This window comes from Streptomyces sp. NPDC030862, from assembly GCF_055571835.1.
Map to the genome: position 1 here is coordinate 111,528 of NZ_JBVIEN010000013.1, position 57,671 is coordinate 169,198.

A 57,671-nucleotide genomic window follows, 5' to 3' on the forward strand; every position below is an offset into this window, starting at 1 on the left:
CCGGCGGGAGCGGGGGAGTTCGCGGCCCGGGTGGCCGGCGTCCTCAACGACGCGTGCCTGGCCCTGCTCACCAGCGTCGGCCACCAGACCGGGCTCTTCGACATCATGAGCACCCTGCCGCCGGCCACCAGCCGGGCCATCGCCGACGCGGCCGGGCTGCACGAGCGGTACGTACGCGAATGGCTGGGCGGCATGGTCGTGGGCGGCTTCGTCACGTACGACCCCGACGGCGGGACCTACCGCCTGCCGCCCGAGCACGCCGCCTGCCTCACCACGGCGGCGGGTCCCGACAACCTGGCCGGCATGATGCAGTACATCGCGCTGCTCGGCGAGGTCGAGCAGCAGGTCGTCCGCTGCTTCCGCGAGGGCGGCGGCGTACCGTACTCCGCCTACCCGCGCTTCCAGGCCCTCCAGGCCGAGGAGAGCGCCCGCGTGTACGACCGGGCGCTGGTGGACACGATCCTGCCGCTCGCCCCCGGCGTCCTCGACCGGCTCCGGGACGGCATCGACGTCCTCGACGTCGGCACGGGGCAGGGCCACGTGCCCGTGATCCTGGCCCGCGCCTTCCCGCGCAGCCGCGTCCACGGCCTGGACCGCTCGGAGGAGGGCATCGCCGCGGGACGCGCGGAGGCCGGCCGCCTCGGCCTGGACAACGTCCGCCTCACCGTCGGCGACGCCGCGGACCTCCCCGGCACGTACGACCTCGTCACCGCCTTCGACGTCATCCACGACCTGGCCGAACCCGCCCCCGCCCTGGCGGCGATCGCCGGGGCGCTGCGCGCGGGCGGCACGTTCCTGATGGGCGACATCGCCGCCTCCAGCAGGCTGGAGGAGAACATCGGCCACCCCTTCGGCCCCGCCCTCTTCGGCTTCAGCCTCTTCTACTGCATGACCACCTCCCTCGGCACCGGCGGGGCCGGCCTCGGCACGGTGTGGGGCGAGCAGACCGCCCGCCGCATGCTGCGCGAGGCGGGCTTCAGCGAGGTGGAGGTCCGGTCGGTCGAGGGCGATCCGATGAACGTCTACTACGTCGCCCGCACACGGTGACGACCCCGGCGCCCGGGGCGCCGCACGGCCGCCTACGATGGCGGACGTGATCCCCGCGCAGCACCGCCGACCCGTACGCCCCACGGCGTACCGGCGGATGCTGCTCATCCTCGCCGTGCTCGCCGGGGTGTTCGCGATGCACGGGCTGGCCGCCGGTACGGCGGCGCCGCAGGCCCACGCGCCGCACGGCGGGCACGGAGCACACGCCGTCGCGTACACCGTCCACGTCGCGGGCGACGCCTGCGAGCACCTGGACGAGGCCGGGGCCGGACGCGGCGGGGCCGGTCACCTCGACCACGCCGACGCCACGTGCGCCGCCGGCGGCGTCTCCACCGCGCCCGCCCCCGTGCCCCTCGCCCCCAGCGGCGTCGAGCCGGAGACGGCCCTCACGCCGCCGGCCCGCCCGGCCGCCGGCGCGGCCACGGACCGGGCCCCGCCGGACCTGGCACAGCTGCAACTCCTGCGCATATAGCGGCGCCCGCGCGGCGCGGCCCTGACGGGCCGACGCCGTGCCCCGAGCCGTACCCACGTTCACGCGCAAGGAGTGCACCACCCCATGTTCACGACCACACGCCCCTCCCGTGCCCGCCGGGCGGCCGCTTCCGCCGCCGCCGTCGTCACCGCCGCGCTCGTCCTCGCCGCCTGCGGCGGCGACGACGGCGACACCCCGTCCGGCCACACCGGCCACGCCACCAAGTCCACCGCCCCGGCCTCGCCCGCGCAGGGCGCGCACAACGCCGCCGACGTGGCCTTCGCGCAGGGCATGATCCCGCACCACCGGCAGGCCGTGCAGATGTCCGGGATGGCCGCCGACCGGGCCGCCGCCCCGGAGGTCAAGGCCCTCGCCGAGAAGATCAAGAAGGCGCAGGACCCGGAGATCCGGACGCTGTCCGGCTGGCTCACCTCCTGGGGCGAGCAGGTGCCCGGCGAGGGCGCCGGGATGGACCACGGCGGCCACGACGGCGGCCACGGCGGCACGGCCGGCATGATGACCGAGGAGGAGATGGACCGGCTGGCGAAGTCCTCCGGCAAGGCCTTCGACACCGCGTTCATGGAGATGATGATCAAGCACCACGAGGGTGCGGTGGAGATGGCGAAGACGGAGCAGGCCAAGGGCTCCTACGCGCCCGCCAAGAAGATGGCCGGCGACATCGTCGCCGCGCAGTCCGCCGAGATCGCCGAGATGAACAAGCTGCTCGGCAAGGACTGAGCCGACGGGTGCGGCCGGGCGGCACCGTCGCAAGGCGCCGCCCGGCCGTACCCGGGGCCGTACCGTCATACGAAGTTGACCCCGGCCCCCTCCAGCAGCGGGTCCTCCACCATCTGCCACAGCGGCACCGCGTAGTTGCCGAAGCCGTACCGGCCGCCGAAGTGGAGGCCGAGGACGCGGTGGTCGGTGAGGTCGAAGACGGGCGAGCCGCTGTTGCCGCCGAGCGTCGAGCAGTCGTGCTTCATGACGTTCTGCTCCGGCGCGAGCTCCGTGGCCGTCCCCGGCTGGAGGCGCTTGACGTTGTAGACGTCCATGAAGATCCGGCGCATCGACTCCGGTTCGTTGCGCCGGCCGTCCCAGGCCGGATAGCCCACGCAGTACACCGGATGCCCCGGCAGGTCGGCCGGCGCGTCCGCCGCCACGGCCAGCGGTGTCGGCAGCCCCTCACCGGCGCCGCCGTCGCCGGGGGCGATCCGCAGCAGCGCCATGTCCGCCTCCGGGTGGATGCCCAGCACCTCCTCGACCGCGTACGACGGGCCCTCGGCGCCGGGCGGCGCGCCGTACTCCTCCGCCGTGTCCAGCCGGGCCGCCATGCCCTGCTGGAAGCTCCAGCCGTCGCCGTCGGCCCGCGCGAACTCCACGGCGACATGGCGGTTGGTCATGATCACGTCCGTGCCGACGAGGAAGCCGGTGCCGACCCAGTCCAGGCTCAGGTGGCCCGTGACCTCCACCCGCCCCACGCGCGCGATCGAGTCGCGGATCGCGGGCCGGTGGCCGTCGAGCACCGCCCAGTCGCCCGGCTGGGACGGGAAGTCGCAGTCCTGGACGAGGAGGGCGGGCCTGCCCTCCAGCAGGACGATCGCCTCCATCCCGAAGGACTCGTCGTCGGTGATGTCGTCCCCGCGCCCCTCGGAGAGCTTCTCCAGACCGTCGGCCCCCGCCGACAGCACCCTGGCCCGCTCCTGCCCGGCGAAGTCCGCGATGTGCCCGGCGGGCCGCTCCTCCGGTGCGAGCTCCCGCTCCGACTCCGGCACCTCGCGCGCCAGCCCTTCCCGTACGCGCGCGGCGACCTCGGCCAGGTCGGTGAAGATCCGTTCGGGTTCCGTGGCCACCGGGGACCTGTTCCGTTCTCGCATCCGTCTCTCCTCACCCGTCTTGAGCCGCTTCGATCTCGGCGTGGACGGCGGGACCGGCTGCCGCCAGGTGGCTCAGCACGGCGGCCAGCTGGGTCCCGACGTTCACGAACGCCGTCGCTCTGCCCTGGAAGTTCACGTTCTCCACCCGCTTCGAGCCCCGGTGTAGCGCCACCACCCGCCAGTCGTCGGTGAGGACGGGCGAGCCGGAGGACCCGCCGCGAGTGTCCGTGAAGTAGCGCAGATCGCGCTCGTCGGCCTCGTACACGACGTTGTTGCGCAGCGCCACGCGCTTGGGCAGGCCGCCCGGGTGCTGGATGATGTTGACGGCCACGGAGTCGCCGGGCACGACCGTCAGCGGGCGCCGGGCGAGCCGCAGCACGGGGCGGTCGGGGGCCTCGGCCAGGCGCAGCACCGCGTAGTCCAGGTCCGGGTCGGCGGCGACCAGCTCGGCGACGGCCACCTCCTCCGCCTCGCCGTCCTCCTCCGTGTCGTAACCGAACCGCGCGCGGGTGTGCCGTGCCTGCAGGAGCAGGTCCTCGGGCGCGGCCCGCGCGGGACCGGCGCCGCCGCCGGTGCGGGCGTTGACCACGTGGTGGTTGGTGACCAGCAGGTCCGGCGTGATGAGCCAGCCCGTACCGGAGTGCGGGAAGCCGTTCGGCTGGAGCGGCGCGCCCCCTTCGAACGGCGGGACCCTGACGCGCGCGACCGCCGCCCCCGCCCGGTCGCCGCCCCGCAGGAAACCGATGGGCACCGTGTCGTCCCGGTGGACGATCTGCTCCTTCACCTCGGGGAGGTCCCGCCCGGCCAGGACGTCCGGCTCGCCCGCCGCTGCCCGCGCCACGTCGTCCAGGGCGCGCTGGAAGACGGCGAGCGGCGCCGCCTCGGTGGTCTGCGCGACGGCGTTCCGCAGCCAGATCTCCAGCGGTACGGAGCCGTCCACCAGCCGCTCCACCCGGTTCATCTCGTTGAGGTCCGAGTGCAGTTGCCGCCCGGGAGCCGGCAGCAGCGGCAGGGTGCCGCGGTAGCGGGGCATGACGCCGTCGAGGAGCAGCGGCCGCACCGACGGGTCGGCGAGCCCCGACTCCAGGGCGGCGTCGCGCACTTCGAGGATCCGGTCGGGCGGGAGATACGGGCTCGGGGTCATGGCGGTCCTGTCGTACGGGTGGTGGAGGCCGCAGGGGTCGTACGGGTGGTGGGGGGCGTGCGGGCGGCGGGGGCCGCGGGTTCGCCGTCGCCCGGGGCGTCCAGGCCCATCGCCGCCGCCACCCCCGCGGCGATCTCGCCGCTGTCGTCCGGCACGTCGAGCAGCCGCCGCGCGAGCGCGTCCAGCGTGCCGTGGTCGCGCGCCAGGCGCAGGATCCCGGTGACGCTGGACGGCGGCGGCGCGTCCGGCCGCCGCGCCGGTCCCGCCGCGTCCACCAGCAGGTCCATCACGGTGCCCAGGAGCCCGGGCCGGTGCGCCACCGCCCGGCGGATCGCCTCGCCGAGTACGTCCGGTACGGCGTCGTCGGCGGGCAGTCCCACCGCCTCCAGCGCATGGCCCAGCGCCCGCGGGTCGCGCGCGTGGACCTGCGACGCGGCCGCCCGTACGAGCTCGGGCTGACCGGCCAGCACCGCCTCCGGCAGCCGGCGCAGCCGCCGCGCCAGCCGGTCGTCAGCGTCCCCGTCCCGCGGCGCCCCGCCCCCGCCGGTCAGGCGCGTACGTGCCAGCAGGGCGCCGATCGCCTCCAGCTCGTGCCCGAGGCGCACCGCGATGTCCTCCGCCCGGCACAGGTCCCGGTCGGCGGCCTCCAGGTCGCCGTCGTCCTCGGCGAGCCGCGCCGCCAGCAACAGCAGCTCCAACTGCCGCTCGCCGCACACCCGCGCCCGGCGTGTTCCGCCCGCCCCGGTGGCCCCCGCCGCCTCGATCGCCTCCGCCAGGGCCGTGCGGGCCTCCGCGCGGCGGCCCAGCCGGTCGAGCGTCTCGGCGTGGAGCGCGTGGAGCGCGCTGCAGGGCCTCCACGGGCGGCGCTCGGCGAGCCGGGCGGCCGCGTCCCCGGCGAGGCCCTGGGCGAGCAGGTCCTCGACTTCGCGGGCCGCCAGCCGCTCCCAGTCCTCCTGTTCGGCGCCCGCCATCACCGGCTCCGGGGCCGCCCGGCCGGACTTCGCGGCCAGCAGGGCGGCCGCCCGCGGGCTCAGGTCGCGCTCCGCGCCCGCCAGGAACCGCTCCACGCCGGGCAGCCACCGCTCCTCCACCGACCGGGGGTTGTCGCCGAGCCGCAGCCGGTGGTAGATCTCCTCGGCCCGCGCCTCGGGGCCGGACCGGGCCGCGTAGAACTCCACCGCGCGCCGTTCGACCTCCCGGGTGGTCTCGGTACGGTCCTGGGCCAGGAGCCGCAGCATGATGCAGCGGACGTCGGGGCGGTGGCGTACCGCCGAGGGGCCGGCCGGTTCGACCAGGTCCAGCCGGGCCAGCTCGTCGAAGAGCCGCCGGGCGTCGCCCATGGTCTCCACGCGCAGGCCGCAGGGGCCGGCGAGCACCTCCTTGATGATCTCGGGCGTGATCACGCGCAGCACCAGTCCCGGGTGCGCGAGGCGCCGGACCTCGTCGTCCGCGATGTGGTGGAGGATGCGGTCGTACAGGATCCCCTGGACCAGCATCCGGTCCACCCGCTGGAAGAAGTCCCGGCGCGGCTCCGGCAGGCTGCCGATCAGGTCGCCCGTGCCGTGACCGGCGACACCGGCGAGCAGGGCGGCGCGGGCGGCGAGCCGCAGGCTCAGCGGATGGCCGCCCACCCGGTCCGCGAGCATCCGCGCCACCTCCGGATCGTCCACCCCGCACGACTCCAGGAGCCCGACCGCCGCCTCCCGGTCGAGCTCGGCGAGCTCCAGGTCCCGGGACGCCACGGTCTGCGCCGGGTGGCCGACGGGCGCCCGCCCGGAGATCAGCACGCGCAACCGCGGATGCACGGAGTGGAACGCCGTGAAGGCCGCCCACAGCCTGCCGACGGCCGGTGACCCGCGGTACTGCGCCTCCTCGAAGGAGTCCAGGACGACCACGAACGGCGCGTCCGCCTGCCCCGCGCCGGCCGCCGCCCGCACGAGCACCTCGGCGACCGCGCGGACGAGAGCGGTCTCCCGCTCGATGGACAGGAGCTGGAACTCCTGCGACGACGTACGCCCCAGCACGGCCCGGGTGGTGGACAGCCGGTGCAGCCGGGCCACCCGCTCCAGGTCCTCGCGCTCGCCGCGGGCCGCCTCCTGGCAGTCGCCCGTCAGCGCGTCGAGCTCGGCGTGGTACTCCGGGTACTGGGCGGCCAGTTGCCGGGCGACCTCGGCGATGACCGTGGCCGGCTCGTGCACCGACAGCGTGGGCCGCTCGAAGTCGACGTACGCGAACGGAAAGCCGGCCGTCCCCCGCTCGGCGCCCTCGACGCCGTCCAGCAGGAACTTCGCGAGCAGCGTGGACTTCCCCATGCCGCCCGGCCCGTGGATGACGAGCGGCCCGACGGGGAGGGAACCGGGGCCGTCGCCCGGCAGCGCGGTGTAGGCGCGCAGCTCCCTCAGCTCGGCGGCACGGCCCTGGAAGGGCGCGCGTACGAGACGCCTCAGCGGATCCAGCAGCCGGGCCCGGTCCAGGGCGCGCCGGACCCGGTCCGCCTCGGGCAGTCCGGTGACGCCCGGCACCCGGGAGAGCCACAGCACCGCCTGGAGGACGTCGGTCAGCTCGTCGGCGGAGCGCCCGCGCAGGTCGGGCGGGCGGCCGGACAGATACGCCAGGGCGGACCGCTCGGGCCCGGGCTCGTCCGCGAACTGGTGGGCGTTGCACTCCAGCAGGCGCCGTGCGGCTCCGGGCCCGGCCAGGGAGGCGAGCGTCTCCTCCCGGACCCGGCGCTTGAGGGACCACCGGCCGGAGCCCGCCCCGCCGTCGCCGGTGCAGTCGTCGAGCAGCTCCAGGATCGCGTCGCCGCCGGCCCCGCCTTCGTCCGGCAGTCGCAGCCGCTGGGGGTCGAAGGAGCCGAGCAGGCAGGCCGCCTCGCGGTACGCCCGGTGGGGGGCCGAGACGGCGGGCGGCGGCTCGTCGCCCGTCCGCAGCTCCCGGCGCAGCCGGGCGGTGAACAGCTCCCGAAGCGCCTCGGGGCCGGACCGGCCGGGCCCGCCGGCTTCAGAGGGTCCGGTAGACATGGATGGCTTCCTCCGCCGCCGTACAGAGCCTGCGCATGTAGCTGTCGCCGTCGCCCTTCCCGGCGGCGTGCAGCACCTCCTCGACGGCCACGTCCACGAGCGAGGCGACCGCCGACTCCCTGGAGTCACCCGGGGCGAGGGCGGCGACGGACGCGGGCGGGGCCTCGTGGAAGTACTGGTCGAAGAAGGCGCGCAGGTCGGCGCCGTCCGCGACCCTCGCGGTGTCCCGGCAGACGCTGCCGCGCACGTCGTACGGCAGTTGGCGCATCGCCGGCCCGTAACCGAGGAGGACCAGCCGGGGCGCCTGCTCGCCCCGTACGCCGGCGTGCTCGTAGATGGCGAGGGCCAGCTGGCCGATGAGATCCCACACGTCGGAGGTGGCGTCGAGCTTGTCGCACTCGTCGAGGACCAGCCAGAAGGTGTCCTCCGCGGTGCTGGCCCGGCGCACCACCCAGTGGACGGCGTCCTCGAGCGAAGCCAGCGGGTCGTCCCGCCCGGCCGGGTCCGGCGGCGAGGGCCCGGCGGCGTGCGGCTCGCCGACGAACTCGGCCAGCCGCCGCAGCACCCGGGCCGCGGTGGCGGCGGGGGAGAGGGTGACGCGGGCGGGGCGGAAGCCGCTGTGCTGCCCGACGTGCCGGATGAGTTTGTACGTGTACGAGCGGCCGCTGTCCGGGTCGCCGTCCACCACGAGCACCGACTTCTCCGGGTCGTGGACGAAACGGCGCAGCGTCTCCCGCAGGTTCTGGCGGTCGATGAACGCCTCGGTGCCGTTCTTGAGGACCAGGGTGCGGAAGCTGTCCTGGGAGGCGTGGACGTTCCGGTCCTCCCGCAGCCGCTCCAGGAACTCGTGCGCCTTGGCGACCTCCGGTCGTACGGCCAGCCGGTCGGTCGCCGCGACGGCCTCGACCAGCTGCAGCTGGCGGTCGATGTCCCGGCGGGAGGAGCGGACCAGCGCGAGGGCGTTCTCGCCGCTGACGGCGGTCAGCGGCAGCGCGGCGACGAAGTCCGGCGGGAAGCCGGCCTGGAGCAGCCCGGTGTGCGGATCGGTGGTGTCCAGGAGGTACTCGCGCACCCACAGGGTCACGAGGTCCCATTCCGTTTCGGCCAGGGGCATGGGCCACCTACCAGGGCTGACGCCCCCCTTCTCGCCCCCCTCTTTTGTCATATTCACACCCGGTTCACGGGCCCGCAAGGCGGTCGAGGACCTCCTGGCACGCGCCTCTGACCTGCGCGTCCGCCAGGTACGGGGATCCCGTGGTGGTTGGGGCTGTCGTTCACCACCAACAGGTCCGTGATCAGTTCCTGCGGCGCGTACTCGGGGCGCAGCGTGTGGTCCAGGGCCACCAGGTCCCGCAGGTCGGACGCGTTGCGCCAGGCCCGTACGCCGGCGGGCACGGCGGGCGGCGCGGCCAGGTGGTCCTGCACCTCCTTGACGGCCAGCGGGGAGCCGACGGTCACGAAGAGCTCGGTCTCCCGCCGCGTCTCGGCCAGCACCTCGTACGCGACGATGGAGCCGAGGCTGTGGCCGACGACGAGGAGCGGCGCGTCGCCGACCGCGTCGAGCTCGGCGCGCAGCACGTCGCGGATGGCGGGGCCCGCGCCGCCGAAGAAGTAGGCGTGCACGTCCTTGAAGGTGTGCTTGACCAGGATCCGGAAGACCGCCTTGCGGGCCGGAGCCGGCAGCGGCAGCGCCTCCAGGCCGGGTTCCGGGCCGGGTTCCGGGCCGGTTTCCGGTCCGGGCCCCTGGGCCGAAGGGGTCTCGGCCAGCGTGTCCGCCAGGTACGTCATGTCGCGCAGCCAGCGGCCCAGCGGGTCCCCGGCCTCGCCCGTCCACGGCCCCTCCGGGGCGGCCCCGCCCGACTCGAACCACGACTCCCCGAGCGTGCGCGCCACGAACTCCTCCGGCGCCTCGACGGCCGCCGGCCCCGGCAGCTCCTGGAAGGCCTCGGGCGCCCCGTCCAGCGGATCGGGCTCGGAGTCGGGCAACGGCGTGTCGTACCGCAGGGGCGCCCAGTAGGCCATGCGGGACACCTCGCCCATGTCGCGGCCGAAGAGCGCCCGGTCCCACTGCGCCTTCAGCAGCTCGGCGCGGACCTTGTTGCCGTTGCCGTGGACGTAGATCACCCTGGGTCCCATGGCGGCTCCCGTCCCCCCTGGAGAGGGACTCCCAGTATCCCAGCCGCCCCGGGGGAGTGTCTTGCCGATCTTGCCCGGCAGCCGGGCCGCCCGCCCGCCCGGCTGCTGGTTTTGCCGGGCTGCCGGTCTTGCCGGGCTCAGGCCGCCGCGTGCGCCGGGACCCGGTCGCGGCCGCCCGGGTGGCGGTGGCGCCAGACCCAGAAGACGCCGCAGGACAGCAGCGCCCAGCCGGCCAGCACCGCGAAGGGGAACAGGTGCTGGTGGTCGCCGAAGTACACCGCCGTGTGCTGCGCGTTCACCGAGGCGCCCGGCGGCAGCCAGCGCCCGATGTGGCCCAGCACCGACGGCAGCAGCGGCCAGGACACGGCGCCGCCGGACGAGGGGTTGCCCAGCAGGACCATCAGGCCCCAGGTGGGCAGCATCGCCCACCGCCCCATCAGGGTGTTGAACATCGTGAAGACCATGCCCGAGGTGAACATCGTCAGGGCGAGGATCAGCCATGACTCCGCGAACGGCAGGTCCAGCGCGCCCAGCAGCCAGTCGGCGGTCGCCGCGATGGCGAAACCGCCCAGCAGCGCGTAGGCCGCGGTGAAGGCGATCCGTTCGCCCGGGTCGAGCGCGCGGGCGTGGACGCTCAGCTGGATGGCCCCGACGAAGCCGATGATCACGGCGGCGAGCGAGATGTAGAACAGGGCCAGCCCGCGCGGGTCGCCCGGCTGCAGCGGTGTGACGTCCCGCACCCGGACCGGCACGCCCGTCGCCCGGCCGGCCGCCGGACCGGCCTCGGCCAGGACCTGCGCCACGGTCGCGCCCGCCGCCCCGGCCACGTCCAGCTCCACGCCGCGCTGCCGCACCGTCAGGACGGCGAAGACCTCCTGCTCCTCCATGGCCCGCCGGGCCCCGGCCTCATCGGCGTACCGGCGCACCTCCAGCGAGGCGTTGAGGGCCTCGTCCATGCCCGCGAGGAACCGGCGGCCGTGCGGCGCGTCGACCGGTCCCACGAGCGCGATCGGAATCTGACGCGGTGTCGGGTTCGCCATGGTGTACGTGTACGAGCCGGCGAAGAGCGCCGCGGCGGCGGCCAGGATCAGCACCAGGACGGAGGCGGGCAGGAAGGGCGACCTCCGGACCGACGCCCACCGGTCGGCCCGGGTCGGGGGCCTGCCGTGGGCGCCGTGCTCAGGACGTTCCGGGCGGCCTTCCCGTTCCTCGGCTGCGGTCTCGGCCATGGGACGGCGAGGGGTCAGGCTGCCGGAGGCGGGGGGTCCACCGGCTCCGGCGGCACCTCGGGCGATACCTCCGCGGACGACGTGTCGGTGTCCGGGTCCTGCGGGCTCGGGGTCGAGGTGTCGGGCGCGGGCTCCGACGTCGGAGGCGACGGTGTCGAGGGTCCCGGCGACTTGGGCCCCGGCGACTTGGGCTCCGGAGTCCTGGGCGAGGCGGGCGACGGCGAAGTGTGGCCGGGGGAGGGCGTCGTGGTCTCGTCGTCCTTGCGGTGGCCCTCCTCGCCCGGCGGCCGCTCGATGTAGCCGCCCTTCTTGACGTCGACGATGACGAACTCCTTCACCACCGAGCGCGACGGCTTGACGACCGCCGTCTTCGACGCGTCGTACCCCGGCCACGGGTCGCCGACCGGGCGGTACGTGCCCCGGCGCACCGGCTCCTGGAGGGGGTTGCCGCAGGCGCAGCGGACCCTCGGCACGCCGTGCGCGTCGACCATGACGGCCGTTCCGGCCTGGAGGATCGCCTGGTAGGGGGCGGCCTTGCCGTCACGGAAGGTGTGGTTGGTGACCCAGGTGTCCTTCGTCAGCCGCATCGGGGTCAGCCCGCGCAGGTACGCCGGGACCGCGGGCGGCGCCAGGTGCAGCGCGGAGGCGAAGGCCGCGTTCTTGTCGGGCGTCTCGCCGAGGAAGGCGATCTGGCGCTCCACGTCGCAACTGGCCACGTTCTTGGTGCCGCCGTAGAGCCCGTCCCACGAACCCTCGTACACCGTGGGCTTGTTCTCCCGCGGCGGCGGGGTCGACGGCGCGGGCGGCGTGGTCGGGGGCGCGGTCGGTTCGTCGTCCTCGACCTCCGTCGAGTCGGTGAACGGGTCGGGGCCGGCCGCCGAGGCGTTCTGGAGGGAGATGGTGCCCGTGCCCCCTCCTGCCGTACCGCCGCCGTCCCCGTCCCCGTCCCCGCCGAGGCGGGGCAGGACCACGGCGAGCACCACGGCCAGCACGACCACGCCCGCGAGGACCGCGACCTTGGGGGCGGACCGCCACCACGGGCCGTCGGCGCCGCCGCCACCACCGCCGTCCCCCGGCGGCTGGGACGCCGGACCGGACAGGGGCCCGGAGGGCGGACCGGACGGCGGGCCCGACGGAGGGCCGGTGGGGCGATCGGGAGGCGGCTGGGAAGTCACGGTTTTTTCCCTTTCTTCCGTTCCGGCTCATTGTGTGTTCCGTACGGGCGGGCCTCGCAAGCCGAGACGGCGGCGCAGCGCCGAACGGCCCCGTCCCGCGGGCGAGGGCCCCGCCGCCCGCTTAACGTGACACCGTGAGTCGTCAGGCCCGTCAGGTCCGCCAGGCCCCCGGGGGCACCCCGCACACCGGCGCGGGGCGCGCCGCCCGCGACTGGGGCCACGCCCTGCTCGCGGTGGTCGCGGGGGTCGCCGCCATGGCCGTCACGGCCGCGCTCGGCCTCTGGGCCGCGGGCGCCGCCGGACTGCCCGAGGGCGCGTTCCCCAGCGTCGTGGCCGCCGTCGTCGTCATGGCGGCGGGCGGCTCCGTCGGACTCGCCGGAGACGCCGGGGCCTTCGCCGGGACGGACGCCGAACTGACCGCGATGCCGCTCTCGGTGACCCTCGCCGGAGCGCTCGCCACCGGCGCCGTCTTCCTGCGGCCGCTGCGCCACCACGCCGTCACCGGCACCGGTGACCTGCTCGCCCGCATCGCCAGGACGGCCGTCCTCTGGCTGGCGGCGCTCGCCGCGCTCACCGCCCTGGCGCGCCACAGCTTCACCCTCGACCCGGGGGACACGGCGGGCGACATCCTCGACTTCCTCGGCGCCACCCCCACGCTCGGCTTCCGCGCCGACCTCGGGCCCACGCTGGGCTTCGGCCTGCTGTGGGTGCTCGGGGTGCTCCTCGCCGCCCTGCTCGTCTCGCGTACGGCCGCGCTGCCCGCCCGGCTCCTGCGCCACCAGGAGGCCGTCCGTCCCGCCGCCTTCGCGATGCTGCTGCTGGTCCTCGCGTACGCCGTGATCGGGCTGGTCGTCGGGCTCGTCGTGGCGGCCACCCGGGGGCACCCCGCCGACACCTTCGCGGTCATCCTCCTCGGTCTGCCGAACGTCGTCTGGCTCGCCCTCGGCGTCGGCATCGGCGGCGCCTGGGACGGCCGGGCGGAAGGGCCCTTCGGGCTGCCGATGCCGCAGGTCCTCGACGCGGTGATGCGCGGCGCGCCGGACGCCACCGTGGACGTGGGCTCCCTCGCCGAACAGGATCCGCGCGCCTGGTGGCTCATCCCGGTCGCCGCCGTCCTGCTGCTGGCCGCCGCCTTCGTCATGGCGGTCCGCTCACCGGCCCGCACGCGGCTGTGGCAGCACGCCGTGCATCTGGGCGCCGCCTTCGCGCTCACCATGCTGGTGATCATCCCCGTCACCCGGGTCTCCGCGCGGTACGGCCTGTCGATGATCATCATCGGGGACGTCGACGCCTTCAGCGGCCAGGTCGCGCTGCAGCCCCACCTGTGGACGATGGTCGGCCTCGCCCTGGCCTGGGGCCTGGTCGCGGGCCTCCTCGGCGGACTCCTCGCCTCGCGGGTACGCCGCCGGGGCGAGGTCCAGGTCACGCCCGCGGCGCCGCTACAGGCCCCGGAAGACCGGTAGCGCCCAGCGCGGCGGCTCCGGCGGCCGGCCGGTCTCCGGCGGGGCGGGCGGCGGCGGCCCGGGCTCGGGCGGGCGTCGGCGGTCGTCCACCACGAGCGCCTCCCGCAGCTCCGCCACGAATCGCAGGCACGTGTCGTACCGCTCCTCCGGCGTCTTCGCGAGCGCCTTCGCCATCACCCCGTCCACGGCGGACGGCAGCCCCGGCCGCTCGCTCGTCAGCGCGGGCGGCGGGTCGTACTGATGGGCCCACAGCAGCGCCATGTCGTCGTCCCGCCGGAACGGCGGCGCGCCCGCCAGCGTCTCGAAGACGACGCACCCCAGGCTGTAGAGGTCGCACCGCCCGTCCACCGGGCGCCCCGAGATCTGCTCCGGCGCCACGTAGTCGAGCGTCCCCACGAACTGGCCGACCGTCGTGAACCCGGTCAGCGACAGCGACTTCTTCGTGAGCCCGAAGTCGGTGAGGTACACGTGCTCGGGGTGGTCGCTGTCCGTGCCCTCCGCGACCAGGACGTTGCCCGGTTTGACGTCCCGGTGCACCAGGTCGTGCGCGTGCGCCGCGTCCAGCGCCGACGCCAGCTGTACCGCGATCCGCGCGGCCTTCTCGGGCGGCAGGGGCCCCTCGCGGTCGAGCAGCGCGCGCAGGTCGTGCCCGGCGACGTACCGCATGGCGATGTACAGCACGCCGTCGGTCTCGCCGGCCTCGAACACCGGCACGATGTGCGGGTGGTCGATCGCCGCGGCCGCCCGCGACTCGTGGACGAACCGCTTGCGGAAGGTGTCGTTGCGCGCCAGCTCCGGCGCCAGCAGCTTGAGCGCCACCGGGCGGTCCAGCCGCAGGTCGCGGGCGAGGTACACCACGGCCATGCCGCCCCGGCCGATCTCCCGCTCCACCCGGTAGTCCGCGATCCGCGTGCCGGTCAGCCCGGAGGGCCGCCCGGCCGGCAGCTCGGTGCTCCCGGTACCGCCGTTCGCGGTGCCGCCGCCCATCAGCGCTCACGCCCGGCGCCGGTGCCGCCGCCGTCACCGTCGCCGGGCCACTCCACGACCCGCGTCGGCTCGTGCGCGACGGCCGCCTCGCGCGCCGGGGGTCCGGCCGGCTCCGCCGGCACCTCCGGCGCTTCCGGCACCTCCGGCGCGGCGACGACACGCGTGGCCTCCGGGTCGCCGTCCCGGTCACCGCCGGGGCTCGGCGCCTGCACCGCGCGGGTGGCGTCCGCGGCACCCGCAGCACCCGCCGAGGCACCGGTCGTATCGGCCGTACCGGCCGTGCCCGTCGTACCGGCCGCGCCGGGGCCGCCGGTGGCCCCGGACGCGGGGGCCGCGCTCGCCGAGGGGCCCGACGACGCCGCGTAGGTGCTCATCCTGCGCCCGTCGCAGTACACCCAGCGCTCGTGCTCGGCGTCGTACAGCCAGAGCGCCTCCCCGTCGACGACCACGCCGGCCCGCAGGCCGCGCGTGCGGCGGCGGAAGTCCTCGCCGTCCGTCCGGCCCGACACGAGCTCCTCCGCCGCCCGCCGGTAGCGGCCCAGCGACTCCTCGACCCGGCCGAGCAGGGGCCGCGGATCGGCCGCCCGGCTCGTCGGCTGCCCGGCGGCCGGCGGATCGGCCGGTACGGCGACCAGCAGGCGGCCGTCCACCCAGGCGGTCCAGCCGTTGGAGCACAGGATCCGCCCCCAGTCGCCGACCCGGTCGACCAGCTGCACCGGCAGGAACGGGTCCAGCGGCTCCGTCGGCCGCGCCGGGTCGGGCGCCTCCCAGGCGGGCAGGCCCCCGCGCGGGACGACGTGCGTCGGCCGGAAGTCCGGGCTCGTGGGGTGGGCGACCATGAACCGCCTACTTTCGCATGATCACGGGCTCGTGCCGGCGCAGCAGCCGGGCGACCAGGACCCCGAGGACGAGGCTCAGCACCACCAGCATCCCCACGTCCAGCAGCCACGCGCCCAGGGAGTGCTCGAACAGCGGGTCCGCCGTCTTCTCGCCCGGCACGATCCGCCCGATGCCGATGGTCGACCCCATCGCCCCGAACGCCCACCGTGACGGCACCAGCCACGCCAGCTGCTCGACGACGAGCGAGCCGCTGATCGTCAGCAGCCCGCCGCAGAAGACCACCTGGACGATCGCGAGGAGCACCAGCAGCGGCATGGTGACCTCCTCCTTGCGCACCAGCGCGGACACGAACAGGCCGAGCATCATCGCGGTGAAGGCCAGCAGCGCCACGGCGACCACGATCTCCACGAGCGGCGGCATCAGCACGCCCTCGCCGCGCGGTGCGTTCAGCGGGACGCCGACGAGCGCCACCAGGGTGAGCACCACCGCCTGGACGACCGTGATCGTGCCGAGCACCACCACCTTGGACATCAGGTACGCCGATCTGGAGAGGCCGACGGCTCTCTCCCGGCGGTAGATGGTGCGTTCCTTGACCAGCTCCCGCACCGCGTTGGCTGCGCCCGTCAGGACCCCGCCGACGCAGAGGATGAGCAGGACGTTCATCGTGGACTCGGGCCCGAGGCGGCCCTCCGACAGGGCCCGGGCCATCGCGCCCATCACGAACGGCAGCGCGATCATGATGGCGAGGAAGGTCCGGTCCGCGCCGAGCGCGGCCGCGTACCGCCGTACGAGCGTACGCAGCTGGGCGCCCCAGCTCTGCGCCTTCGGCGGCGGCAGCGGCGCGGGCGCCGCCGCTTCGGGGGCCACGTCCGCGTCCGACGGCTGCGGCGGCGGCCGCATGGCCCCCTCGATGTACCGCTGGTGGTAGAAGGAGCCGCGGTACTGGGCCGCCCAGTCGCGGTCGCGGTCGTTCTCGAACGCCTCGAACGCCTCGGGCCACTGCGCGAACCCGAAGAAGCCGAGCGCGTCCCCGGGCGGCCCGTAGTAGGCGATCCGCCCGCCGGGCGCGAGGACCAGCAGCCGGTCGCACACGTCGAGGCTCAGCACGCTGTGGGTGACGACGATGACCGTGCGGCCGTCGTCGGCGAGCCCGCGCAGCATGTGCATCACCGACCGGTCCATGCCCGGGTCGAGGCCGGAGGTCGGCTCGTCGAGGAAGAGCAGCGACGGCTTCGTCAGCAGTTCCAGCGCGACGCTGACCCGCTTGCGCTGGCCGCCGGAGAGGCTGTGGATCGGTTGCCCCGCCCGCTCCTCCAGGCCCAGCTCGCGGATGACCTCCTCCACGCGCGCCCGCCGCTCGCGCCTCACCGTGTCCTCCGGGAAGCGCAGCTCGGCGGCGTACGACAGGGCGCGGCGCACGGTCAGCTGGAGGTGCAGGATGTCGTCCTGCGGTACGAGCCCGATGCGCTGGCGCAGCTCGGCGTAGTCGCGGTACAGGTCCCGCCCGTCGTACAGGACGGTCCCGTGCTCGGCGGGCCGCTGTCCGGTCAGCGCGTTGAGGAGCGTGGACTTGCCGGCACCGCTCGGCCCGACGACGGCGAGCAGGGCCTTCTCGCCGACGGGGAAGCTCACCCCGTCGAGGAGCGTCTTGCGGCCGTGGTCGACCGTGACGGACAGGTCCTGCACGTCGAGCGAGACCTCACCGGTGTCGGTGAACTCCACGAGCCGGTCGCCGATCAGGCAGAACGCCGCGTGTCCGATGCCGACGATGTCGTCGGGTTCCACCCGGGCACGGGTCACCCGCCGCCCGTTGAGGAACGTGCCGTTGTGGCTGCCGGTGTCGTGGATCCAGTACGTGCCGTCCGGGTGCGCCTCCAGCTCGGCGTGGCGGCGCGAGACCGTCAGGTCGTCGACCACCAGGTCGTTGTCGGCGGCGCGCCCGATGCGCAGGGTGCGGGCGGTGGGCAGCGGGCGGACGGAGGTGGGCTGCCGGAAGGTGCCGGTCGCGGCGGGCATCGACACGGAGGACGGCCGGGGCGGGGGCGGGGCCGTCGGCTCCCCGTGTGCCGCCGCGCCCTGCGTGGCCCGTCCGTGCGGTGACAGCACGGCGCACGGCCCTTCGGTGGGGTGCCCGAACCGGATGACGCTGCCGGGCCCCACCTCCCAGGCCCGTACGCGCCCGCCCTCGGTGAAGGTGCCGTTGGTGCTGCCGTCGTCGTGCACGGTCCAGTGGCCGCCGTCGGCGCGCAGGTCCGCGTGGTGCCACGAGATCCGGGCATCGGTGAGCACGATGTCGCTGGTGGGGTCGCGCCCGACGCGGTAGACCCGGTCCGGGGTGAGGACGGTGCTGTCCCCGTCGATGTCGAGGACCAGCTCGGGTGCGGTGGGCGCGAACGGCCGCTCTCCCATAGGGGAATTCTATCGGTCTGCCCCGGTATGCGCAGATCGGTGGGCCGTCAGCAGCAGCCGCGCCGCCTCGCGCGCCTCGCGAGCGGGCTCGGGCGAGCCCGTGAGGGCGGCCGTGGTGATCGCGCCCTCGGCGAGGAGCGCGATCTGCGCGCCGGCCGCCGGGGCGGCCCCCGCCTCCGCCACCAGGTCGTCGACCTGCCGCCGGAACGCCTCCTTGTGGGCGCGCGCCGCCCGGGCGACCTCGGGTGAGGAGCCCAGCTCACCGAAGGCGTTGACGAACGCGCAGCCCCGGAAGCCCGGTTCCTCGAACCACCGCCCGAGCCAGTCGAAGACCGCGAGCACCCGCGCGGCGGGCGAACCGTCCGCGCCCTCCACGTACGCCGCGAGCGCGTCCCGCCAGCGGGCGTCGCGCCGCAGCAGGTACGCCTCCACGAGCGTGGCCTTCGAGGGGAAGAGCTGGTACAGCCGTCGCAGGGTCACGCCGGACGCCGAGCGGACGGCGTCCATCCCGACCGCCTGGACGCCCCGGCCGTAGAAGAGCTCCTCGGCCGCGTCGAGGATGCGCTCGCGGGCGGCTTCTTCGTCCATCGCTCCACTCCCCGGGGCGTCCTGGGCCCCTTGTGTGAGAACCATCGTTCTCGTAGGGTATCCAACGAGGTGAGAACGCTCGTTCTCACGCGAGAGGAGACCACCGTGCGCCCGCCCCTGCCGCCGTTCACCGAGGAGTCCGCCCGCCTGAAGGTGCAGCTCGCCGAGGACGCCTGGAACACGCGCGACCCCGAGAAGGTGGCCCTCGCCTACACGCCGGACTCCGAGTGGCGCAACCGCGACCGGTTCCTCCACGGCCGCGAGGAGATCGTCGCCTTCCTGACCGACAAGTGGCGGCGCGAGCTCGGCTACCGGCTCCGCAAGGAGCTGTGGGCCTACACCGACGACCGGATCGCCGTCCGCTTCGAGTACGAGTACCACGACGCCGACGGCCGGTGGTTCCGCGCGTACGGCAACGAGAACTGGGAGTTCGACGGGCAGGGACTGATGCGCAAGCGCTACGCGAGCATCAACGAGCTCCCCATCACCGCCGCCGAGCGCCGGATCGCGCACGCCCCCCGAATAACCCGTCCGGCGTGATTCGGTCCGCCGCTCCTGGGAACGCGAACACCGCGCGTACCCCGCGCCACCGCGACGTTCAGGAGTAAGGACCGACATGACCGATGACCGCCGGCGCCCCGACGACCCCGTCACCCGCCACCCCCGGCCCGACTTCCCCGACCAGGAGCAGCCCCACCCCGGGTACACCGAGGCGATGACGCCGCGGCCGGACCACGGCGAGGACTCGTACCGCGGCAGCGGCCAGCTGGCGGACCGGGCCGCCGTCGTCACCGGCGGCGACTCCGGCATCGGCCGGGCCGTCTGCCTGGCGTACGCGCGCGAAGGCGCCGACGTCCTCTTCACCCACCTGCCCGAGGAACTCGACGAGGCCCGCGAGACCACGCGCCTGATCGAGGCGGCCGGGCGCAAGGCCGTCGCCGTGGAGTGCGACATCAGGGACGAGGGCCAGTGCCGCGACCTGATCGACCGCGCCGCCGCCGAGTTCGGCCGCATCGACATCCTGGTGAACAACGCCGCCTTCCAGATGGCCCAGCCCGACGGGATCGAGGCCATCACGACGGAGCAGTTCGACCGGGTGATGAAGACCAACCTCTACGGCATGTTCTGGCTCACCAAGATGGCGCTCCCGCACATCCCCAAGGGCGGCTGCGTCATCAACACCACCTCCGTGCAGGCCTACCAGCCGAGCCCGCCCCTGCTCGACTACGCCATGACCAAGGGCGCCATCGTCAATTTCACGCAGGGGCTCGCCCAGATGCTCGCCCCGCGCGGCATCCGCGTCAACGCCGTGGCCCCCGGCCCCGTCTGGACGCCGCTGATCCCCGCGACCATGCCGGACACCACCGAGTTCGGGAAGCAGTCACCCCTCGGACGCGCGGCCCAGCCCGTCGAGATGGCGCCGGCGTACGTCTTCCTCGCCTCGCCGAACGCGAGCTACATCACCGCGGAGATCGTCAACGCCACCGGGGGCACACCCCTGCCGTGATACGCCCGGCCGCGAAGAACCGCCATCCGACAACACGACGAACAGAGCGACGAACAGAACGACGAACAGGGCGACGAACAGAGCGGCGGGCATGGCGGCGGGCAGGGAGGCGCGTCGGCTGGGAGGCGACCACCGTCGGGCGCTCCGTGCGGCGGGCGCTGACCGGCCCCGGACCGGAGCGGGACAAGGCCGTCCAGTCCCTCAAGGCCGCCGGGGCCGCCATCCTCGCCTGGGCGGTGGCCGGCTGGTGGTGGCAGGCCCCGCTCGCCCTGATGGCTCCCTGGACCGCCGTCGCCCTCGTCCAGTCCACCGTCTACCGCTCCCTGCGCACCGGACTCCAGCAGGTGGTCCTCATCGCCGCCGGCACGGTCCTGGCCGCCGCCGCGATCGGCCTCACCGGGAACACCATGGCGGCGATGGCACTCGCCCTGCCCGTGACCGTGCTGCTCGGCAACTACGGCCGCTTCGGCGACCAGGGCCTGTACGCCTCCACCACCGCGCTCTTCGTGCTCGTCTACGGCTCCTGGAGCGGGACGGACATCCTGCACCGGCTGCTGGAGACGCTCCTCGGCGCGGCCATCGGCATCGCCGTGAACGCGCTGGTCCTGCCGCCGGTGCACCTGCGCGACGCCCATCACGCGCTGTGCCGGCTGCCGGGAGACAGCGCCGGACTGCTGCGCGCCATGGCCGACGAGATGCGGTCCGGCCACGACCGGAGCCAGGCCGACGAGTGGCACCGCCGCGCCCGCAGGCTCACCGGCCGTCTCGCCGCGCTGCGCGACGCCCGCACCTGGACCCGCGAGAGCTACCGCCTCAACCCCGCCCACCGCATCCGCCGGCTGCCCGGCCCCGCACTGCCCTCCACCGAGTGGGACGCCGCGTGGGAGCGGGTCGTCGACCACCTGACCTCCCTCACCGCGCTGCTCGCCGAGGCGGCGGGCGAGCAGCCGCGGTTCGCCCCGCCGCCGGACCGCGTCCTCGCCGACGTACCGCCGCTGCTGGACGCCCTGGCGGACGCCTGTGAGGCCGACTGCGCCGCCCTCACCCGGGCGGATGAGGACGAGGGACGGACCGACGCCGCGCGGGAGCGCCGGCAGGCGCTGGACCGCGCCTGGGAGGCCCACCGACGGCTCAAGGCCCGGCTCGCCGGGCAGGCCGGACGCGACGACGAGACAGCCACCTCGGTCGGCGGCCTCGCCGCCGAGACCCGCCAGTTGCTGCACGACCTGGAGAACGCACGCGTGACCTGACCCCTGACCCCTGGCACCCCGGCCCCCTCCCGCTCGCGTTGCGGCGTATCCCGCCGCGCGGGAGGGTCGGGTCAGCGCCCGCGAGGAAAGCGACCGCGACCGCGAGGAAGAGGAAGAGACCCATGGCCATCGCGACGGTGAACCCCGCCACCGGCGAGACGCTGAAGACCTTCGACGCACTCGACGACGCCGGCATCGACCGGCGCGTGGCCGCCGCCGAGACGGCCTTCCGCGACTACCGCACCACCTCCTTCGCCGACCGCGCCCGCCTGCTCCGGCGCGCCGCCGACCTCCTGGAGGAGGACCAGGCGGACATCGCCCGCACCCTCACCACCGAGATGGGCAAGCCCATCGGCGCCGCCCGCGCCGAGGCCGCCAAGTGCGTCAAGGCCATGCGCTGGTACGCCGACCACGCCGAGCGCCTCCTCGCCGACGAGCACCCGCCCGAGGCGGACGTCCGGGACGCGGGCGCCGCCACCGCCCGCGTCCACTACCGGCCGCTGGGGCCCGTACTGGCCGTCATGCCGTGGAACTTCCCGCTCTGGCAGGTCGTACGGTTCGCCGCGCCCGCCCTCATGGCCGGCAACACCGGCCTCCTGAAGCACGCCTCCAACGTGCCGCAGACCGCCCTCTACCTGGAGGACCTCTTCCGCCGCGCCGGCTACCCGGAGGGCTGCTTCCAGACCCTGCTGATCGGCTCGCGCGCCGTCGAACGCGTCCTGCGCGACCCGCGCGTCGCCGCCGCCACCCTCACCGGCAGCGAACCGGCCGGCCGCTCCGTGGCCTCCATCGCGGGCGACGAGATCAAGAAGACCGTCCTGGAGCTCGGCGGCAGCGACCCGTACATCGTGATGCCCTCCGCCGACGTCGAGAAGGCCGCCACCGTCGCCGTCACCGCCCGCGCCCAGAACAACGGCCAGTCCTGCATCGCCGCCAAGCGGTTCATCGTCCACACGGACGTCTACGACGCCTTCGCCGAGCGCTTCACGGCCGGCATGGCGGCGCTCCGCGTCGGCGACCCGATGGACGAGTCCACCGACGTCGGCCCGCTCGCCAGCGAAGCCGGCCGCGACGGCCTGGCGGAGCTCGTCGACGACGCCGTACGCGCCGGAGCCACCGTCCTGTGCGGCGGCGGGCGCCCCGAGGGCCTGGCCGACCGGGGCTGGTTCTACGCCCCGACCGTGCTCACCGACATCACCCCGGAGATGCGCATCCACCAGGAGGAGACCTTCGGCCCCGTCGCCACCCTCTACCGCGCCGCCGGCCTCGACGAGGCGGTGCGCCTCGCCAACGACACGTACTTCGGGCTCAGCTCCAACGTCTGGACCCGCGACGAGGAGGAGCTGCGGCGCTTCGTCCGCGACCTGGAGGCGGGCGGCGTGTACGTCAACGGCATGACCGCCTCGCACCCGGCGCTGCCGTTCGGCGGCGTCAAGCGCTCCGGGTACGGCCGCGAGCTGTCCGGCCACGGCATCAAGGAGTTCTGCAACGCCACCACCGTCTGGCAGGCAGCCTGACGGTCCTTACAGCGGCTGGACGACCTCGTCCCCGGGCGGCGGCCCCGGCGGCGTGCCGTCGCCGAAGGGCCGGCCGCCCAGCTCCTCGCGGTGGTGCGGGGCGCGCCAGCCGCGCAGGTCCGGCCCGCGCGGGACGATCCGCGTCGGGTTGATGTCCTGGTGGACCTGGTAGTAGTGCCGCTTGATGTGGTCGAAGTCGACCGTGTCGCCGAACCCCGGCGTCTGGAACAGGTCCCGCGCGTACGCCCACAGCACCCGGTCCTCGGTCAGCTTGTTGCGGTTGCACTTGAAGTGGCCGTGGTACACCGCGTCGAACCGCACCAGCGTGGTGAACAGCCGGATGTCCGCCTCCGTGATGGTGTCGCCCACCAGGTACCGCTGCCCGGCCAGGTGCTCCGACACCTGGTCGAGCCGGGCGAACAGCCGGGCGTACGCCGCGTCGTACTTCTCCTGGCGCTTGGCGAAACCCGCCTCGTACACGCCGTTGTTGACGTCCCGGTAGATGCCGTCCATCCGCTCGTCGATCTCGTCCCGCAGCGCCTCCGGGTACAGGTCGGGCGCGCCGGGGCGGTGCAGGGCGCGCCACTCGGTCGCCAGGTCCAGCGTGATGCGCTGGTAGTCGTTGGTCACCAGCGCGCCGCTGTGCGTGTCGACGATCGCCGGGACGCTGACCGGGCCGTCGTACCCCTTCTCGCGCGCCCGGTACGCCTCGCTCAGGAAGCGGATCCCGAGCACCGGGTCGCGGCCGTCCGGGTCCAGGGTGAACCGCCAGCTCCGCTCGTCCTGGACCGGATCCGTCACCCCCAGCGACAGGGCGCCCTCCAGTCCCAGGAGCCGCCGGGCCACCAGGGCGCGGCTCGCCCAGGGGCAGGCGCGGCTGACGACCAGCCGGTAGCGGCCGGCCTCGACGCGCCGGCCGTCCCGCCCGTCGGCGGTGATCCGGTCCGTGAAACGGCTCGCGGAACGCGTCCACTCGGCGGATTGCTGCACCGTCGCCCACCCTTCCTCGCCCTGACGGCGTACGCGGGAATGCGCGCCGCACGCGAAGGGACGGGTACCCGCGCCGCGCCGCCGGCTATCGCCGCGTCACCCCTGCGGGGCCAGGGCCCGTCTTCCGGATCTTGCCGGGCTCGCGTGCCCTGGCACCGCACCTCGCCGCGTTGTCGTCGGTCGCCAATGCTCCGCAGTGGCTCCCTCCTCCGCCTTGCGATGTACGGCACCAGACCCCGCTCCCTTATCCGGCCTGATCCGAAAGACGGGCCCTAGCCGCCCCGTCGGCGGGCGCCCGCAGCGCCGGCACCGGGGCGACGCGGCGCTCACCGGGCTGGAAGTGCAGGATGATCAGGCGGGCGCCCGGGGCGGCCAGCGGCTGCGCGGCGCACAGGGTCACCCATCCGTGGCCGAGCTCGGCGTGGCGCAGGGGCCGCTCGTCGCCGTCCAGCCGGATGCGGCTGCTCGCCGACTCGTAGATCGGCGCGGCCACCGGGTCGGCCAGCACATCGCGCACGATGCCGCGCAGCGTCCGGTTGCCCGGGTCCGCGGCGAGCGCCACCCGCAGCTGCGGCAGCACCATCGGCGCCCACGCCTTCTCCCAGTCCGCCAGCACGGTCCGGGCCTCCGGCTCGACCGCCATCCACCGCATGGTGTTGGCGGGGACCTCGCGCCGGGGGAAGAGCGCTGCCATGAGGGCGTTGTGGGCGACCATGTTCCACGACCGGTCGCTGATGTACGCCATGTGGGAGAAGCCGTCCAGCACCGTCTGCCACACGCCCGGGATCTCCTCGCCGGAGCGGGAGTTGAGCGGATGCGGCGGGTCCTGGCCGAGGGCGTACCGCCACAGCGCGACCCACTCCTGCTCGGTCATGTTGAACAGCCGCGCCACGTCGTGCAGCAGGCCCACCGGCGGGTTGGCGTAGCGGCCCGACTCCAGCCGCCCGTACGTGTCCGGCGCGCGGTGCAGGAGCTGGTCGATCTGCGCCTGGGACAGGCCCGGGGCACGCCGTCCCTGCCGGGTCGGGCGGGACAGCCCGTGGCTCTCCGGTTTGATCATCGCGCGGCGCTCGCGCAGCAGGCAGCGCAGTGCCACCTTGTCCATGCGGTTCTTCCCCCAAGGTTCCCGAGGTTCCTGATCAGCCTGTACGAAGTGGGGCGGTCCGGTCACCGCGTCCCGGGCGCGGGCGGTGGCCGGAAACGGGGTCGGCCCGGCGAGGGCACGGCGTACGGGCTGGTGCATGGGGTGCGTCCGTTCATGGGCATACGGTGGTTCTGCGGCTCGGCGAAGGCCCGCGCCCGCGCGGCGGGAGCGGGGAGGGGCGCACGGGTACGCTGACCCGTCGAACGCCGACGATCAAGCGCCTGGGGAGTGCGTACCTGCGCACGGCGCACACACGCAGCCGCAGCGGGCCACCACAGGGGCCCTCGACGGGGGCAGGGGGACACGGGTGGGAGACAGAACCGGGCACGGACACGGGCACGGACACGGGCATGGACACGGGGCCAGGGGCGCGGGCGGGCGAGGGAGCGGGGGCACGAGCGGGGCCGGGGACGGGGGCGCGGTTTCGGCCGCGGCGACGGTGCTGTCGGCCGCCGCCAGGGAGCTGTACGCCCGCGTCACCCGCGGCGAGCGGGTGGAGGAGGCGGACGCCGACGCGCTGCGGGAGTTGACCGACTGGCGCCTGGTCGCCGTCGACCCGGAGGGCGCGCGGGCGCCGATCGCCCTGGACCCGCAGGAGGCGGGCCGCAGGCTCCTCGACGACGAGCTGCACGCCCTGGCCCTGCGGGCGGCCCGGATGGCCGAGATACCCGGTCTCGCCGACGAGCTCGGCGTCCACTTCGAGCGCGCCCAGTGGCGCTCCGGCTCCAGCAGCGAGTTCCTCGCGGAACCGGAGCAGATGGACGCCCGCATCGCGCAGGCCATCAGCCGCGCCGAGAGCGAACTGCTGATCGCCCGGCCCTGCGGCCCGCACAGCCCCGAGCTCGTCGAGAGCACCATGGCCCGCGAGTCCGTCGCGCTCGCCCGCGGTGTGCGCGTGCACACGCTGTACCACGACAGCGAGCGCGACGATCCGGCGACCCGCGGGTGGGTGACCGCCATGACCGCGAAGGGGGCGCGGTTCCGCACCCTCGCCGCCCCTTTCCAGCAGTGCGTCGTCGTCGACCGCCGCCAGGCCTTCATCCCCGACCACGTCGACAACTGCAGCCCCAGCCACGCGGCCTGGCACGTCGGTGACCGGGCTCTGGTCGCCTTCCTCGCGGAGGGCTTCACCGACGCCTGGCGCCGTGCCGACGTCTGGCACGGCGACCCCGGGGGAGCGGACGCCGAAGGCGGGGGTACGGGCGGGGGGCTCACCCCGCGCCAACGCGAGATCCTGAACGACACGGCCGCCGGCATCGACCAGCGCATCACCGCCCGCCGCCTGGGCATCGGCCTGCGCACCCTCAGCAAGGAGCTCGGACACCTCCGGGACCGCTGGGGCGTGCCGACGCTCGCCGCCCTCGCCTACCAGTGGGCCCTCTCCGACGAGCGTCGGCGGACGTGCCGCGAAGGCGGCCGCCGTCCCGGGCCGTGATCGCTTTTTCACCGAAGAACCGTCAGAAGAAATATCCGCGGACGTACGGCATCCTGAGCGAGGTCGGCCGGGCCGCCCGCAACAGGGCGTCACCGGTCCGCGACAGCCGCTATTACGGGGGGCGTTACCCGCGCCTCATGCCGGAACCGGGCAGCGCAGGGCACGGGCAGCGTGCCCTGCCGGGCATCGCGTGGGTACCGCAAGGTCGCTGCCAGGGCCTTGGCGGAACGCAGAGAGAGCCCCTCGTCTCGTTACACCCCCCGTGATAGGGCGTCACCCGCGTCACCCCTCCGGAGTCCCCGGAGCCGCCCGCCCGTCCCCCGGCGCCGGCTCGAACCACACCTCCTCGGGCCACGAGGCGTGCGCGAGGCGCCCGCCGTCCGGTACGTCATGGGGAGCGGGCAGCCCCACCCGGCGCGTGCGCAGCGTGACGCGCGTGGGGATGTACTCCAGGAACGACCGGGCGAACCACGGGTGCACCTCGTTGCGCGTGGCGAGCAGCAGGTGGATCCCGAGCCGCCCGCCCGTCCGCGCCACCCGCAGCAGCACGCTGCTCAGCTCCGGCTGCCGGGGCAGGATCTCCGTCACCTCGTCGACCGCGACCACCAGCCGCGGCAGGGCGGGCATCCCCGGCTCGGCGCTCCGCCGCGCCTCGTACGCCGCGATGTCCGGGCACTCCGCCGACGCCAGCGCGCCCTCCCGCAAACCCAGTTCGGCGACGAGCCGCTCCCGCAGGTCCAGCGCCCGGGACGGCACGCCGGACAGCCCCAGGGCGGCGCCGCTCATCGCCCGGCCCGCGTACCGCTCGAGGCCGCTGCGGCCGGTGAAGTCGGCGAGCAGCAGGCGCAGGCCGTCGGCCGGGTTGCGCCCGGTCAGCTGGCGCAGCACGGTGTCGAGGAACTCCCGGCGGCCCACGTCCAAGGCGCCCTGGCAGAGCATGTGCGGGCCGCTGCCGCCTGACTCGGGGCCGGCCAGGTCCACGCGTACCGGCCGGCCCGCCGCGCCCCGGCCGAGCACGACGCGCAGCCGGCGCCGCTGCGAGCCCCTGCTGTGGGCGATGTCGTTCAGGGTGTGCAGGACCTCCTCGGCGGTCGGGCGCCGCTCGGGCGCGGGATCGACGCAGTCGAGCAGGGCCTCGGCGAGCCGCGCGCCGGCGATCGGCTCCGCCTCCCGCCCGCCCTCGCGCCGGACGTCCGCCCATTCACCGGAGGCGGCCGCGAGCAGGATGGCGCCCATCGCGTACACATCGGAGGCCGGGGTCGGCGCCACCGCCTGGTCCGCCAACTCGGGTGCCTGGTAGGGCTGTTCCCGTGCGAAGACCTTCCGGTGCCTGCTCGGCCGGTCCGCCACGGTGGCGGTCAGCCAGCCGGTGATCCGCACCTCCCGGCCGGCGATCAGCACGTTCCCCGGTACCAGCGAGCCATGGACCAGGCCCTTGCGATGTGCCCGGACCAGGCCGTTCGCGAACTGGCGGGCGATGGCCAGCAGGCCGTCCTCGTGCAGGGGCCCGTAGCGGCTCACGAACCGCCGCAGGCCGGGCGCCGGCCCGGGCTCCTCCTCGTCGTCCCGGGCGCACTCGACGGCCACCCAGGGCCGGACCGCACCGACGTCGTGGGCGAGCAGCCGGGGCGCGTGGACGCCGGCCATCCGGTTCAGCGCGACGACCTCCCGGGCGACCAGGTCGGTACCGCGCAGCGTGGGATCGTCGATGCGCCGGATGACCACGGGGGTGCCGTCGCCGTCGAGGGCGAGGAACAGCCCGAGCCCCGTCCACCCCCGCCGGTGCTCGGCGAAGACCGTGTACGGCAGCTCGTGGGCCCCGGTGAAACGGGGGTCACCGGGGCGTACGGGCGCCCAGTCGGATCCGGTCAGGCGCAGCGGTACGTCCGGCCGGTCCCACGGCCCCTCGGGACCGGCGGCCGGCGGGGCCGGCGGCGCGGGGACGGCCACCGTCCCGGCCGCCGGGGCGGGCGCCGCGACACCGAGCCGGCGCATCACCCGCTCGTCCACCCAGCCGAAGGGACGCGGCCCGTCCACGGCCACCCGCTCGGGCCCCTCCGGGTGCGGCAGCCAGGCGGGGAAGTCGGGGGAGGCCCCGGCCAGTCGGGCCAGCCGGGCCGTGACCGCCCTGGTGGTCCGCACCAGTTCGGCGGGTGGAACGGTGCCGAGCAGGATCCGGCGCGTGTCCTCGCGGAAGTCGAACTCACGGTGGTGCGGCAGGCCGTGCGCCCCCGGCTCGTCCCGGTGCATGAGCCCGCCGAGGAAGACCTCCGCCAGGTGGCTCGTGTCCACCGCCGGGGACATGGCGCCCTGCACCAGCCGCATCACCGGCACCGGCAGCGGCGCCACCGCCGCCAGGTGCGCGGCCAGCCGGTACGCCTCCGGGGACGCCGCCTCCCGGAACCGCAGCACCGCCTCGGGAGTACCCTCCCCGCCCGCGCGTACGGGCGTGCCGTCGCCCCCTGGCGGCGTAGCCCCGGCGTCCGTCCCGGGCCGGGCGAGCAGCGGCAGGACGGCACTGCCCCCGGGGGATCCGATCAGCGCCGCCCAGGCGCCGACCGACGCGGGCGTCGCCTCCAGCACCGGCACCGGGATCCCGTCGAACGGAGCCAGTTCGGGCGGCAGCACCGGGTCCGCGACCTGCCAGGAGCCGCCCGCCGCGCCCCGGCGGCGCGTGGTGACCTTCCACCGCTCGGCGCGGATGCCCGAGCCGCCCCACAGCCGCGGCGGCAGCACCTGCAGCACCGCGGCCGGGCCGGTCGCCGCCGCCCGCTCCAGCGCGGTGTGCATCCGGCCGTCGCGCCACGCCGCGCCCACGCCGTCGCTCACCACGAGCAGCAGCGTGTTCCCGGACGGGTCGCCGACGGTGGACAGCGACAGCGTGGCGGGCCCGTCGCCGAAGGGGCGGTGGCGCAGCCGCGGGCCGCCCGGGCTCCGGCTGTCCAGCCCGAAGACGCGGATGTCCCGGAACGCCCCGCTGCGCTCCATCAGCACCCGTACCTCGGCCGCCAGCCGCTGCCACAGCAGCATGGACACGCCGTCGTCGACGAGCATCACCAGGTCGAGCCAGCGCGTCACGGCCGGCCGGACCACCGCGTCCGGCAGCCCCGTCTCGGCCATCACCGCGACCGTGGCCGGCACGTCCAGCTCCCACCGCAGCGCGTCCGGGCGCCGGTGCCGCAGCGGCCGCAGCGCCCGGCCCAGCCGCAACTCGGCACCGCCCAGCGCCTTCTCGCCCGGAGCGCGTACCGGCATCGCCGGGACCTCGGCGGCGGAGCGCTCCCGCCGCGCCGCCGGAACGGGCGCGGCGTGCAGGGCCCCGGACCCGCCCGGCGGCGCATCGGACGGCTCCGACGGCCCGGGAGCCTCCGGCGGCTCGCCCGACGGGCCGGGCCGGTCCGGGCCCGGGTCCCGGGGCTCCGGGCCGGGCGGGGGCTCAGCGGTGGAGGCCGGCCCGGCCGCGCCGGGGAGCGGGCCCGCGGACGGCAGCCGCGCCGCCAGCCACAGCGCGTCCAGCAGCTCCTCGGCCGACAGCTCCGCCCCGCAGTCCGCCAGGACGTCCCGCACCCGCTCCAGCACCGGTCACACCGTCCCGCCGAGCCGGTGGAGCACGGCGTCCAGCAGCCCGTCGGCGTCGAGGTCCACACCGCCCCGGCGCAGGAAGACCGCGTTGAGCAGCTGGTCGGTGGCGAGTTCGCCGCGCGCCCGGCGGGCGAGGAAGGCGCGCATCAGGTCGTCGACGCCGTCCAGCCCGGAGGCGCCGCCGCCGTCCCCGGCGCCCGCCGCGTCCAGGTGCGCCCGGACGATCGCGCGCAGCCGCTCCTCGTCCGGCTCCGGCAGGTCCAGCCGTACGCAGCGGCGCAGGAAGGCGGGCGGGAAGTCCCGCTCGCCGTTGCTGGTGATGACGACGACGGGGAACTCCGCGCAGCACACCCGGCCCCGTACGACCTCGGTCCAGGAGTGCGGATCGGCCGTCATCACCCGTACCCGGGCCTGTTCCTCGGGCAGCCGGGCCAGCTCGGAGATCTCGAACTCGCCCTCCTCGAAGACGTTCAGCAGGTCGTTGGGCAGGTCGACGTCGCCCTTGTCCAGCTCGTCGACGAGCAGGACCCGCGGCCGTTCCGCCGGCACGAGCGCCGTGCCGAGCGGGCCGAGGCGCACGTACGAGCCGATGCCGGGGTCCTCGTCCGGCGCGCCGTCCCCGTCGAGGTCGCGGTCGCGCCGCAGGTTCGTCTCGCGCAGCCGGCCGATCGCGTCGTACCGGTAGAGCGCGTCCTGCAGCGTCGTACGGCTGTTGACCGGCCAGTGCAGCACGCGCCCGAGCGACAGCTCGTGGGAGAGGGCGTGCGCCAGCGAGGACTTGCCGGTGCCGGGCTGCCCCGTGACGAGCAGGGGCCGCCGCAGCAGCAGGGCGGCGTTGACCACATCCGCCTCGGCCGGGCCGATCAGGTACGGGCGCGGGCGGCGCGGCCCGCCGTCCGCCGAGCCCCTGAACCGCCGCCACGGGGGCGCTTCGGGGAACACGGGCGTACGGGGCCGCCCGTCGCCCCGGAACAGCCGCCACGCCTCGGCGCCGCCGCCGTCACCGTCTTCGCGTCCCGTGCCGGGACCGTTCACCGTCATCAGCCGTTCGCTTCCGTTCCGTGTCACGAGGGGTCGAGCAGTTCGAGGGAGTCCGGCACCGGCAGCCCGTCGTCCTCCCAGACCAGCGCGGGCCGCGCCGCCGAGGCGACCGAGGAGCCGAAGACCTCTTCCCGGAACTCCCGCACCCGCTCCGGCAGCTGGTGCAGCGGCCCGGCGGGCGCGAGCGCGTCGAGCCGGGCCGTGTCCGCGTGGCCGTCCGCCTCGCGGTCCCAGAGCACCACCGGCACGCCCAGCGCCAGGCACAGGTCCAGCAGCCGGTCCCGCTCCTCGCGCGGCCCGTGCAGCACCACCCCGGCGACGTCCTTGTGGCTCGTCTCCAGCCGCTGGTACAGCTGCTGCAGCGTCGCCGAGGTCTCGTCGACGACCAGCACCCCGGGGTGCCCGGCCGCCCAGCGGCGGCGCATCTCGGCGTCGCGGCGCGGGGAGCGGCGGCTCATCTCCGGGCAGCGCAGCGCCACCTGGTACTTGGCGCCGAGCGCCAGCCGCAGGCCCCCGAGGTCGGGGAAGAGGTCACCGAGCGCGCTGCCCGTGTCCCAGCCGTCGACCGGTAGTTGCAGCCCGTCGCGCCCCACGACGACGTCCACCCGCGTGACGGGGTACGGGTCGTCGCCCTGGCCGCCCTCCGCCGCCTCGCGCACCAGGCGGCCGATCTCCTCCGGGGCGCACGCGCCCTCCGGCGCCGCGACGGTCGCCGCCGTACCGTCCTGGCGCACCAGGCCCACCCGGCACCGGTAGCGGCCCGCGCCGCCCGGGTGTTCCGCAGCCGAGCCCTCGGGGGTCAGCCGGAGCACGATCCGGCTGACCGGCGACGAGCGGTGCGCGGCCCAGCCCGCCGCGTCGGCGCGGCGCTCCGCCAGGGCGACCGGGCTGATGCCGAGCCGCTGCGCGACCCGGTCGCACCAGCCGTGCAGGGAGTCGCCGGGCTCCCGGTCCGGCGCCGCCGACGCCACGAACGCGGCGAGCCTCAGCAGCGCCGGCACCGGTGGCGCGCCCCCGTCGGGCGCCGGGCCGTCCGGGTACCCCTCCAGGCTCAGCACCACGGCGTCGAGGTCGGCCTCCGTGAGGCGGCCCGAGGCCGCCAGCGGCCCCGGCAGCACCATGTAGCGCAGGGCCTCCCGGGCGGCGCGCGGCACCAGCGTGGCGTCGGCGGCGGTGACCCGGCGCAGGTCCTCCAGCAGGCTGCGGTGTTCCCCGACGGACAGCAGCCGGACGTTCTCCTCCAGCCGCCCCAGCGCGAGCAGGCTGTCGAGCGCCTCACGGTCGGCCGGGCCGCGGACCGCGGGCGCGAGCGACTCGGTGAGCGTCGCCAGGGCCCGCTCCTCGGTGGCCAGGAACTCCGCCAGCTCCTCCACCGTGGGCGCCGCGCGCTCCTCGGGCGGCGGCACCGGGCGGCCCAGCGCGGCCGCCAGCGTCCGGGCGTGGTCCGCGCGCCGCCCGGGATCGTCCAGCAGCGCCCGCAGCACGGGAGCGAGCCCCGCCGCCGCACGCGCCACGTCCGGTCCGGCAGACCACGGGCCCCGGTCGGCGCGGCCCGCGACGGCGCACTCGTCGAGGACGTCGGCCGCCCCGGCGCGGGCCAGCTCCTCGCGCACCGCCTGCCACGGCACCGCCCAGCTGCGCCGTACGGCCTGCTGGGCCCGTAACGGCTGGGTCTCGTCGGGCATGAGGTGCGCCACCACGAGTCCGGCGACCGAGGAGGCGTCCTGCGTCCACAGCGGACCGCCGCTGTAGCCGGGCCCGATGGCCGCGCCCGACAGCCGCCCGTCGAGGTAGCCGTACCGGCCCTCCTTCAGGCGGACGACGATGTCCGCGAAGGTGATGGCCTCACCGCCGCCGTGCCAGGCCCGCAGCTCCTGGCCCTCCTCCATGTCCCGCCACACCACGGGCCGCAGCCAGGACGGCGCCGGCTCGTCGAGGTCCAGGACGGCGAGGTCGCCCTCCCACTCCAGCGCCGAGGGCCGCCGCTGCGGGGGCACCCACACGGATACGGTCGCCGTGCGGTGGCCCGTCGCGCCGGAGCCGCGGAAGGCGACGGTGAGCGGCCCGGCGGAGGCCGGTCGCTCGGCGGCGTACAGGTCCTTGCCGAGCGCGTCGTTGACGACATGGGCGCAGGTCAGGACGCGGCGGGGGGAGAGGAGCGCGGCGGCGCCCGCGGCCTTGGCGCTGCCCTCGTACAGCAGGGAGACGCGGGTGCCGGCGGCGGCCGGCCGGCGGAACCACGTCATCCGTGCCGGTCCTGCGGGTGCTGAGGGTGTTGCGGGTGCTCGGCTCCGGCGGGCAGTCCGGCACCGTGCTGCCAGGTCGCCGACACCGTCATCGTCGCGTTCCCGTTGGCGCCGACGATGCCCAGCTTGAGGTCCTGCCCGATCTGGACGCCGAACTCCACCGTCAGCTCTTGGGGCGGGTTCGGCGCGCTCACCACCGCCGTGTGCACCTCTTCGAGGAGCGGGCCCAGCGGACGCAGCGCCGTGCGCAGGGCGTCGACCGCGAGCGCGGCCGTGCGGCCCCCGCCGCGGGCCACGGGCGTGGCGGTGCCGAACCCACCGGGCAGGTCCGGCCCGTCACCCGGTTCCGGGGCCGGGCCGCCGCCGGGCGGCGGTGTTCCGGTGTCGGACAGCTCCACCCGCAGTGCGGCACCGGCGAGATCGAGTTCTGCGTATTCGGGCATGCCGCCATTGTGTCCGATCATGGACGCGGGCTGGTCGGGGTTTCCGCAAGCACGCGCAACTCCGCTACAAAACCAGCCAGTTCCGGTACGCCGCGGCACCGATCGGCGGACGGCCGGACGCTGTGACGCGCCCGGCCGCCCAACCACCCGGTCTGTACGGCTCGTTCGGACCGGTCGGCCCGTCCGGCTCCCGTCCGGCTCCCGGCCGGCTCCGGGCCGGCTCCGGGGCCTAGCGGATGCCGGCGAAGGACTTCCAGCCGGTGCCGATCTTGGTGCCGTCGCCGATGGTGCCCTTCCCGGTGCCGTTGTAGCGGTAGAGGTCACCGGTGGTGTGGCGCCCCAGGATGTCGGCGTTCCCGTCCCCGCTGAGGTCGCCGATGCCGACGAAGTCGACGAGGGCGCCCCAGCGGGACCCGATCTTGGCGCCGTCGCCGATGGTGCCCTTGCCGGTGCCGTTGTAGCGGTAGAGGTCGCCCGTGGCCGTCCGCGCGAGGAGGTCGGCGTTCTTGTCGTTGTCGAGGTCACCCGCGCCGACGATGGTGAGCCCCTTCCACTTGGTGCCGATGCGGACGCCCGCGGAGAGGGTGCCGTGCGCGGTACCGGTGTAGAGGAGGAGGTCGCCGGTGGCGGTCTGACGGGCGACCAGGTCGGGGAGGGTGTCGCCGTTGAAGTCACCGGAGTACGTCAGGGCGTCGACATCGGTGAAGCCGGTCCCGATCCGCGTGTGCGGCAGTTCCGGCGTGACGGCCTGGCCCCGCGGCGGGCTGTACTGGAGGAGGTCGCCCGCGGCGGTGCGCACCAGGGTGTCGTTGGCGCCGTCGGCGTCCAGGTCCCCGAAGGGGACGAAGGTCGTGTCGGCGGGCCAGGTCCCGCCGCTGACGCGGGTGGAGACGGTACCGGCGGTGGTGCCCCGGTAGACGGTGAGCGCTCCCGTGGTGCTCTGGGCGTAGAGGTCGGGAAGGCCGTCTGCGCCGACGTGGTCGCGGTGCCTGGCGGCAGCGGGGGGCCGCGTGGCGGGCGGCAGCATGGCCGCGCCCCATACCTGGTGGATCTCCGCGCCCTTGTCCGTCGTCCCGGTCGTGCGGTTCCACAGGACGACGGCCCGGCCGTCGGCACCGGTCGCGCTGTGGCCGCGACCGGCGGCCGCGTCGATCCGGCCCAGGATCAGCGGCCGTCCCCAGGCGCCGCCCGTGCGCTGGGCGACCGTCAGCTCTCCGTCGCCGCCGGTCCACAGGGCGGTGACCGTCCCGTCGCCGCCGACGCTCGGGGACCAGATCCCGCCGACGTACGACTCCGTCAGCGTGTGCGGCGCCGACCAGGCACCGGCCGCCGAACGGGTCGCCGTACGCAGCGCGGAGAAGTCCTTCCACAGGGCCGTCACCGCGCCGTCCGGGCCGAGCTGAGGCGTGCCGGAAGCGTACGGGCGCCCGTCGGAGGGGGCCGTCTCCGCGGCGCCCCACGGCGCGCCCGCCGCGGGGCGGTAGGCGAAGCGGTGCGTGTCGCGGCCTTCCGACCAGCTCAGGAGGGTGGCTCCCGACGCGGACGACTGCAGGGTCAGGTCGCCGACGAGCGCGGAATCGGTCCCCTCGACGCCCCGGGGCGTCTCCCACGCGGTCGCGCCCGGGGCCAGGGAGGCGATCCGCACGCGGAGGCGGTCGTCGGCGAAGTCGTCCTTCCAGGCGACCGTGACGGTGCCGTCGGGCCGGACCGTCGCGGCCGACGTGAGGACGAGGGCGTCCGACAGCTTGACGGGCGCGGACCAGGCCGCGCCGGGCGCCGGGCGCTCGGAGACGTACAGCCCCCTGGTCGCGTCGCCCTGCGCGGGGTCGCCGAAGCTGCCCCACACCGCCACGAGGCGTCCGCCGGGGCCGCTCGCGAGGGTGTACCCGGCCGGATGCGCCGCGGTCGACACCTGCGCGGCGGGCGTCCACGACGCCGCCCCGGCGAGCAGGGTGGACGAGCTCAGGGTGTAGCCGGAACCACCCCAGTGGTGCCAGGCGACCGTCGCCGAACCGTCGGTGCCGGCGGTCAGTTCGGCGGAGTACACCTCGCCCTTCGTGGCGGCCACGAGGACCGGGGCGCTCCACGCGGTGGCCTGCGCCGGGCGGGTGGCGGCCCAGAGCTCCTGGTCGCCGTGGCCCGCGTCCCGGCTCCACACCGCGACGGCGGTGCCGTTCGTGGTGATCCGCACGTCGTGCACGGAGTGGTGCACGCCCGCCTCCGTCAGCGCCGCGGGTCCGCCCCACGCGCTCGGCGTCGCGGCGCCGGCCGGTGCCGCCGCCACGACGGTCACGGCGGCCCCCGTGCCGACGATCCCCAGAGTCAGCGTGGACGCCACGGCCACGCTGACGAGCCTGCTTCTCCCCATCGGAAAATCTCTCCATACCGGTGGTCACGGCATGGCGAGGCGACGACCCGCGCGGTTCGCGTGCCGCCTTGGTGTGTGAAGTCCCCCGGTTCCCGGCTGCTTCTTCTCCCCATGCACATCCAGTGATCAAGGAGCCTAACAGCAGACAGAGCGGTCACTCGAACCTGTTTTCGGGGCTTTCAGTCGTAGAAGAACAGCTGCAGGTCGTCCATGGACCCCGGTCCGTGCAGGAAGCACTCGGCCGCCGCGATGTCGGCTTCCGCGGGCGGCCCGCCGCCGCTCACGAGTTGCTTCATCCACACCTCGCCCTGCCGGCCGACCGCGTAGATGCCGGACAACAGCTCCGCCATGCCCGCCGGCTGGGGCGGGGTGCGTCCGGCGATCGGCTGGAGCTCCCAGCCGCCCGCCCGGGCGGCCAGCCGGAGCGCGCCGGCCCAGTTGGCGACCCGCCCGATCCGCACGTGCCAGCTGTCCTCGGGGAAGGGAGGGAGCCGTCCGTCGTGCAGGGGATTGGTCGCGGCCGTGATGTCCGCCAGGACCTGGCGTTCGACGGCGTCGCGCACCCAGCGGCCCTCCTGCGATTCCTCGATGGCGGCGCCCCACCACTCCCACGCGTCCTCGACCCGCCTCTTGAAATCGTCCGCGTCCGTCTCATCCATGCCGCGCAGCCTTCCACACGGGGGAGAGGGCGGTTCAGCCCGCCCCCTGCGGTGCCCGACGGGTGCGGGTCCAGGTGAGCAGGTCGTCGGCCGACCAGGTGTTGATCACGCGGTCGGCCGGTACGCCGCACTCCTCGGCGCGGGCGCAGCCGATGATCTGCCAGTCCAGCTGGCCGGGGGCGTGGGCGTCGGTGTCGACGGCGAAGAACACCCCGGCCGCCACCGCCTCGCGCAGCAGCCGCCGGGGCGGGTCCAGGCGCTCGGGGCGGCTGTTGATCTCCACCGCCGTGCCCGACTCGGCGCACGCCGCGAAGACCGCGTCCGCGTCGAAGTCCGACTCCGGCCGCTTGCCGCCGACGAGCCGGCCGGTGCAGTGGCCCAGCACGTCCACCAGCGGGTTGCGTACGGCCCTGACCATGCGCCGCGTCATGGCGGGCCCCTCCATCCGCAGCTTGGAGTGGACGGAGGCCACCACCACGTCGAGCCGGTCGAGGAGTTCCGGCTCCTGGTCGAGGGTGCCGTCCAGCAGGATGTCGCACTCGATGCCGGTCAGCAGCCGGAAGGGGGCCCACCGCTCGTTCAGCTCCGCCACCACGTCCAGTTGCTCCCGCAACCGTTCGGCCGACAGGCCCCGGGCCACCGTCAGCCGGGGCGAGTGGTCGGTGAGCACCGCCCACTCGTGGCCGAGCGCCGCCGCGGCCCGGCCCATCGCCTCGATCGGGCTGCCGCCGTCGGACCAGTCCGAGTGCAGGTGGCAGTCGCCGCGCAGCGCCGCCCGCAGTTCCGTCCCGAGCGTGGCCGCCTCACCCGCCTCCTCCTCCAGCCGCTTCAGGTACGCCGGGACCTCGCCGGTCAGCGCCTCGCGCACCACCTGCGCGGTCTTCGGCCCGACGCCCTTGACCCGCTCCAGCGTCCCGGCCGCCGCGCGTTCGGCCACCTCGCCGTCGCTCAGGGCGGACAGCGCCGCCGACGCCGTACGGAAGGCCCGCACCCGGTACGTCGGTGCCTGCGACCGCTCCAGCAGGAACGCGATCCGGTCCAGCGCCTCGACGGGGTCCATCACGCGGCTCCCGGGCGCCGGGCCGACGGGCCGATCTCGCACCACACGGCCTTGCCCTCACCGCGCGGCTCCACGCCCCAGCGCAGCGCCAGCGCGTCCAGGAGCAGCAGCCCGCGCCCGCCCGTCGCCGCCTCGCCCGGCGAACGCCGCCGAGGCCACGCGCTGGAGCGGTCCTGCACCGACAGCCGCACCCGCCGCACCGGCTCCGGCAGCACCTCCAGGGTCAGCACCGCGCCACCCTCCGTGTGCAGCAGCACATTGCCCAGCAGCTCGCCGGTGACGAGCTCCGCGTCGTCCGCGAACTCCCGCATCCCCCAGTCGCGCAGCGCCCGCCGCACCACCGCCCGCGCCTCCGACAGGCCCTGCGGGTCCGCCTGGTGGATGTACTGGTGGATGCGCGGCGCCCGGGTCGTGCCGGGGTCCGGGCTGCGCCGCAGCACCAGCAGCGCCACGTCGTCGCCGGCGCCCCACCGCTCCCAGAACCGCTCCGAGAGGTGGTCGGCCAGCGCCTCCGCGCCCGGCGGGCCGCTGCTCACCGCCCGTTCCAGCGCGGCCAGGCCCTCGCCGATGTCCACGCCCGGCTGCTCGACCAGGCCGTCGGTGCACATCACCAGCGTCTCGCCGGGCACCAGGTCGAGCCGCGTCTCCGGGAACTCCTCGTCCCCGAAGACGGACGCCACCCCGAGCGGCAGCCCTCCCGGCACCTTCGGCGCCCCGACCCGTCCGTCGGTGTGCCGGATCAGCGGCCCCAGGTGGCCGGCCCGCACCACCCGGACCGTGCCCGTGCCCAGGTCGGCCTGCGCGTAGGCGCAGGTGGCGAACCGCTCGGTGTCCAGCTCGGCGAGGAACCGGGAGGCCCGCGCCAGCACCGTGGAGGGAGCATGCCCCTCACCGGCGTACGCGCGCAGGGCGATGCGCAGCTGGCCCATGATCGCGGCCGCGTGCGTGTCGTGGCCCTGGACGTCGCCGACGACGACCCCGACCCTGCTCCGGGGCAGCGGGATCACGTCGTACCAGTCCCCGCCGACCTGGCGGCCGCTCCACGCCGAGTGGTAGCGCACGGCGATCTCGCCGCCCTCCACGGCGGGGATGCGGCGCGGCAGCATCGCGGCCTGGAGGCTGGTGGCGACCTCCCGCTCCTCGTCGAAGAGGATCGCGCGCTGGAGCGACTGCGCCACGATCGCCGCCAGCCCTAGGGTGAGGTTGCGCTCGTCCGCGCTGAAGGCGGTGCGGCTGCGGTAGAACAGCGCCATCCCGCCGAGCGTGCGGGCCTGCGCCACCAGCGGCAGGTAGGCCGCGGCCCGGAAGCGGAGCTGTCCGGCGTACGGGGCGAGGGCGGGGTAGCCGCGGATCAGGTTCTGGAAGCAGCTGGAGAACAGCGGGCGCCCGGTGAGCACCGTCTCGGCCAGCGGCAGGCCGCGCTCCAGCCGCTGCACCCGCAGCTCCTCCAGCGCGTCCAGCGACTCGCCGCTCAGCGCGATGATGTTGAGCGAGCCGTTCTCGACCAGGCCCAGCGCGAACCCGTCGGCGCCGAGCCGTGCGAGACCGCCGGGGCCGGTCAGCGCGGCGGTGACGTCGTCCACGGTCACCGCGCGGGACAGCGCCTGTGTGGTGCGCTCGACCATGTTCGTCTGGCGCTCCCGGCGCCTCTCCAGCTCCACGACGAACGCCGAGTGGGTGACCTCGAACGTCGTGTCCCGGACGATCCCCACGATCCGGTGGGCCCGGCCGTCGGCGCCCCGCAGAATGCGTGCCTGGACGTGCGTCCACTGCGGTGACCCGTCGTCCAGCGGGATCTGGAAGTGGGCGGCGTACGAAGGACGGCCGCTGCTCAGCGCCTCCCGGATCACGGCCTCCAGCCGCGACCGCTCCTCCGGCTCCAGCCGCCGCACCAGGGAGGCGGGCCGGGAGTCGAACGTGCCCGGGGCCACGCCGAACACCAGCAGACCCGCCTCGTCGACGTCGATCGTCCCGGCGTCGAGATCCCAGTCGAAGCTGCCGGTGCGGTTCATGGCGAGGCGCTCCGGCGTGCCGATCTCGCCGCTGTGTGCCCGGTTGTCCGTCATCACCCTCATTGTCGAGTGCGTCACGCGGGAACGCCAAGGCGTCGGAGCCGGGCGTTCGTGTCCAGCCCGTTGACGCGTTCACGCCCCCTGCCTAAGGTCTGTTCGAAGTCCTGGTCAATGTCCGATATCTCGAACAATCAACGCTTCCAGGAGCACACCCATGGCACGCACACGGCCGAGGCACCGCCTCGCGCTGGCGGCTCTCCTCCCGGCCCTCCTCGCCGGCACGGTGCTGACCGCGCCCGCCACCCACGCCGACGACGCCCGGGCCCGGAACCCCGCGGCGGCCGAGCCGGCCGACTACTCGCTCACGGTCGACCCCGACCGCGCGGGCCCGGCGATCGACCGCACGATGTACGGCGTCTTCTACGAGGACATCAACAACGCCGCCGACGGCGGGCTGTACGCCGAACTCGTACAGAACCGCTCCTTCGAGTACGGCCCCGCCGACAACCCCGCCTACACCCCGCTGACCGCCTGGCAGCGCACCGCCGCCGGCGGCGCCGACGGCGAGCTCCGGGTCGCCGACGACGCCCACCGGCTGAACGAGCGCAACCGCCACCACCTGCGCCTCGACCTCGCCCCGGCGAACACCGCCACCGGCCGCCTCGGCATCGTCAACAGCGGCTACGGCGCCGGCATGGCCCTCACCGAGGGCCGCCGCTACGACTTCTCCGTCTGGGCCCGCACCGACCGCCCCTCCGGCACCCGCCTCGCCGCCGAACTGCGCGCCGCCGACGGCACCGTCCTGTCCGCGCCCCTGAACCTCACCGTGCGCGGAGACCGCTGGGCGAAGTACACCGGCACGCTCGTCCCCAAGGTGACCACCACCGGCGGGCGCCTCGCCGTCACGGCCGCCGGCACCGGCACCGTACGCCTCGACATGGTCTCGCTCTTCCCCCGCGACACCTACAAGGGCCGCCCGAACGGCCTGCGCAAGGACCTCGCCGAGAAGATCGCCGCCCTCAAGCCCGGCTTCCTGCGCTTCCCGGGCGGCTGCCTCGTCAACACCGGCAGCCACCAGGCGTACGAGGCCCCGCACTGGGAGCGCAAGCGGTCCTACCAGTGGAAGGACACCATCGGACCCGTAGAGCAGCGCGCCGTCAACGCCAACTTCTGGGGCTACCACCAGAGTTACGGGCTCGGCTACTACGAGTACTTCCAGTTCGCCGAGGACCTCGGCGCCATGCCGCTGCCGGTCGTCCCCGCCCTCGTCACCGGCTGCGGCCAGAACCAGGCCACCGACGACCCGGCCCTCCTCAGGCGGCACATCCAGGACACCCTCGACCTGATCGAGTTCGCCAACGGCCCGGTCACCAGCGCATGGGGCCGCAAGCGCGCCGCGATGGGCCACCCCAGGCCCTTCGGCCTGACCCACCTGGCGGTCGGCAACGAGGAGAACCTCCCCGACGCCTTCTTCGCCCGGTTCACCGAGTTCCGCAAGGCCATCGAGGCGAAGCACCCGGGCATCACCGTCATCTCCAACTCCGGCCCCGACGACGCCGGAGGCGTCTTCGACCGCCACTGGCAGCTCAACCGCGAGGCCGGCGTCGCGATGGTCGACGAGCACTACTACAACAGCCCCCAGTGGTTCCTGGAGAACAACGACCGCTACGACTCCTACGACCGCCGGGGCCCCAAGGTCTTCCTCGGCGAGTACGCGTCCCTCGACAACCGCTTCTCCAACGCCCTCGCCGAAGCCGCCTACATGACCGGCCTGGAGCGCAACGCCGACATCGTCAAACTCGCCTCCTACGCCCCGCTCCTCGCCGACGTGCAGCAGAACCAGTGGCGGCCGGACATGATCTGGTTCGACAACCACCGCTCCTGGGGCTCGACCAGCTACGAGGTGCAGAAGCTCTTCATGAACAACACCGGCGACCGGGTCGTCCCGAGCCGCGCCTCCGCCACGCCCGCCGTCTCCGGGCCGATCACCGGCGCCGTCGGCCTGTCGACGTGGGCGACGAGCGCCGCGTACGACGACGTCGAGGTCACCGGCGCGGACGGCGCCACGCTGCTGAAGGACGACTTCTCCGCCGGGGACGCCCGGTGGACCCGCACCGCCGGGCGCGGCGACTGGGCCGTGATGGACGGCGCGTTCGTACAGTCCGACGCGGCCGCCGAGAACACCCTGGTGACGGCGGGCGACCCCGGCTGGCACGACTACGACCTGCGGGTGAAGGCCACCAAGAAGTCCGGCAAGGAGGGCTTCCTCATCGCTTTCGGCGTCCGCGACACCGGCAACCACTACTGGTGGAACCTCGGCGGCTGGGGCAACACCCGCTCCGCCGTGGAGGAGTCCGTGGACGGCGGCAAGCAGACGCTGCTGGAGGACGCCACCACCATTGAGACCGGCCGGACGTACGACCTCCACGTCCAGGTGCGGGGCCGCCAGGTCACCCTCTACCTGGACGGGAAGAAGTGGGGCTCCTTCACCGACGACAAGACCGCCGAACCCTTCCGCCAGGTGGTGACGCGGGACAAGGGCGACCTCGTCGTCAAGGTGGTCAACGCGCAGGCTGCGCCCGCCCGGACCCGCGTCGACCTCGGCACCGACAAGGTCGCCCCGACGGCCCGGCTGACCACGCTCCAGGGCGCGCCGGACGCCGTCAACACCGCCGACACACGGCCCATCCAGCCGCGCGAGTCCACCCTGCGCGGCATCGGCCGGCAGTTCACCCACACCTTCCCGGCCCACTCGGTCACCTTCCTGAGGATCAAGACCGGATAGGGGACGGGGAGTTCACTACCCTGGCCGGGGGGCACCGCCGTGCTCCCCGGCCTTTTCGCCGCCGTGCGTCGAAGCGCTTCGATGCAGGCTGCCGAACAGCCCCTGGACAGCTCTCCGTAGCCGCCCTAAGGTCGGAGCCCAACGAGTCGAAGCGCTTCACCTCCGGGAGAGCCGCATGGTCACCCTCGCCGACGTCGCTCAGCACGCCGGAGTCTCCGCCTCCACCGTGAGCTACGTCCTCAGCGGCAAGCGGTCCATCTCCGCCTCCACCCGCGCCCGCGTCGAGCGCAGCATCGCCCAACTCGGCTACCACCCCAACGCCGGCGCCCGCGCGCTCGCCAGCAGCCGGTCCAACATCATCGCGCTGATGATCCCGCTCCGCACCGACATGTACGTCCCGGTCATGATGGAGATCGCCATCGCCGTCGCCACCACCGCCCGGGCCCACGGTTACGACGTCCTGCTCCTCACCGGCGAGGAAGGCCCCGCCGCCGTCCGCCGCATCGAGGGCAGCGCCCTCGCCGACGCGATGATCCTCATGGACGTGGAGCTCGACGACGACCGGCTGCCGCTGCTGCGCGAGGCCGCACGCCCCGGCGTCCTCATCGGCCTGCCCGCCGACACCACCGGACTGAGCTGCGTCGACCTCGACTTCGAGGCCGCCGGCGCCCTGTGCGCGGACCACCTCGCCTCCCTCGGCCACCGCGAGATCGCCGTCATCGGCGAGGCCCCGGCCGTGTACGAGCGCCACACCGGCTTCGCCGAACGCACCCTCACCGGGCTGCGCCGCCGCAGCGACGCGCTCGGCCTGCGCCTCCTGCACCGCCCCTGCGAGGGCAGTTACGCCGCCGTCGCCGCCACCCTCGCCCGCGTCCACGACGAACGGCCCGGCACCACCGCCTTCGTCGTCCAGAACGAGGCCGCCACCGACCCGCTCCTCGCCCTGCTGCGCCAGCAGGGCCGCGCCGTGCCCGAGGACGTCTCCGTGATGGCGATCTGCCCCGACCAGGTCGCCGCCCACGCCTCCGTACCGCTCACCTCCGTCGCCGTACCGGCGCAGGACATGGGCCGGTACGCCGTCGAGCAGGTCGTCGCCAAACTGGAGGGCCGCGGCACGGACGAGGTCGTGCTGCTCGCCCCCGAGCTGACCGTCCGCGCGAGCACGGGCCGGGCTAGCGCACGCTGAACGACACGACGCGCTCCTCGCCGGCCGTCAGCGCCAGCCGCGCCGGTGAGCCGTCGGGCGTCCGCAGCTCGACCCGCACCGTGCGCGACGGCAGCACCGTGGCCGTGGCCACGCCGTCGTCCCAGACGAGGTCCACCTCGGCGCCGAAGCGGGTCCGCACCCCGCGCAGCGCGCCCCGCGGGTACGCCGCCGGGAGCGCGGGCAGCAGCACGAGCCGGCCGGGCGTGGACTGGACGAGCAGCTCGATCAGCAGGGCGGGCAGGGCGTGCGCGGCGTCGGCGTTGTACACCTCGCGCCCCGGGTAGTGCGCGCTCATCAGCGAGGCGTGGAAGAAGTCGCCGTGCAGGACCCGGCCGAGCGCGCCCGCCGCCCGCTCGCCGTCCCCCAGCCGCGCCGCGACCAGGCCGTGGTGGAGGTGCCCGTGTGCGGAGCCGTTCTCCGCGCCGCGCAGCTCCAGCGCGCGGCCGGCGGCGCGGGCGAGCTCGGGCGTGTCGTACGGGTTGATCGCGCCGAGCGGCCAGACGGGGTACAGGTGGCTCAGGTGGCGGTGGTCGTAGCGGTCCTCCAGCCCGGGCCAGGCCCATTCGGCCAGAGCACCGTCCGCGTTGACCCGGTAGTCCGGCAGCCGGTCCGCGAGCGCGCGCAGCCGTACCGCCTCGGCTTCGGCGGGGGAGTGGGCCGCGGCCGTGGTCAGGGCGTGGCGGGCCGCCGCGAGGTCCATCGTCGCGTTGAGCGCGCCCCAACCGCCGCCCACGGGCCGGTTCTCGGGGGAGTACGACGGCACGATCACGAGCCGCCCGTCCGGCCCGGTGCGCGTCAGGAAGTCCTCGTAGAACAGGGCGACTTCGGCCAGCGCCGGGGCGAGGCGCGGGTCCGGTGCGCCGCTCTCCGTCTCCGCGTGCTCGACGAGCGGGTGCAGCAGCCAGTCGGCGCCCGCCGTCCACAGGTGCAGCGGGTAGGACCGCTGGAAGTGGTACGCGTGCCCCGACACGCCGTCCGTATGGGCCGGGGCGACCACCCCCCGCGCCCCGAAGATCGCGCGCGCGTTGTCCCGCCAGTCCGCCCACTGCCCGTACACCAGCGCCGCAAGTGCCTCGCTCACCTCCGGCAGGGCGGCGGCAGCGGCGGACGCCGTCTGGAGGCCCAGGTTGGCGTCCGTGGTGAACGCCCCGGACCAGGCGGTGTTCCAGTCACCGGTCCACAGGCCCGTCAGACGCGGCGGCAGCATCCCGCTCGCCGACAGCAGGTGGTAACGGCCCGCCGCGAACAGCCGCTCCACCAGCGCGGGACTGCCGGGCAGGGCCAGGAGCTCGCCGCCGGGCAGGGCGCGGTCGGCGGCGCCGCCGCCGAGGTCGAGCGTGACGCGCTCGTACGCGGCCCGGTGCAGCACCTCGTGGCGGGCCAGCAGCCACGCGTACGCCTCCGCAGGCGAGGCGCCCTGGGGGACGAGCGCGCGCAGGGACGCCGCCTCGTCCTCGACCGGAGTCTCGCCGCGGTGGCGGCGCACCCGTGTGAGCAGCAGCAGCGCCCCGGCGTCCGACACCCGCAGCCCGTCCCGGCCGATCGCGGTGCGCCCGCCCGCCGCGAGCGCCAGGGTCACGCCCGTGAAGGCCGCCTCGCCGTCCGCCTCGCCGTCCGCCCCCGGGTAGCGGGCCCGCAGCGTCAGCAGCGCGCCGCGCGGGTGCAGCGCGGTGCCCCGGCCGATGGCGAGGCCCTCCGGAGCGCCGGGGAGCCGGGGGTCGAGGGCGACGGCGGCGGTGAGCGGCGCCCCGGTCACGTACTGCACGATCACGTCGTCGGCGCGCGAGACGAAGACCCGGCTCGCGCGGCCCGCGCGCACGGAGGCGGCCACACCGGTGGCGAAGTCCACCTCCCGCCGGAAGCCCCCGGGCCCGGCCGCCGGGTCCTCGCGCCGGACGCGTACCTGGAGCCCCGGGTGGAACGCCCCCACCCAGCGCAGCGCACGCCCGTCGGTGAAGCGCTCCGCCGCGTCCGGCTCGCCGCTCAGCAACCGGTCCTGGAGGCCCGGCAGCCGGTGCGCCAGCCGGGGCGGCAGCGTGTCGGCCGGGGGCACCGGCCGCACCAGGGTGTGGTGCGTGACGACGACCCGCTCGTCGTCGGGGTCGCCGAACACCAGCACCCCGTGGCGGCCGTTGCCGCTCAGGAAGGCGTCCTCCCAGCGGTGCGCGGGCGCGGGCTCCCACGTACCGTGCACCGGCCCGCCGCCCCTCTCGCGCCCGCCGCCCCTCTCGCGCCCGTCGCCCGTCACGCGCCCGCCGCCCGCAGCACCGCCACGCCGTAACGCTCCAGACCGAGCGAGCCGCTCACCGCCGCGCCCGTCAGCACCTCGCGGAACGCCCCCGGCACGGTCACCGTCACCGGCTCGCGCCCGTGGTTGAGCACGAAGAGCAGCTCTCCGCGCCGTACGGCCTCCACGCCCGCCGGCAGCCCCTCCAGCACGGGCCGTACGCCCGCCCCGGCGGCCACGGCCGCGAGGAGGTCGCGCAGCGCCGGGGGAGCGGGCAGCGTGGAGACGTACCAGGCGGTGCCGCGGCGCAGCACCGCCGGGAGGCCGTCGAGCTCGCCGCCCCGGTAGGCGCTGACCACCTCACCGCCGTCCGCCGTCAGCTCCTCGGACCACAGCGTGCCGTCGAAGCCGTCGCACGCCACGGTCTCGCCCCGGTCCAGCGGCCACCACTCGTGCACCGTCCCGATGCCGAAGAGCGCCCGCAACCGCGCGTCCATGCCCCCTTCCCGTACGCGGTCGTCCTCGTCCGCGACCCCGGTGAGGAAGCCGGAGACGAGGGTGCCGCCGTCGCGCGCGTACGCCACCAAATTGTCGACCGCCGCGTCCGTCAGCAGGTACAGGTGCGGGACGACGACCACGGGGAAACCGGTGAGGCCGTGCTCGGGGTGGGCGAAGGAGACCGGCAGGTGCGCCTCCCACAGGGCCCGGTGCCAGGCGCGGACGACCTCGGCGTAGTCGACCTCCGACGAGGGGCGGCCGCCCTGCTGCCCCGCCCACCAGGAGTTCCAGTCGTGCAGGACCGCGACGCCCGGTTCCGTGGGGCTCCCCGTCACCTCGCCCAGCCGGGACAGTTCGGCCCCGATCCGCCGCACCTCCTGGAAGGCGCGGCCCCGCTCACCGGCGTGGGACACCATCCCGGAGTGGAACTTCTCGGCGCCCTGACGGGACTGGCGCCACTGGAAGTAGCAGACCGCGTCGGCGCCGTGGGCGACGGACTGCAGCGACAGCAGCCGGTTCAGGCCGCGTGGCTTGGGCTGGTTGACGGCCCGCCAGTTGACCGGCCCGGCCGCCTGCTCCATCACCATCCAGGGCCCGCCGCCCGCCTGCGAACGGGTCAGGTCGCCGATCATGGCGTTGTACTGCCCGCCGTACGGGTCCTTCGGGTCGGGGTAGACGTCCACCGACACCGCGTCCTCCCGCCCGGCCCACGTCCAGCCGTCCAGCCCGGACCAGAAGGGCATGAAGTTGGTGGTCACCGGGATGTGCGGCGTGTGGCGGGCGACGATGTCCCGCTCGGCGGTGAAACACTCCAGCAGCGCGTCGGACGTGAACCGCTTGAAGTCCAGCTCCTGGGCGGGATTGCGCAGGTACGGGGCGCGGCGCGGCGGGATGATCTCCTCCCAGGAGTCGTAGCGCTGGCTCCAGAAGGCGGTGCCCCACGCCTCGTTGAGCGCGTCGAGGGTGCCGTGGCGGGCGCGCAGCCAGCGGCGGAAGTGGCGGGCCGTCCCGTCGCACCAGCAGTGCGTGCCGTACTCGTTGTTGACGTGCCACATCGTCAGCGCCGGGTGCGTGCCGTACCGCCGGGCGAGGTCCTCGGTGATCGCGGCGGCGTACCGGCGGTAGACCGGCGAGCTGGGGCAGAACTGCTGGCGCGAGCCCCACCACACCGTGCGGCCGTCCTCGTCGCGCGGCAGCGTCTCCGGGTGGCGCGCCCCCATCCAGGGCGGCGGCGACGCGGTCGGCGTGGCGAGCACCACCCCGACGGAGTGCGCGTGCATCAGGTCCATCACCCGGTCCAGCCAGCCGAAGTGCCGCGCCCCCGGGCGGGGTTCGAGCCGGGCCCAGGAGAAGACGCCGACCGTCACGGAGTTCACCCCGGCGGCCCGCATCAGGCGGACGTCGTCGGCCCAGGTCTCCTCGGGCCACTGCTCGGGGTTGTAATCGCCGCCGAAGAGCAGCCGGCCACGGGTGGCGTCGTCGAGACGGGGCATCGGACACGGTCTCCCTCCGGGTGCGCACGCGGCTCAGCCCTTGACGGCGCCGGTGAGCATCCCCTTCTTGAAGTGCTTCTGGACGAACGGCGAGACGACCGCGACCGGCACCAGCGCCAGCACCATGACCGCCATCTGCACGGAGAGCGGGGAGAGCTGGTTCGTCCTGATCAGCTGCCCGAGCCCGGTCGGCGGCTCCTGCTTCTGCACGATCTGGATCATGACGTTCTGCAGCGGCATCATGTCCTGGTCGGTCAGGTAGAGGGAGGCGTTGAACCAGGCGCTCCAGTAGCCGACCGCGTAGAACAGCGCGATCACCGCCAGCACGGCGCGGGACAGCGGCAGGACGATCCGCCACAGGATCCGGAAGTCCCCCGCCCCGTCGATACGGGCGCTGTCGACCAGCTCCTGCGAGATGCCCATGAAGAACGCCCGCAGGACCAGGACGTTGAAGACGCTCACCGCACTCGGCAGGATCAGCGCCAGATAGGTGTCGGTCAGCCCCAGCGCCTGCACCAGCAGGTAGGTCGGGATCAGGCCCGCGCCGAAGAACATCGTCGCGAGCAGCGTCATCAGCGCCCAGCGGTGCCCCAGTGACCCGGGACGCGACAGGCCGTACGCGCACAGCACCGACACCGTCATGCTGAACAGCGTGCCGACCGCCGTGACCCCGAGGCTGACCAGCGCCGCCCGCTGCACCTGACCGCCGCCGAGCAGCTCCTCGTACGCCACGAAGGTGACGTCCCTCGGGACGACCACCAGGCCGCCCGCCCTGCTGATGGTCTCCGGCGTGGACAGGCTCGTGACGATCACGATCCACAGCGGGAAGAGGACCGCCAGGCACGCTCCCGCCAGGACGATTCCCTTGGCCGCCACACCGGCCCTGCCCGGCGGTTCCTCCCATACCGGGCGGGGCGGCGCGGCCCGCCGCCGGTTCCGCGCGCCCGCGTCGGAGCTCATTTCCGGTACACCCCCTGCTCGCCCATGAGGTGGGCCACCTTGTTCGCCGTGAGGACCAGCCCCACCCCGACGACGCCCTTGACGAGTCCGGCGGCCGCCGCATAACCGAAGTCCTGGTTGCGGATGCCGTTCCACCACACGTAGGTGTCGAGCACCTCGGCGGCGTCCGGCCCCACCGCGTCCCGCTGCAGCAGCAGCTGCTCGAAGCCGACGGTCAGCGCGTCGCCCACCCGCAGCACCAGCAGCAGCGCGATCACCGGGCGCAGCGCCGGGAGCGTGACGTGCCACAGGCGGCGCCGGCGGCCCGCGCCGTCCATCGCCGCCGCCTCGTACAGCTCGTCGCTGACGGAGGAGAGCGCGGCGAGGAAGACGATGACGCCCCAGCCGGCGTCCTTCCAGACGCCCTCCGCCGTCACCAGCAACGCGAAGGCGCCGGGGTCGGTCATCAGGTCGAAGCCCTCGACGCCGTGGAGCCGCAGGGTCTGCGCGATGATGCCGGCGCCGCCGAAGATCTGCTGGAAGACGGCGATGACCAGCACCCAGGAGAAGAAGTGCGGCAGGTACAGGATCGCCTGGGCGACGGCGCGGACGCGCGGCCGGACGACGCTGTTGATGAGCAGGGCCAGGGCGATCGGCACGGGGAAGAACAGCACCAGCTGGAGGAGGAACAGCACCAGCGTGTTCTCGACCGCCCGCCAGAACGCCGGGTCGGTGAAGATCCGCTCGAACTGGTCCAACCCGGTCCACGGACTCTCCAGGATGGCGACGAAGCCGTTCTCGCTGAGGTACGGGTCGTAGTCCTGGAACGCCACCACGTTGCCGAAGACCGGTACGTAGTGGAAGACCAGGACGAGCAGCAGCGCCGGGAGGGTCATCAGGACGAGCGTCCGGTCCCGCCGCCACCGCGACCGCAGGCCGCGCCTCCCGGGGGCACGCGTGCGGCCGCCGGCGGGCTTCCTCATGCCGCCGGGCCGGTCTCGTCGAGCAGCTTGCGGTACCAGTCGCGCAGCTCGTCGCCGCCCGCCCGCTTCCACTCCGACACCGCCTGCCGCACGTCGCCGATCTTCTTGCGGCCGCGTACGACGTCGTCCTCCAGCTGCTCGAAGTCGTCGGCCAGGTTGGCCCAGCGGTTCGGCTCGGTGACGGTCAGCCCGTAGAAGGCGGTCTTCTTGGTGAAGGCCCCCATCCGCTGCTGCCACTCCACCTGGAGCCGGGTGATGTCGGCGCGGTCCGGGTGGGCGAGGTAGGGGGCCGGGTCGCCCAGGTAGTCGAAGGCGCCCGTGACCTGGAGGTGGCCGGCGTCGGTCTTCACCGGGACCCCCTTGTGGATCGTGTAGTGCACGCCCTCGACGCCGTAGTCCGTGAGCATGCGCTCCTTCGTGCCGTACGGTGCCGCGCAGAAGTCGGCCACCGCCAGCACGTCCTCGACCACGGACTTCGGCGCCTTGGCGCTGACGAAGGCCCAGATGTTCGCCGGCTGGGTGGCGTAGAGCCGGGGCGCCGAGCCGTCGTGGCCGGGGATGTCGAAGGCACCCATCCGGAAGTCCGGGTTCTGCACCGCCTGTTCGGCGCTCTTGCTGTACCAGTGGGAGAGGTCCTGGTTGTACACGAGCACCTGGCCCGAGGTGAACCGGTTGCCCCCGTCGCCCTGGGCCGCCTTCGCGTCCGGGTGCACCACGCCCGCCGCGTACAGCGAGCGCGTCCACTCCAGCGCCTCCAGGTACTCCTCGGTCTCCACGCGGTTCACCAGAGAGATGCCCTGCCGGTCCCACCACAGGGCCCTGTCGCTGCCGGGGAGCACGCCGAACATGGTGAAGGCCGTCCACTTCAGGTCGTCGCACGCCCACACCTTCGCCCTCGCGCTGGTGGCCTCCTTCGCCCAGGCCAGGAACTCGGCGGCGTTCTTCGGCGGCCGGTAGCCCCGCTCCTCGAAGACGTCCCGCCGGTAGAAGGGCGCGATGTTGACGACGGACGAGGCGGGCATCGGGATGCCGCGCAGCGCGCCGCCGAAGATCGACCGCTGCCAGGCGTCCGTGGGCACGGCCGCCAGATTCGGGTACGCCTTCACCTTCTCGCCGGAGAGGTACGGGCCGAGGTCGGCGAACTTGGCGTTGACCGCGCTCGGGATCCTCCCGGTGAGGTTCCAGGCGGGCACGACCACCACGTCCGGGATGTCGCTGGAGGCCAGGACGGCGCCGAGCTTCTCGTCGTACGTGTTGCCGTCCTGGTTCTGCCACACCGTGCGGACGCCGATGGCCTCGTCCATCGCCCGGTAGTACGGGTTGCCGCTCTTCGGCGGGGAGCCCCACAGCGGCGCCATGATCCGTACGGTGCCACCCTTGCCCGCCTTCGCCGCCACCGAGGCCTTCAGCCCCTCCGTGGCGATGCCGGTGGTGAAACCGGCCGCGGAGCCGTTCTTCGACGGGATGTCCGGCGCCACGACGGTCCGCGCGGCGAAGGCCGGCAGGAGCTTCTCCGCGTCCTTGCCGGAGGTCGCGCCGTCCTTCTTCTCGTTCCGCCCGCCGCCGCAGGCGGTGAGCAGCGGCGCTCCGCCGGCCACCGCGACCGCGGCGACCGCCGTCGAGGCCAGGAAGGTTCTCCGACTCGGGGAGGCGGAGGGGGAGTTCGGCGTCATGGCGTCAACCCTTCAGGGCGCGTGAGCGGGGAGTTGAAGCGCTTCGATGTGGTGCGAGGTTAGGTGACCGCCAGGGCCACACACAAGAGTCGGTTCGATGATTGACGCCCCATGAACTCCCGTCGCTTCCTGGTCCCTTGACACCTGTCCGTGCATCGCATCAGCATCGAAGCGCTTCGAAGAACTCCTGGACCAGCTGGACAAGGGGAACCTGACGTGACCGTCGAGCCGGCCGCCGCGCCGACCCCCGAGCGAGCCGCCGCACCGCCCCCGCCCCCGCCCTTCCGCGACCCCCGGCTGCCGTTCGGCGAACGCGTCGACGACCTGCTCCGGCGCCTCACGCCCGGTGAACGGATCGCGGGGCTCCACCAGTTCGCGCCCGCCGTCGACCGCCTCGGCATCGCCGCCTTCCGCACCGGCCAGGAAGCCCTGCACGGCGTCGCCTGGATGGGCCCCGCCACCGTCTTCCCGCAGGCCGTCGGCCTCGGCGCCACCTGGAACGACGACCTCGTCCGCCGCGTCGGCGAGGCCGTCTCCACCGAGGCCCGCGCGCTGCGCGCCCGCGACGACCGCGTCGGCCTCAACGTCTGGGCGCCGACCGTCAACCTGCTGCGCCACCCCCTGTGGGGCCGCGGCGAGGAGGGCTACTCCGAGGACCCGGCCCTCACCTCCGCCCTCGCCACCGCCTACACCCGAGGCCTGCGCGGCGACCACCCCACGTACTGGCGCACCGCGCCCGTCCTCAAGCACTGGCTCGCGCACAACAACGAGACCGACCGCTCCACCACCTCCTCCTCCGTACGCCCCCGCGTGCTGCGCGAGTACGACCTGCGCGCCTTCCGCCCCGCCGTCGAGGCGGGCGCCGTGGCCGGGGTCATGCCCGCGTACAACCTGGTCAACGGCCGCCCCAACCACGTCTCGCCCTACCTCGCCGAGCACCTGCGCACCTGGACCGACCAGGAGCTCCTGGTCTGCTCCGACGCGGGCGCGCCCAGCAACCTGGTCGACTCCGAGCACTACTTCGACACCCACGAGGAGGCCCTCGCCGCCTCCCTGCGCGCCGGCGTGGACAGCTTCACCGACCACGGCACCGACAGCTCGCCCACCGTCGCCCGCCTGCGCCGCGCGCGGGAGGCGGGCCTGATCGACCAGGCCGCCGTCGACACCGCCGTACGCCGCCAGCTCCACGTCCGCTTCCGGCTCGGCGAGTTCGACCCGGAGCTCGACCCGTACGCGCACCACACCCCCGAGACCGCCCTCGACACCGCCGGGCACCGGGCGCTGGCCCAGGAGGCGGCCGAGCAGGCCGTGGTGCTGCTCACCAACGACGGCCTCCTGCCGCTCGACCCGGCCGCCGGTCAGCGCGTCGCGGTGGTGGGACCGCTCGCCGACGCGTGCAAGCTCGACTGGTACAGCGGCACCCTCATCCGCCGCTCCACGCCCCTGGACGGCCTGCGCGAGCGGTGCGGCGCCGAGCGCGTCAGCCACGCCGAGGGCGCCGACATCGTCCGGCTGCGCTGCGCCGCCGGGGCGCTGCGGGTGCCCGAGGCCCCGGCCGGCGCGGCGGCACCCGGCACCGCCGAGGGGGCGCTCGACCCGGCGCTGCTCTCCGGACGTACGGACCTGCCGCCGCTGACCGCCGACCCGCACGGCGACGGCACGGTCCTCGCCCTGACCGACTGGGGCGGCGGCGTCCTGACCCTGCGCGCCCCGGACGGCCGCCACCTCTCCGTCGCGGCCGACGGTTTCGTACGCGCGTCGGCCGAGGAACCCGGCGGCTGGATCGTCCAGGAGACGTTCCGGCTCGAACCACACGGCGACGGCCACCTCCTGAGGCACCTGGGGACGGGCGGGCACGTCTCCGTCGCCGCCGACGGCGTGAAGGTTGCCGCCGGGCCGGCACACGGGCCCGGACGGGCCGAGGTCTTCACGGTGGAGACCGTCGAGCGCGGCACGGACGCGGTGGCGCGCGCCGCCGCCGGCGCGGACGTCGTGATCGTCGTCGCGGGCAACGACCCCCACATCAACGGCCGCGAGACCGAGGACCGCACCACCCTCGCCCTCCCCGAGGCGCAGGACCGCCTCTGGCGCGCGGCGCACGCCGCCAACCCCCGTACCGTCCTCGTCCTCACCTCGTCCTACCCGTACGCCGTCGGCGACGCCGCCGCGCGCCTGCCCGCCCTGCTCTGGACGGCCCACGGCGGCCAGGCGGCCGGGAGGGCCCTCGCGCGGGTCCTCACCGGCGGGGTCTCACCGGCCGGACGGCTGCCGCAGACCTGGTACGCCGCCGACGCCGACCTGCCGGACCTGCTGGACTACGACGTCATCGGCAGCCGCCAGACGTACCTCTACTTCGACGGCCGCCCCCTCTTCCCCTTCGGCCACGGCCTGTCGTACGCCTCCTTCGCCTACGACGGCCTGACCGCCACCCGCGACGGCGACACGCTCCGCGTCGCGTTCACCGTCACCCACACCGGCGCCGTCCCCGCCGACGAGGTCGCCCAGCTGTACGTCCGGGCCGCCGCACCCTCGGTGCCCCGGCCGCTGCGCGAGCTCGCCGCCCACCGCCGCCTCCACCTCGCCCCCGGCGCGTCGCGGCGCCTGGAGTTCGTCCTGCCCCTCTCCGTCCTCGCCTTCTGGGACGTCGCCCACGGCCGCTGGACCGTCGAACCCGGCCCGTACGAACTCCTCGCCGGCGCCTCCAGCACCGACATCCGCCTCACCACCACGCTCACCCTCGACGGCCCCGCCCCCGCCCCGCGCCCCGTCCTCACCCGGCCCCTCGCCGCCGCCGACTACGACGAACAGCACGCCACCGTCCTCGCCGACCGCACCAAGGAGCGCGGCGACTGCGTCACCCCCGCCGACCCCGCCCACACGGGCCAACTGCTCCACCGCGCCTGCGACTTCGGCCCCGGCGGCGCCGCCTCGGCCGACCTCGAGGTCTCCGGCACCGGCACGGTCACCCTCGCCATCGGCGCCTTCCGCACCGCCCTCACCGTCACCACCAGCGGCGGCAGGTACGACTACACCACGCTCACGACACCCGTCGCGGCCCGCGGCGTTCAGGACGTCCGCACCGAACTCACCGGCTCCGTACGGCTGGCGTCCGTCCGCTTCACACCGTCCGGCCCCGCCACGTAGGCGCGGTAGCGCGTCAGCCGCCCCAGGTCCGGCAGCGGGTGCTCGCGCCAGGTGCGGGCGTACGACGGGGGTCTGGCCCCGCCCGAGACCAGGACCGCGACCGGGCGGTGGCGGGACAGGGCGGTGAGGCCCTCGGGGGTGATGCTGCCGTCGTGGCCGCCGGGCTGGCGCGAGGCGCAGCCGGTGCGGTAGGCGACGCGGATCGCGTCCTCGCCGCTGACCACGCACGGCGGGCGGACCCCCTGGGCGTGGAGCGCGGCGGCGATCCGCGTCAGGTCCCGGGTGTCACGGCGCACCCGGTCGGCGACGCCGTCGAGGACCCGGTACTGGACCGCCAGGTGGGCGAGGAGCGCCACCGCCAGGAGCGCGGCCACGGTGCGGCGCCGTCCCCGCTGCGGCCTCGGCCGGCACAGCCACAGCAGGCAGCGGGCCACGGGCAGTGCCAGCAGCGCGTACGCGGGCAGCAGGAAGCGCGGTGCCGCGTAGCCGACGGTGAAGAGGTACGGCAGGGCCAGCGCCACCCCGACCGCGCCCGCCACCGCCAGCTCGGTGCGGTGGAGCCGGGCCCGGGCCGCCGCCGCGACACCGCCCGCGACCAGCAGCGGCAGCGCGAAGAACCACAGGGCGGCGGCCGGGTGCCGCCACGGCACGTCGCACGGGCGGCACAGCGTCCGCCCGCCCAGCGCCCGCGCGTGGTCGTCCACGGTGAGGTACCAGCCGAGGCCGCCCTGGATCTCGCTCGCCCGCTCCAGCCGGGCCGTCAGCCCGCCGTACCGGGTGTACGCCTCCATGACCCATTCGGCCCAGCCCAGCGCGAGGCCCACCGCGAGCGCCACCAGCAGCAGCGGCCACCGCCACGCGCGTGTCACCACGGCCGCCGCCGCCAGCGCCAGCACCAGCCACACCGCGTCGGCCGGCCGCATCACCCCGGCGAACGCCACCGCGGTGACCATGCCCCCCACGGCCCACCGGTCACCCGGGTCGCGCGCCGCCCGCAGGAAGCAGCCCGTCGCGGCCAGCGCCCCGTACGCCACCCACAGGTTCGGCATCGCCTGCCCGGCGTAGAACAGGGTGATCCACAGGCTCGCGAACAGCGCCCCCGCCAGGGCGAGGACGGGGGCGGGCAGCAGCCGCCGCCACACCCACAGCGCGACGAACAGCCCGATCCCGGCCAGCACGGCCAGGTACAGGCGCAGCGCCGCGACCGACCCGGTCACCGCGGTGACCGGTGCGACGAGGTAGCTGACACCCCGGGCGCGGGGCGCGCTGAAGAACGCCGCGGGGGCGTGCGGGCTGACCTGGCTGACGTACACCGTCTCGTCCCACCCGAGCCCGAGGCCCCGGGCGACCAGGACGAGGTGCGCGAGCGTGAACGCGGCGGCCACGCCCGCCAGCGACGGCAGCGCGGGGCCGCCCGCCCCGGGCCGCGGGTTCCGGCTCTCCTCCAGCGCCACATGCGGCACAGGGCCGCGCACGCCGACGACGACTGATTCCTGCATGGCCCGGCCTCGCTCGGGGGTGTGCGGGGGACGCGGGGGACCGTCTCCCCGGCCTGTCCCCTCCACGCTCGGGCGGGAGCGGCCGCGCCACCACGCCGGAACGGCAGTCGGCCCAATGGACCCTCACGAACGGGTGAGACGGTGGTTTCCGGCGGCGACCGGCCGCCTCCGGCGCGCATGCGCGCGGATGCTGAGCGGTGAAAGCCACGGTAGGCACGGATGGCACGGAGGCCGCCATGCAGCACACACCCGCGTCCACACCCACATCCGGCACCGCATCCGGCGCGACACCCGTACCCGTACCCGTGTCCACGCCCGCGTCCCGGCCCCCCTCGCGCCTCACGGCGAACCGGGCCCGCCTCGGCCACAAGGTGCGCTACGCGCTGCGCAACCCCGCGCGCGTGGTGCCGTACCTGCGCCGCGCCGGGCGGGACACCCTGCTGCGGCTGCGGCACGGCGGCGACCACATCGCCTACTACCGGGCGGTGATGGCGTCCGACACCGCCCGCAGCCCGGAGGCGGCGGTCGGCGGTGTCGCGTCACGCGAGCGCTGGCTGGCCCTCGGGCAGATGCAGTTCGACTACCTGATGTCCCACGGGCTGCGGCCGGACGACCGGCTGCTGGAGATCGGCTGCGGCAACCTGCGCGCCGGATGGCGGTTCATCCAGCACCTGAACCCGGGCCACTACTACGGCGTCGACATCTCGCCCGACATCCTCATCGAGGCGAAGAAGACCCTCGTCCAGTACGGGCTGCAGGACAAGCTGCCCTACCTCACCCCGGTGAACGACCTCCGCCTCGACTTCCTCCCCGACGGTGCCTTCACGGTGGTGCACGCGCACAGCGTCTTCTCCCACTCCCCGCTGCACGTCATCGACGAGTGCCTCGCCCACGTCGGCCGGATCCTGGCGCCCGGCGGGTTCTTCGACTTCACCTACGACCGCACCGAGACCACCGAGCACCAGGTCCTCGGCGAGGACTTCTACTACCGCACGGAGACCCTGACGCGGCTGGCCGCGAAGCACGGCCTCGCCGCCCGCTTCATGGACGACTGGGAGGCCCTGCCCCACGGCCAGTCGAAGCTCCGCGTCACGCACGCCGCCGCACCGGCGTGATCAGCGCGCCGAGAAGACGTGCACCGTCGTCGAGCGGTACGTCTCGCCCGGCCGCAGCACCGTCGAGGGGAACTCCGGCCGGTTCGGCGAGTCGGGGAAGTGCTGGGTCTCCAGGCACAGCCCGTCGCTCTGCCGGTAGACGCGCCCGGACGGGCCGGCGAGGGAGCCGTCCAGGAAGTTCCCGGAGTAGAACTGCACGCCCGGCTCGGTCGTCGCGATCCGCATCGCCCGCCCCGAGACCAGGTCGCGCAGCGTCGCGACGGCCTCGGGCCGGGCGGTCACGCCCTTGTCGAGGACCCAGTTGTGGTCGTACCCCTTGGCCGTCACCAGCTGCTCGTGCGCCGTGCGGATGTCCTCGCCGACGGGCTTGGCGCGGCGGAAGTCGAACGGCGTGCCGGCCACCTGCGCGCGCTCGCCGGTCGGGATGAGCGTCGCGTCGGTCGGGAGGTAGCGGGAGGCGGCCAGCCGCA

Annotated in this window: 41 protein-coding genes (2 of these 41 cut by a window edge); 13 read left to right on the forward strand and 28 right to left on the reverse strand. The window is 74.9% G+C overall.

Translation table 11 applies throughout. The annotated features are described in order from the left end of the window. The 3 genes from ACZ42X_RS30080 to ACZ42X_RS30090 form a co-directional block, all read left to right on the forward strand. Positions 1-1,047, forward strand: the 3' portion of a protein-coding gene (locus tag ACZ42X_RS30080) for a class I SAM-dependent methyltransferase (RefSeq protein ID WP_468296570.1). Its footprint begins 63 nt before the window's first position; the window shows 1,047 of its 1,110 coding nt (coding positions 64-1,110); its start codon lies off the left edge, out of view; it ends in the stop codon at positions 1,045-1,047. 46 nt (positions 1,048-1,093) lie between these two features. Then, on the forward strand, positions 1,094-1,519 hold the full coding sequence (locus ACZ42X_RS30085; RefSeq protein ID WP_468296573.1) for a DUF6153 family protein: 426 nt from the start codon (positions 1,094-1,096) through the stop codon (positions 1,517-1,519). A gap of 84 nt (positions 1,520-1,603) precedes the next feature. Beyond that, positions 1,604-2,257, forward strand: a complete 654-nt coding sequence (locus ACZ42X_RS30090) for a DUF305 domain-containing protein (RefSeq protein ID WP_468296576.1) — start codon at positions 1,604-1,606, stop codon at positions 2,255-2,257. A gap of 65 nt (positions 2,258-2,322) precedes the next feature. On the opposite strand, the gene ACZ42X_RS30095 is transcribed toward ACZ42X_RS30090, so the two are convergent. The 7 genes from ACZ42X_RS30095 to ACZ42X_RS30125 form a co-directional block, all read right to left on the reverse strand. Beyond that, on the reverse strand, positions 2,323-3,393 hold the full coding sequence (locus tag ACZ42X_RS30095) for a trypsin-like serine peptidase (protein WP_468296578.1): 1,071 nt from the start codon (positions 3,391-3,393) through the stop codon (positions 2,323-2,325). A 10-nt stretch (positions 3,394-3,403) separates the two neighbouring features. Further along, positions 3,404-4,537 carry a trypsin-like peptidase domain-containing protein gene (locus ACZ42X_RS30100; protein ID WP_468296580.1) on the reverse strand — a complete coding sequence of 378 codons (1,134 nt, stop codon included), beginning with the start codon at positions 4,535-4,537 and terminating at the stop codon, positions 3,404-3,406. Then, positions 4,534-7,557 (reverse strand): AAA family ATPase, encoded by a 3,024-nt coding sequence (locus ACZ42X_RS30105; RefSeq protein ID WP_468296582.1) that lies wholly within the window; start codon positions 7,555-7,557, stop codon positions 4,534-4,536. Before ACZ42X_RS30105 ends, ACZ42X_RS30100 begins: the two co-directional genes overlap by 4 nt. Continuing rightward, positions 7,538-8,671 carry a hypothetical protein gene (locus ACZ42X_RS30110; protein WP_468296585.1) on the reverse strand — a complete coding sequence of 378 codons (1,134 nt, stop codon included), beginning with the start codon at positions 8,669-8,671 and terminating at the stop codon, positions 7,538-7,540. The genes ACZ42X_RS30105 and ACZ42X_RS30110 overlap by 20 nt, the downstream gene beginning before the upstream one ends. A gap of 53 nt (positions 8,672-8,724) precedes the next feature. Beyond that, positions 8,725-9,693, reverse strand: a complete 969-nt coding sequence (locus tag ACZ42X_RS30115; protein WP_468296587.1) for an alpha/beta fold hydrolase — start codon at positions 9,691-9,693, stop codon at positions 8,725-8,727. A gap of 137 nt (positions 9,694-9,830) precedes the next feature. Then, on the reverse strand, positions 9,831-10,922 hold the full coding sequence (locus ACZ42X_RS30120) for an ABC-2 transporter permease (protein WP_468296590.1): 1,092 nt from the start codon (positions 10,920-10,922) through the stop codon (positions 9,831-9,833). Positions 10,923-10,936: 14 nt separating this feature from the next. Next, positions 10,937-12,097: a DUF6777 domain-containing protein gene (locus ACZ42X_RS30125; protein WP_468296593.1), complete on the reverse strand. Its 1,161-nt coding sequence runs from the start codon at positions 12,095-12,097 to the stop codon at positions 10,937-10,939. 134 nt (positions 12,098-12,231) lie between these two features. Between ACZ42X_RS30125 and ACZ42X_RS30130 the strand changes: the two genes are divergently transcribed. Beyond that, a complete protein-coding gene (locus ACZ42X_RS30130; protein ID WP_468296596.1) occupies positions 12,232-13,560 on the forward strand; it encodes a streptophobe family protein in 1,329 nt (442 codons plus the stop codon). Here the strand turns inward: ACZ42X_RS30130 and ACZ42X_RS30135 are convergent. From ACZ42X_RS30135 to ACZ42X_RS30150, 4 genes are read right to left on the reverse strand one after another with little or no spacing between them, the layout of a single operon-like run. Further along, positions 13,537-14,547, reverse strand: a complete 1,011-nt coding sequence (locus ACZ42X_RS30135) for a serine/threonine-protein kinase (RefSeq protein ID WP_468296599.1) — start codon at positions 14,545-14,547, stop codon at positions 13,537-13,539. The two genes, ACZ42X_RS30130 and ACZ42X_RS30135, sit on opposite strands and share 24 nt — an antisense overlap. Next, entirely contained in the window at positions 14,547-15,386 is an 840-nt protein-coding gene (locus ACZ42X_RS30140; RefSeq protein WP_468296602.1) for a hypothetical protein, read from the reverse strand. Before ACZ42X_RS30140 ends, ACZ42X_RS30135 begins: the two co-directional genes overlap by 1 nt. A 7-nt stretch (positions 15,387-15,393) precedes the next feature. Continuing rightward, the gene (locus ACZ42X_RS30145; protein WP_468296605.1) at positions 15,394-17,796 is read right to left on the reverse strand and encodes an FHA domain-containing protein; all 2,403 of its coding nucleotides are present in this window, start codon (positions 17,794-17,796) and stop codon (positions 15,394-15,396) included. Positions 17,797-17,805: 9 nt separating this feature from the next. Further along, entirely contained in the window at positions 17,806-18,384 is a 579-nt protein-coding gene (locus ACZ42X_RS30150; protein ID WP_468296608.1) for a TetR/AcrR family transcriptional regulator, read from the reverse strand. Between the two features lie 105 nt (positions 18,385-18,489). On the opposite strand from ACZ42X_RS30150, the gene ACZ42X_RS30155 reads away from it, so the two are divergent. The 4 genes from ACZ42X_RS30155 (at position 18,490) to ACZ42X_RS30170 (ending at position 22,658) form a co-directional block, all read left to right on the forward strand. Further along, positions 18,490-18,924, forward strand: a complete 435-nt coding sequence (locus tag ACZ42X_RS30155) for a nuclear transport factor 2 family protein (protein ID WP_468296611.1) — start codon at positions 18,490-18,492, stop codon at positions 18,922-18,924. Between the two features lie 76 nt (positions 18,925-19,000). After that, positions 19,001-19,891, forward strand: a complete 891-nt coding sequence (locus tag ACZ42X_RS30160) for an SDR family oxidoreductase (protein ID WP_468296614.1) — start codon at positions 19,001-19,003, stop codon at positions 19,889-19,891. A 146-nt stretch (positions 19,892-20,037) separates the two neighbouring features. After that, positions 20,038-21,141, forward strand: a complete 1,104-nt coding sequence (locus ACZ42X_RS30165) for an FUSC family protein (RefSeq protein WP_468296617.1) — start codon at positions 20,038-20,040, stop codon at positions 21,139-21,141. A 122-nt stretch (positions 21,142-21,263) separates the two neighbouring features. Continuing rightward, positions 21,264-22,658, forward strand: a complete 1,395-nt coding sequence (locus tag ACZ42X_RS30170; RefSeq protein ID WP_468296620.1) for an NADP-dependent succinic semialdehyde dehydrogenase — start codon at positions 21,264-21,266, stop codon at positions 22,656-22,658. A gap of 6 nt (positions 22,659-22,664) precedes the next feature. On the opposite strand, the gene ACZ42X_RS30175 is transcribed toward ACZ42X_RS30170, so the two are convergent. Both ACZ42X_RS30175 and ACZ42X_RS30180 read right to left on the reverse strand, forming a co-directional pair. Continuing rightward, positions 22,665-23,648 carry a glutathione S-transferase family protein gene (locus ACZ42X_RS30175; protein WP_468296623.1) on the reverse strand — a complete coding sequence of 328 codons (984 nt, stop codon included), beginning with the start codon at positions 23,646-23,648 and terminating at the stop codon, positions 22,665-22,667. A 244-nt stretch (positions 23,649-23,892) separates the two neighbouring features. Beyond that, positions 23,893-24,753: an MmyB family transcriptional regulator gene (locus ACZ42X_RS30180; RefSeq protein WP_468296626.1), complete on the reverse strand. Its 861-nt coding sequence runs from the start codon at positions 24,751-24,753 to the stop codon at positions 23,893-23,895. Positions 24,754-25,231: 478 nt separating this feature from the next. Here ACZ42X_RS30180 and ACZ42X_RS30185 point away from each other — a divergent pair, with 478 nt between their 5' ends. Next, on the forward strand, positions 25,232-26,227 hold the full coding sequence (locus tag ACZ42X_RS30185; protein WP_468296629.1) for a TrmB family transcriptional regulator sugar-binding domain-containing protein: 996 nt from the start codon (positions 25,232-25,234) through the stop codon (positions 26,225-26,227). 282 nt (positions 26,228-26,509) lie between these two features. Here the strand turns inward: ACZ42X_RS30185 and ACZ42X_RS30190 are convergent, their stop codons facing one another. The 8 genes from ACZ42X_RS30190 to ACZ42X_RS30225 all read right to left on the reverse strand — a co-directional run bounded on the left by ACZ42X_RS30190 (position 26,510) and on the right by ACZ42X_RS30225 (position 39,692). Continuing rightward, positions 26,510-29,806 (reverse strand): SAV_2336 N-terminal domain-related protein, encoded by a 3,297-nt coding sequence (locus ACZ42X_RS30190; RefSeq protein ID WP_468296632.1) that lies wholly within the window; start codon positions 29,804-29,806, stop codon positions 26,510-26,512. A 3-nt stretch (positions 29,807-29,809) separates the two neighbouring features. Further along, complete coding sequence (locus tag ACZ42X_RS30195; protein WP_468296635.1) at positions 29,810-30,850, reverse strand: AAA family ATPase; 1,041 nt, start codon at positions 30,848-30,850, stop codon at positions 29,810-29,812. 23 nt (positions 30,851-30,873) lie between these two features. Beyond that, positions 30,874-33,096, reverse strand: coding sequence for a VMAP-C domain-containing protein (locus tag ACZ42X_RS30200; RefSeq protein ID WP_468296638.1), 2,223 nt, complete (start codon positions 33,094-33,096; stop codon positions 30,874-30,876). Beyond that, positions 33,093-33,539, reverse strand: a complete 447-nt coding sequence (locus tag ACZ42X_RS30205; protein ID WP_468296640.1) for a CU044_2847 family protein — start codon at positions 33,537-33,539, stop codon at positions 33,093-33,095. Before ACZ42X_RS30205 ends, ACZ42X_RS30200 begins: the two co-directional genes overlap by 4 nt. Positions 33,540-33,768: 229 nt before the next feature. Next, the gene (locus tag ACZ42X_RS30210) at positions 33,769-35,907 is read right to left on the reverse strand and encodes an FG-GAP repeat domain-containing protein (protein WP_468296642.1); all 2,139 of its coding nucleotides are present in this window, start codon (positions 35,905-35,907) and stop codon (positions 33,769-33,771) included. A 179-nt stretch (positions 35,908-36,086) separates the two neighbouring features. Then, the gene (locus ACZ42X_RS30215) at positions 36,087-36,566 is read right to left on the reverse strand and encodes a hypothetical protein (RefSeq protein WP_468296645.1); all 480 of its coding nucleotides are present in this window, start codon (positions 36,564-36,566) and stop codon (positions 36,087-36,089) included. Positions 36,567-36,600: 34 nt separating this feature from the next. Continuing rightward, positions 36,601-37,626: a PHP domain-containing protein gene (locus tag ACZ42X_RS30220; RefSeq protein WP_468296648.1), complete on the reverse strand. Its 1,026-nt coding sequence runs from the start codon at positions 37,624-37,626 to the stop codon at positions 36,601-36,603. Next, on the reverse strand, positions 37,626-39,692 hold the full coding sequence (locus ACZ42X_RS30225; RefSeq protein WP_468296651.1) for a SpoIIE family protein phosphatase: 2,067 nt from the start codon (positions 39,690-39,692) through the stop codon (positions 37,626-37,628). Before ACZ42X_RS30225 ends, ACZ42X_RS30220 begins: the two co-directional genes overlap by 1 nt. Positions 39,693-39,852: 160 nt before the next feature. On the opposite strand from ACZ42X_RS30225, the gene ACZ42X_RS30230 reads away from it, so the two are divergent. Both ACZ42X_RS30230 and ACZ42X_RS30235 read left to right on the forward strand, forming a co-directional pair. Further along, positions 39,853-42,423: an alpha-L-arabinofuranosidase C-terminal domain-containing protein gene (locus ACZ42X_RS30230; RefSeq protein ID WP_468296653.1), complete on the forward strand. Its 2,571-nt coding sequence runs from the start codon at positions 39,853-39,855 to the stop codon at positions 42,421-42,423. Positions 42,424-42,511: 88 nt separating this feature from the next. Further along, positions 42,512-43,609 carry a LacI family DNA-binding transcriptional regulator gene (locus ACZ42X_RS30235; protein ID WP_468296734.1) on the forward strand — a complete coding sequence of 366 codons (1,098 nt, stop codon included), beginning with the start codon at positions 42,512-42,514 and terminating at the stop codon, positions 43,607-43,609. Here the strand turns inward: ACZ42X_RS30235 and ACZ42X_RS30240 are convergent. From ACZ42X_RS30240 to ACZ42X_RS30260, 5 genes are read right to left on the reverse strand one after another with little or no spacing between them, the layout of a single operon-like run. Further along, positions 43,596-45,824 (reverse strand): glycosyl hydrolase family 95 catalytic domain-containing protein, encoded by a 2,229-nt coding sequence (locus ACZ42X_RS30240; RefSeq protein WP_468296655.1) that lies wholly within the window; start codon positions 45,822-45,824, stop codon positions 43,596-43,598. The genes ACZ42X_RS30235 and ACZ42X_RS30240 overlap by 14 nt on opposite strands. Before the next feature lie 50 nt (positions 45,825-45,874). Further along, positions 45,875-47,848 carry a beta-galactosidase gene (locus tag ACZ42X_RS30245; RefSeq protein ID WP_468296658.1) on the reverse strand — a complete coding sequence of 658 codons (1,974 nt, stop codon included), beginning with the start codon at positions 47,846-47,848 and terminating at the stop codon, positions 45,875-45,877. A gap of 33 nt (positions 47,849-47,881) precedes the next feature. Continuing rightward, positions 47,882-48,808 carry a carbohydrate ABC transporter permease gene (locus tag ACZ42X_RS30250; RefSeq protein ID WP_468296660.1) on the reverse strand — a complete coding sequence of 309 codons (927 nt, stop codon included), beginning with the start codon at positions 48,806-48,808 and terminating at the stop codon, positions 47,882-47,884. Further along, complete coding sequence (locus ACZ42X_RS30255; protein ID WP_468296662.1) at positions 48,805-49,770, reverse strand: ABC transporter permease; 966 nt, start codon at positions 49,768-49,770, stop codon at positions 48,805-48,807. The genes ACZ42X_RS30250 and ACZ42X_RS30255 overlap by 4 nt, the downstream gene beginning before the upstream one ends. Then, complete coding sequence (locus ACZ42X_RS30260) at positions 49,767-51,443, reverse strand: extracellular solute-binding protein (protein WP_468296665.1); 1,677 nt, start codon at positions 51,441-51,443, stop codon at positions 49,767-49,769. The genes ACZ42X_RS30255 and ACZ42X_RS30260 overlap by 4 nt, the downstream gene beginning before the upstream one ends. A 216-nt stretch (positions 51,444-51,659) precedes the next feature. On the opposite strand from ACZ42X_RS30260, the gene ACZ42X_RS30265 reads away from it, so the two are divergent. Beyond that, positions 51,660-54,587 (forward strand): glycoside hydrolase family 3 C-terminal domain-containing protein, encoded by a 2,928-nt coding sequence (locus tag ACZ42X_RS30265; protein WP_468296668.1) that lies wholly within the window; start codon positions 51,660-51,662, stop codon positions 54,585-54,587. Here the strand turns inward: ACZ42X_RS30265 and ACZ42X_RS30270 are convergent. Further along, positions 54,509-56,086: a hypothetical protein gene (locus tag ACZ42X_RS30270; RefSeq protein WP_468296670.1), complete on the reverse strand. Its 1,578-nt coding sequence runs from the start codon at positions 56,084-56,086 to the stop codon at positions 54,509-54,511. The two genes, ACZ42X_RS30265 and ACZ42X_RS30270, sit on opposite strands and share 79 nt — an antisense overlap. 236 nt (positions 56,087-56,322) lie before the next feature. Between ACZ42X_RS30270 and ACZ42X_RS30275 the strand changes: the two genes are divergently transcribed. Continuing rightward, complete coding sequence (locus tag ACZ42X_RS30275; RefSeq protein ID WP_468296672.1) at positions 56,323-57,201, forward strand: class I SAM-dependent methyltransferase; 879 nt, start codon at positions 56,323-56,325, stop codon at positions 57,199-57,201. Here the strand turns inward: ACZ42X_RS30275 and ACZ42X_RS30280 are convergent, their stop codons facing one another. Then, positions 57,202-57,671, reverse strand: partial view of an aldose epimerase family protein gene (locus ACZ42X_RS30280; protein ID WP_468296675.1) — the final stretch only. Its footprint extends 682 nt past the window's final position; only the last 470 of its 1,152 coding nucleotides appear in the window; the start codon falls outside the window, past its right edge; it ends in the stop codon at positions 57,202-57,204.

Bases quoted from the DNA above. Each gene is read 5' to 3' on its own strand.
- ACZ42X_RS30090 (WP_468296576.1), top strand. From the start codon at position 1,604: ATGTTCACGACCACACGCCCCTCCCGTGCCCGCCGGGCGGCCGCTTCC.
- ACZ42X_RS30095 (WP_468296578.1), bottom strand. From the start codon at position 3,393: ATGCGAGAACGGAACAGGTCCCCGGTGGCCACGGAACCCGAACGGATC.
- ACZ42X_RS30100 (WP_468296580.1), bottom strand. From the start codon at position 4,537: ATGACCCCGAGCCCGTATCTCCCGCCCGACCGGATCCTCGAAGTGCGC.
- ACZ42X_RS30105 (WP_468296582.1), bottom strand. From the start codon at position 7,557: ATGTCTACCGGACCCTCTGAAGCCGGCGGGCCCGGCCGGTCCGGCCCC.
- ACZ42X_RS30110 (WP_468296585.1), bottom strand. From the start codon at position 8,671: ATGCCCCTGGCCGAAACGGAATGGGACCTCGTGACCCTGTGGGTGCGC.
- ACZ42X_RS30115 (WP_468296587.1), bottom strand. From the start codon at position 9,693: ATGGGACCCAGGGTGATCTACGTCCACGGCAACGGCAACAAGGTCCGC.
- ACZ42X_RS30120 (WP_468296590.1), bottom strand. From the start codon at position 10,922: ATGGCCGAGACCGCAGCCGAGGAACGGGAAGGCCGCCCGGAACGTCCT.
- ACZ42X_RS30135 (WP_468296599.1), bottom strand. From the start codon at position 14,547: ATGGGCGGCGGCACCGCGAACGGCGGTACCGGGAGCACCGAGCTGCCG.
- ACZ42X_RS30140 (WP_468296602.1), bottom strand. From the start codon at position 15,386: ATGGTCGCCCACCCCACGAGCCCGGACTTCCGGCCGACGCACGTCGTC.
- ACZ42X_RS30145 (WP_468296605.1), bottom strand. From the start codon at position 17,796: ATGGGAGAGCGGCCGTTCGCGCCCACCGCACCCGAGCTGGTCCTCGAC.
- ACZ42X_RS30150 (WP_468296608.1), bottom strand. From the start codon at position 18,384: ATGGACGAAGAAGCCGCCCGCGAGCGCATCCTCGACGCGGCCGAGGAG.
- ACZ42X_RS30160 (WP_468296614.1), top strand. From the start codon at position 19,001: ATGACCGATGACCGCCGGCGCCCCGACGACCCCGTCACCCGCCACCCC.
- ACZ42X_RS30170 (WP_468296620.1), top strand. From the start codon at position 21,264: ATGGCCATCGCGACGGTGAACCCCGCCACCGGCGAGACGCTGAAGACC.
- ACZ42X_RS30180 (WP_468296626.1), bottom strand. From the start codon at position 24,753: ATGGACAAGGTGGCACTGCGCTGCCTGCTGCGCGAGCGCCGCGCGATG.
- ACZ42X_RS30195 (WP_468296635.1), bottom strand. From the start codon at position 30,850: ATGACGGTGAACGGTCCCGGCACGGGACGCGAAGACGGTGACGGCGGC.
- ACZ42X_RS30200 (WP_468296638.1), bottom strand. From the start codon at position 33,096: ATGACGTGGTTCCGCCGGCCGGCCGCCGCCGGCACCCGCGTCTCCCTG.
- ACZ42X_RS30205 (WP_468296640.1), bottom strand. From the start codon at position 33,539: ATGCCCGAATACGCAGAACTCGATCTCGCCGGTGCCGCACTGCGGGTG.
- ACZ42X_RS30210 (WP_468296642.1), bottom strand. From the start codon at position 35,907: ATGGGGAGAAGCAGGCTCGTCAGCGTGGCCGTGGCGTCCACGCTGACT.
- ACZ42X_RS30215 (WP_468296645.1), bottom strand. From the start codon at position 36,566: ATGGATGAGACGGACGCGGACGATTTCAAGAGGCGGGTCGAGGACGCG.
- ACZ42X_RS30220 (WP_468296648.1), bottom strand. From the start codon at position 37,626: ATGGACCCCGTCGAGGCGCTGGACCGGATCGCGTTCCTGCTGGAGCGG.
- ACZ42X_RS30225 (WP_468296651.1), bottom strand. From the start codon at position 39,692: ATGACGGACAACCGGGCACACAGCGGCGAGATCGGCACGCCGGAGCGC.
- ACZ42X_RS30230 (WP_468296653.1), top strand. From the start codon at position 39,853: ATGGCACGCACACGGCCGAGGCACCGCCTCGCGCTGGCGGCTCTCCTC.
- ACZ42X_RS30245 (WP_468296658.1), bottom strand. From the start codon at position 47,848: ATGCCCCGTCTCGACGACGCCACCCGTGGCCGGCTGCTCTTCGGCGGC.
- ACZ42X_RS30250 (WP_468296660.1), bottom strand. From the start codon at position 48,808: ATGAGCTCCGACGCGGGCGCGCGGAACCGGCGGCGGGCCGCGCCGCCC.
- ACZ42X_RS30255 (WP_468296662.1), bottom strand. From the start codon at position 49,770: ATGAGGAAGCCCGCCGGCGGCCGCACGCGTGCCCCCGGGAGGCGCGGC.
- ACZ42X_RS30260 (WP_468296665.1), bottom strand. From the start codon at position 51,443: ATGACGCCGAACTCCCCCTCCGCCTCCCCGAGTCGGAGAACCTTCCTG.
- ACZ42X_RS30270 (WP_468296670.1), bottom strand. From the start codon at position 56,086: ATGCAGGAATCAGTCGTCGTCGGCGTGCGCGGCCCTGTGCCGCATGTG.
- ACZ42X_RS30275 (WP_468296672.1), top strand. From the start codon at position 56,323: ATGCAGCACACACCCGCGTCCACACCCACATCCGGCACCGCATCCGGC.